We start from the raw sequence: 57671 nt of genomic DNA, 5'->3' as shown, positions 1-57671 counted from the left end.
ATATTGATCAAACCGCAATGGCTCTCATCACGGCTAAAAGACGATGTTCATCCTCAAAGCTTCTTTCAAACCCACCAAGCTTTTTTTGAACTCAATTTAGATCCTCCTCTTATCTCACTAGCGCAGCAAATTGCCGCCGTGAAACCCACTCAATTTATGGAAAAGATAGCCATTGAAAGTCAGCTCACTCAGCTTATTTATCAAGCCTGTCTACAGCTTCCTCATCAGTATCATCAACAGGAAGCACAGTTGTGCACCTATGTTGATCAACGCATCGAGAATATCATCAGCTATATCGAAAACAATTTGGGGCAAACACTTAATTTATCCGATATCGCCAACGCCTTTTCGATGAGTGTGTCTAATTTACAACGCCGTTTTAAACAAGAATTCAATATGACGGTCAATGGCTACATACGCCATCGACGTTTAAACATTGCCCGCCAGCATCTACAGCTCGGGTTGGTTTCTATCACAGAAGCAGCGTATGAAGCAGGATACTTGTACCCTTCTAACTTCACCCATGCGTTTCGTAAGGAGTTTGGTTTTGCGCCTCATAAACTTGGGGCGGTAGAAGCTTAGTAGTTGAATCGGAAAATAAACACCTGTATATTGCGAACAAATATGATAATCAATATCAAACACATTTGATCGCATGAACTATTTTATCGCTTTAATCTTTACTACTCTCTTTTATACCACAGCCAGTTTTGCTAAGCCGATTACGATTGAGCATTACATGGGCTCCACCCAGTTAAACCCTGATCCCAAACGCGTGGTCGCCATCGGGTTTGGCCCGTTGGATACCTTAGACTATTTTGGGATCAAGCCCATCGCCGTATCTAATTCCTCACATTTACCGTCTTATCTGGCCCAGTACGGTAAGCAAAATTATCCCTCGGTAGGCAGCTTGTTTGAGCCCGATCTCGAAACCATTTATACCCAAAAGCCTGATCTTATCTTAGTCGGGCCGCGAGGCGCCCCTAAATATAAAGAGCTAAGTGAAATCGCCCCCACTGTGGTATTCGCCATTGGTGAAGGCACAGATTATTGGCAAGGCACCCAGCAGCAATGGCGCAACCTAGGTAAAATATTTGAAATTGAAGCAAAAGTTGAAGCCAAAATTGCCGAGTTAGATGCACAGTTTCAAGCAATCAAACAACATAACCAGAGCAAAAATATCGATGCCCTCACCTTACTGAGCATAGGTGATAACATCAGTACCTTTGGTATTAGCTCCCGATTTGGCGTTATTTACAAAGAATTCGGTTTTAAACCCAGTGTCTCTAATAACAGCGTTAACCCCCATGGCGACGTGATTTCTTATGAATTTGTGTTGCAAGCTAAACCCAGCCATATATTAGTGCTGGATCGCAATAGCCTACATAACAAACAAAGCCAAAGTCTGCGCCAATCACTGGATAACCCGTTAGTAAAAGCCACCCCAGCCTACCAGCAAGATCAAATTACTTATTTAGATGTGGATGCATGGTATTTAGCCATGTCGGGTGTAACCGCAACCGAAACCATGGTGAGTGACATCAAACGTGCGATAAAGATGTAAGCAGGCTGATTTACCTTGAAAAAGTTATTGTTATCTTTAGCGGTGTTAAGCACCGCTTCCTTATTTGTTGGCGCCGCCAATTTAAACCTGCAACAGATACTAAACGGCGATCCACTGGCTTTAGAAATACTTTTTAGTAGCCGTCTGCCCAGACTGCTGGCTATCTTACTGGCTGGTGCTGGACTGAGTATTGCTGGGTTAGTAATGCAGCAGATCAGTCTAAATCGCTTTGCCGCCCCGTCGACCACAGGCACCATAGAATGTGCCATGTTAGGTTATGTAATCAGCCTGGTGTTCTTCGGTGAGTTTAGTCAGTTATGGTTGGTGTTTAGCAGCGCTATTATAGGTACCCTTGGATTTATCTATTTGATCCAGCGCATCCCCTTTAAGAACGTGGTGTTTGTTCCCTTAATCGGCATTGTTTTCGGTAATGTGGTCGAAGCCATCACCACCTTTATTGCTTATAAATACGATGTGCTGCAAAGCCTCAACACTTGGACAGTCGCCAACTTCTCCCATATTTTACGCGGCGATTTTGAGCTTTTATTTATCGCCGTGCCCATGGTGTTACTGACCTATGTATTTGCGACTTGGATATCGGCTGCCGCCATGGGCAAAGAGTTCGCGATAAACTTAGGGCTAAACTACCAGCAGATCTTGATCTTGGGTGTGTTACTCGTGGCGATCATGTCGGCCAGTGTCGTCATGATAGTAGGCCAGCTTCCCTTTCTTGGTTTGGTCGTGCCTAATTTAGTTAGTTTGTATTACGGTGATAATTTAAAAAGAAACATTCCCTTAACCGCTATTTACGGTGCCCTGCTGGTGCTGTGTTGTGACCTGATCAGTCGCCTGATTATTTTCCCGTATGATATGCCGATTGCCATTGTGATGAGTATCTTAGCCGGCGGCGTGTTCATCATTTTACTGCTCAGAGATAGAACCTATGCCTGATAGTGCGCGTTTACTGGTATTGCTTGCTTTTTCCTTAGGGTTAGTGATTTTAACGGTGGCACTTGGCCTCACTGCGGATAATTACGCCTATTTTTTATCTAAGCGGATCCCCCGTCTTTTGGCTATTATCTTAGCGGGCGTGGCCATCGCGCAGGCATCTTTTGTGTTTCAAACCATTACCCAAAACCGCATCCTTACACCCAGTATCATGGGGTTCGATGCTTTATATGTCACCACGCAAGTGCTGCTCGTCTTAATGTTTGGCAGCTTAAGTCATTTAGTGGTCAACCCCTATATCAACTTTGTGATTGCCACCACCAGCATGGTGGCCTTTGCGGTCATCTTGTATCGTTTCTATTTTAACCGCCCACATCGAAACCTTATTACCTTGCTGTTGGTTGGCTTGGTGTTTGGCCAGCTCTTTGCGAGTATTTCATCGTTTTTGTCTTTACTCATGGATCCAACCACCTTTGCTATGGTGCAAGCCAAGCTTTTTGCCAGCTTCAATAATGTTCAAACGGACTTAGTCTATCTCTGTAGCCCGGTGTTGATTGGCGTTAGCCTGTTATTGTTTCGCTTACACCCCAGCTTAGATGTTTTGCTGCTCGATCAGGATAATGCTACCAGTTTAGGTGTTGATGTCGCTAAATTAACCCACCAAATTTTTATTCTCAGCGCCATCGCCATCGCCGTTGCGACGGCATTGGTTGGTCCCATCATGTTCTTTGGCTTATTAGTCACCAATTTAAGCCGAGCTTTATTGCAAAGCTACCAACACAAGGTGCAATTACAAGGCTCTGCTCTGATTGCCATATGTTCGCTACTGGCAGGCCAATGGATAGTTGAGAACGTGTTCACCTTTGCCACGACCCTAAGCGTGTTATTCAACTTGCTTGGGGGTAGTTATTTTATCTATTTATTGATCCGTAACCGAGTTGCTTAACTATGATCCAAGTAAATCAACTGTCGAAATGCTATCAGGGAAAAAAAGTCGTTGATGGCGCACAAGCGCAATTTGAACGCGGCAAAGTCACCGCTATTATCGGCCCTAATGGCGCCGGCAAAAGCACCTTGTTAGCCATGGCTGCCCGACTAACAAGCCGGGATAGCGGTAACGTCATCATAGACGGGAAAGAAATAGCCCAGTGGAATACGGGGCAGCTCGCCAAACGCTTGGCCGTATTACGTCAAGCCAATAGCTTCGCCATGCGCTTCACGGTACAAGAATTAGTGGCTTTTGGTCGCTTCCCATACAGTAAAGGGCGACTCACTGATCGAGATAATCAAGTGATCCACTCGGCCCTTGCCTATTTAGATTTAGTCGAGCTAAAAGATAAGTACCTCGACGAGCTCAGTGGCGGACAAAGGCAAATGGCATTTATTGCCATGGTCTTGGCGCAAGACACAGATTATGTTTACCTCGATGAGCCACTCAATAATTTAGATATCAAGCATTCCCTGCAAATCATGCAAGTGATCCAAAAAATGGCTCATGAAATGCAAAAAGCTGTGGTCATCGTGATCCACGATATCAACTTTGCGTCGTGTTACTGCGATACCATTTTAGCCCTTAAGCACGGTAAAGTCGTGGCATCAGGTGCGGTGGACGAGGTCATTCAAGGGCCAGTGCTGTCCTCAATCTACGAGACCCCCTTTGAGATCTTAACGGTGAAAGGCAAACGTATTTGCTCATATATGGTGTAAAGAAGGATTACTTTTGATGTAGACAAGAGAATCGTGGACACAGGCACATATCTTGTCTATCTTGGCTAGATCCATATACCTGACTGCCTTTTTTATGAATAGCCAACGGCCAAATATAATTTTTATCGTCATCTTAGCATCATTAGCCGGCTTAACGCCCTTAGCCGTCGATATGTACCTGCCCGCTATACCCAGTATCGCTGCTTCTCTGGCAGCCGATATCAGTCAAGTACAGATAACACTAAGTATCTTTTTATTTGGTTTTGCCTTTGGTCAGCTTATTTACGGCCCCCTCTCTGACAGCTATGGCCGCAAAAATGTGCTCCTCTCCGGTTTATTGATCTTTATTGTCAGTAATATCGGCGTGTACTTTGTGCATGATGTTGAATTGCTGATGGTGCTGCGCTTTATTCAAGCCATTGGCGGCGGTGCTGCAGCGGTGATTGTGGGTGCACTGCTGCGCGACATTTATGCCCAAGACATGTTCGCCAAGATGATGTCGTTTGTTATTCTGATCATGACCTTGGCCCCTTTAGTCGCCCCATTGGTTGGCGGCTACATCGAGCTTTGGTTTGGCTGGCAGGCCATTTTCTACTTATTGGCTTTAGCTGGCTTAGCCACGGTGGTCGCGGTGGTGTGCTTGATCCCCGAAACCTTAGCCAAAGAAAGGCGCGTGCCCCTCCGTTTTGCAGGCGTGTTAAAAAATTATTTTAAAGTGCTGTCGAACAAACGCGCATTGGGTTTTATCTTAACCAGTGGATTTTCGTTTTCGGGCATGTTTATCTTTTTAACCACCTCCCCCTATGTATACATCGAATACTTAGGCATCCCCAGTGAAAGGTATGGCTATTACTTTGGATTAAATATTGTCTTTATGATGATATTCACCGCCATCAATGGCCGCTTTGTCACGGTAAAAGGCTATCGCTTTATGCTGACATCAGGCTTAACCTTATTGGGTTTTGCCGCCTTAATGATGCTGTACATTGCCCTATTTGATGTAAGCAACCCTTGGCTAATTGTCGCAGGCGTGGTCAGTTATGTTGGCGTGATGTCGCTCATTGGCTCCAATTGCATGACGGGAATACTTAATGACTTTAGCGATATCGCAGGGACGGCAACGGCATTAAGTGGCACATTGCGTTTTGGCATGGGGGCAGTAGCAGGATTAATCGTGAGTTTGTTTCACAGTGACAATGCCAGTACCTTGGCCATAGGCATGGCAGTTTCAGCCATTTTGGCTATTACCAGCTACTTGCTGCTAGTACGAAGCAGTTTTAAGCATGCTGAATAAACAACCTGAGTAAGCTAGCAGCCCCCTCTGGGGGAGGCGAGCTTGCTCGGCGAATCGCACAAGCCGACAGTGAGCCCCTCATCACATTAGCCGTTCTATAAAATACGTTTAACCATATTATCAGCCCGAAATACGCGCATTCTGCTCAGTAGCTTACGCACTTGTAATGGGTAATCATCCAAAGATTCAATCTGTTCATAGTGGGTGATCTTGGTGGTATTCGACAAAATTAAATCCAGCTCTTTAGCTTGTATGTCAGCGAGCGCGCCACTTTTATCTTGCAACAAAATGCCGTTTTCCAGATCGAGGCGCCAAGCTCTTGGATTGAGATTATTCCCCGTTAACAACATGGTTTGTTTGTCGGCATAAATGCCTTTTAAGTGAAAGCTGTTATTGTCATGACGCCATAAATGAATATTTAACAAACCTGAAGCAAGGTGTTTATTATGGCGCTTAGCAAACTTCCTTAAATTTAACTCGTATAAATAGGGTAAACCCGCGATGGTTTTAAACGGCTCAGTTGGCGGAATGTAAAAGTCATTCGCCGTTTTATCCCCCACCACTAAGGTGATGTTAACGCCGCGCTTTAGCATGGCGGTGATATCGCGAGATAAAGCCGCTGGAAAATTGAAATACGGCGTAAACAATACCAACTCACGTTGGGTACTGTGAAAAATATGGCGGATCATTTGATTTAGCTTGTTGCCCCTTGCGCCAAAGCCCGCTAGTGGCACTAACCCGATTTTACCGTCCTGAGGCGACAAAGCTTGGCCTTGGTAATCATATTGAGCCGTTTTTAAATGCTTACGTAATTGACGGTGCTGCGCCTTCATTTCAGCCACACTCGGAACGGGTGCGACATTGAGTGGCACAACACCAAAATCCTCCACGATCAGCTGCTTTATATAATGAACAAAGCTATCGGCCAAGGCGGCGTTAGCGATTAAACAGTAACGATCGTAGCGATAACGTTCTTTTTTATGCAGATAAATATTATTTAAGCTGGCACCGCTATATAGCACCTTGTCATCAAATACAAACCCTTTGAGGTGCAGTACACCAAATAGCTCACGGTTCTTAACCGGGATGCCATAGATATTAAACTGACTTTGATGTTCGAGGGCATACTGTTGGTAGAAGGTGGCATTGGTCGAATCGGCGGCTTGGCCGATCAAACCGCGCTGGGCGCGGTGATAATCGACTAATACGACTACTTCTAATTGAGGGTTTTGCTTTTTAGCTTGGTCTAGCGATAACCAGATCTCACGACCCGCTTCATCATCTTCTAAGTATAAAGCGGTAAGATAAATACGCTGCTTGGCCGCGGCAATACATTCTAAAATGGACTGTCTAAATTCATCGGCATGATACAAAAATTGGATATCTTGAATATCCGCGGTTAAAAAAGGCTGTGCGGCAATAAATGCTAAACTTTTGTTCACTTTGTCCATCATGCTTAATTCTTTTATTCGCTCAGAAATGCGTGGCTACTATACCAAATATCATATCCTGCCAAAGCAGCAAAGGCATGGCTTTATTGCAAAATTGCGCTACAAAGCCATTGTTTGGGCGAAAAAAAAGCCCCTTTGGGGCTTTTATAATCAGTGTCAGACCAATGGCTAGATTAAACGTTCAAGAATGCCTTAACTTGAGCGACCACCGCTTCCGCAGTTGGTTGGTCTTCCATTTCAGCAAAAATACGTAATAGCGGCTCAGTACCTGAGAAACGCGCAATCACCCAACCGCCGTTTTTGAAGTAAACTTTAGCGCCGTCTTCGTAACTGACTTTCTCAATTTCGTAAGCAAAATCGGGCAGCTCTTTGTCTTCATAGATGCGCTTGTAAAGCACTTCTTTTTGCGACGGCTTAAAGGTACAGTCACCCTCTGCGGTGTAAGCGTAGCCGTAACGTGCATAGATTTCTTGCAATAGCTCGCCCAGTTTTTTACCTGTTACACAGATCATTTCAACTAATAAGCTAGATGCAAATACACCGTCTTTACCTTTGATATGACCACGAATCGTTAAACCACCTGAGCTTTCACCTCCGATCAATGAATCATCGGCTTCCATTTGTGAACTAATGTGTTTAAAGCCAACTGGCACTTCAAAACTCTTCTCACCGTGGTCGGCGGCAATCTTGTCCAGAATATGCGTGGTCGCAATGTTACGTACTACCGAGCCTTTCAGGCCTTTGTATTTTAGTAGGTAGTAGTAAAGCAGTAGTAGCACTTCGTTCGGGTGAATAAAGTTACCTTGCTCGTCGATAATACCTAAACGGTCAGCGTCACCGTCGGTGCCGATACCGATATCGTAACCTTCATGAGCCACTAAATGCTTCAAACGGTATAAAGTGGCTGCACTTGGGCTTGGCATCAAACCGCCGAAACCTGGGTTTTCACCGTCGTTGATTACGTCCACTTCACAGCGCGCCGAGATCAAAACAGTTTGCAGTGCGTTTTTAGCTACACCAAACATAGGGTCGATCAACACTTTTAAATTAGCATTTTTGATCGCATCGACATCTAGGTAGTTAAGGATAGAGTCAACAAACTCATTCATTGGGTTGATCACAAGTACTTTACCTTCGGCAACAGCATCTTCTAAATCAATGGATTTAACGTCAGCTTGCGTTAGGTTCGCAATTTGTGCTTCGATTTTTTGTGTGATCACTTCATCAGCGTCACGACCACCTTCGATAAAGACCTTAATACCGTTGTAGTCGGCTGGGTTGTGTGATGCCGTCACACACGCGCTGTATTGACAGCCCATTTCGCGACACTTAAACATCACCACAGGGGTCGGTACGTATTTGTCGATAAAGCTTACCGTAATGCCGTTGGCTGCAATCACTTCGGCCAACCAAGAGCCGGCTTTCTTAGATAGAAAACGGCGGTCAAAACCAATCACAAAGCCTTTGTCAGCAACATTTTCATTGTTGATGATGTTAGCTAATGCCTGGCCCACTAAACGTACATTATCTTTGGTGAATTCTTCACCGATAAAGGCGCGCCAGCCGCCTGTTCCAAATTTAATCATGACTATCCCTACACTCTAAAATTTAAAAATAAAAAAGGGGCTTGCAAACCTGCCCGCCCCTTAAAAAATCGCATTATGATTGAGGCTGAGTTAAAACTTAGCCCATTACCACAACTACTTCGTTCACGCTGCCTTCAGCTTGAACAGGGATCGAACCTTCTACTGCTTCACCGTTTAGGGTGATAGACGCGACGCCTTTGCTCACGCCATTCGGGTTCTCAACCTTGATGTTGTATTGTGCACCGCGCCATTGACGCTTAACTTCAAAACCAGGCCAATCAGTTGGGATACATGGGTTGATCTCTAGACCTTGGTAGCCACAGCTGATACCTAAGATGAAGTTAGTTACCGCGTAGTATGCCCAACCAGCAGTACCGGTTAACCATGGGTGGTTAGCGCGACCGTGATCTTGATGGTCACGACCCATGATGAACTGTACGTAAGAGTATGGCTCTACTTTACGATGGTCTGTGTTCTCGTTTTGGTTGTACGGGTTTAGCGCATCGTAGAACTTCATCGCTTTATCACCACGACCAAGCTTAGTCTCAGCAACCCAAGCCCATGGGTTTGGATGTGAGAAGATAGCGCCGTTTTCTTTAACGCCTTGGTATACGCGAGTGACGAAACCGATGTCATCATTTGGCGTAGCAAATGACGGTGCGTTTAGGTGCAGACCGTATGGCGAGTATAGGTGCTCGTCAACGCTGTCCATCGCACGCTCACCGCGCTCTTGAGAAACCGCACCAGAAAGCACCGCTAAGGTGTTAGATTCTAAGTGGATACGACCTTCAGTTTGTTGCGCTGTACCGATCTTGTCGCCGTCTTTTGTTAGGCCGCGGATGTACCAGCCACCCTCTTCGTCCCATAGGTGCTCTTCACACGCTTTTTGAACGCCTTGCGCCATTGCAGTGTATTTAGCAACGTCTTCATCTTTACCTAAGTGCTTAGCGAGTTTGATGAACTCATCTAGTGCCCAGTAGTGTAGGAATGAAACCATTGAAGATTCACCACCGCCTAGGTTTAGACAGTCATTCCAGTCAGCGCGTAGACCTTTACAGATACCGGTTTGACCCACGTATTCAGCTGAGAAATCTAATGCTGCTTTCATGTGCTCGTAAACAGTGGCTTCGCCGCCGTTTGCGTATGGGATCACTTCGTCAAAGAAGCTGTGCTCACCAGACTCTAACACGTAGTTACAGATGGTTGGAACAATCCATAGATGGTCATCAGAACACGTATCTTCGATACCGTGGATCTTGTCGTCATCAGATGGCGTTGGAACAACCGTTGGTGATTTAGATGGTTTAACATCTTTTCTCTCTGGATCGAACCAGTCTGGATCGAATAAGTGCAGACCGTAACCTTCTTTAACCTGACCGCGTAATAAGTCAACGATACGCTTACGCGTCATTTTCGGGTTAGCGTGCGGTACAGAAATCGCATCTTGTGCGGTATCACGGTAACCAAGACCAGTACGACCACCTACTTCGATGAAAGAAGCAAAACGAGACCAAACTACACAGGTTTCAGCTTGGTATAGGGTCCAAGCGTTGATCATGGTGTCTAGGCCTTGGTTAGGCGACTTAACTTGGAACTTATCACAACGCTCGCTCCAGTGATCTAGAATGCCTTGGAAAGCTGCGTCTACATTGGCAAGATCTTGGTATTTAGCACGTAGTTTAGCGCCGTTACCTTTACCAATACCCAGGATGTAAGCAAAGCGTACTTTTTCACCCGGTTGGATTACAAATTGCTTGTGTAGCGAGCCACAGTGGTTGTAACACGTTTGTGCACTGTTAGAACACTTACCTTGCTCTACTGCAATTGGGTTCGCTTCGTCGCGGTATGCGCCTAGGAATGCATCGCGCTGGCCGTCGTATGAATCTGGATCAAACGTAGAAGCTAAGTAGTAGAAACCTTCAAAATCGTCTGTGTTGTAGTATAGATCGTACTCAATCACGCCATCTTCGTATGCCGTACCTGCAGAGTACAGAGACATCTGATGGTTTTGGTTATCTGATTTAATGTGAGAGAAAGAAAACTCAACAAAAGAGAATGCAGAGATGGTACGAGGCTTGTCGCCGGTGTTTTCAATAACCACATCCCACACTTCAGCATCTTCGCCTTTTGGTACGAATAATGTCTTAGTGGCTGTGATGCCGTTGTATTCACACTTGAATTTAGAGTAAGAAAGACCGTGACGTACTTCGTATTTCGCTTCGTCTAGGCTTTTCGCTACTGGCTGCCATGAGATTGACCAGTAATCGCCTGTTTCGTCGTCACGTAGGTAAACATAGTGTCCTGGGCGGTCGAAAGACGCGTTTGGACGGAATTTAGTCACACGGTTGTACTCTGGAGAATTATAGAATGAGTAACCACCCGCGTTGTTAGAGATTACGGTACAGAATTTTTCAGTACCTAAGTAGTTGGTCCACGGCGCCGGCGTATCCGGACGTGTGATCACGTACTCACGATTTGCATCGTCAAAAAAACCGTATTTCATTTATTTTCCATCCTTACTTATGTTGCGTATTTCGGTGCTTCCAAAATACCAAAATGTGATACTCGCAAAAAAATAAAACTAAAAGTTAAAAATCACTTTGTATCATAGTGGCTGCTTAAAATTTGTGTCCAAATCAAAACACAGTGAAATAACAGCTTTCTTAAAATAGGTAATTAAAGCTGATATTCACAAGGCCCAACAACCTAGATAGCTTCCCTGTGAAAAAATCCTTTTGTAGCGCCGTGTTTTTTACCATATTGCTGCGCCGAAACAAAGCGCAAATAGGCTTTCACCAGCGCTGTCACTTGATACTGTGATAGCTGTCACCATGTCAAAAAAACAAAAAAACAAGCCATTGTATTGTATGGCTTTTTTAAATCCTTTTCAGACTATCGACGGGTAATTAGGTGAATAGTTAGCCACTCTAAGTGTTCTTATTAACGTAATTAACGGAATTAACGAGCTCATACTTTAGTTAGGCTTACAAGCTGGCTACATCTCATTACTTTTACGCTACTTTTACATTGCATGAAGGCAATCTTTAGGCAAAAAAAACGCTGCATAATTGCAGCGTCTTTTATGCTCAGTCGCGATTAAACAACTTTAGCAATACCTTCACATAGGGCTTCCATGTTTGACTTTGTCATGCCCGCAACCGAGATACGACCCGATCCAACGATGTAGATACCGTGCTCTTCTTTTAGCTTAGCCACTTGCTCTGGCGTCAATCCCGAGAAAGAGAACATGCCATTTTGACGCTCGATAAAGCTATAATCGCCTGCAACACCTTTAGCTTTTAGTGTTTGTACAAACAAAGTACGCATTTCCTGAATGCGGTCGCGCATTTCTGCCACTTCTTTATCCCAATCGGCGTAAAGCTCAGCATCATTCAGGATAGTCGTCACCACAGCCGCACCGTGTGCAGGTGGGTTTGAGTAGTTAGCACGAATGCCGCTTTTCACTTGGCTAAATGCCACTTCAGCCGTTTTGCTGTCTACCGCTACTAAAGTCACGGCGCCAACACGCTCGTTGTATAGGCCGAAGTTTTTCGAGAACGAGTTAGCAATCAGTAGTTCTTTGTTGTACTGAGCAAAAATACGTAGGCCTTGGGCGTCTTCTTCCACGCCTTTAGCAAAACCTTGGTACGCAAAGTCAAATAGTGGCAATAGCTCTTTAACCGCACATAGCTTAGCTAATACTTCCCATTGCTCTGCTGTAGGGTCAATACCTGTTGGGTTATGACAACAGCCATGGAACAAAACCAAATCACCGGCTTGTGCAGCTTCTAACGAAGCCAACATCGCAGCAAAGTCCAAGTCACGGGTTTCTGCGTTGTAGTAATCGTAGGTCACAACCTCTAGGCCAGCGGTTTTAAATACATTACCGTGGTTAGCCCAAGTTGGATTGCTCACCCAAATTTTATTTGATGGTAAGTGCTTAACAGCAAAATCAGCGGCTGTGCGCAGTGCACCTGTGCCACCTGGCGCTTGAGCAGTACAAGCACGCTTGTTTACTACGATGTCGCTGTCTTTACCAAACAGTAAAGCTTGCACGGCTTCACCGTAAGCGGCATTACCTTGAATGCTTAAGTAGCTTTTAGTCGTTTCTGAAGCCAGTAAGCGTGCTTCAGCTTTCTTCACGGTGTCGAGAATAGGCGTTTGGCCCTCTTCATTTTTGTAAATACCCACACCTAGGTTGATTTTGTTTTCACGCTCATCTTTTTTGAACGCTTCGGTTAAACCAAGAATTGGATCCGCAGCTGCTTCAACGACCTTCTCAAACATTGTAATCCCTCAATAAAATGACTAAAAGTTGCAGTGCCCGTTATACCATTGCACCTTAGATGAACAAAGCAGAAAGTCACATTTTGGTGTAATTTTACTGCTTTTTTTGCTTTTCTAGCCAAAAAATCTAAATCCTGAAAGCCCAGTAACAACACGATAACATTCCAGCCTATGTTCTTCGTATAAAAAACCAGCAAAAAAAAAGCTGGCGCCAGCCAGCTTTGCATAAATATTCTTATATTGATTAATTTAATGCATTCTCATCTGCGATATTGGCACGCCAAATAGCCGGGCCTTGCTCGTGGGCGTTGGCGCCCGATGAGTCCACTGCAACGGTGACAGGCATATCTTCCACTTCAAATTCGTAAATCGCTTCCATGCCGAGATCTTCAAACGCGACCACTTTTGCTTGCTTAATGGCTTTGGCGACTAAATATGCAGCACCACCCACCGCCATCAAGTACACGGCTTTGTGGTTTTTAATAGACTCAACGGTCGCAGGGCCTCGCTCGGCTTTACCTATCATTCCCATCAAACCGGTTTTCTCTAGCATGAAATCGGTAAACTTATCCATGCGAGTTGAGGTTGTTGGGCCAGCTGGGCCAACCACTTCGTCACCCACCGCATCAACAGGGCCAACGTAATAAATAAAGCGGCCATTAAAGTCGACGCCTTCAGGTAAACCTGCGCCCGAATCAATCAACTCTTTAATGCGTTTATGGGCCGCATCACGACCGGTTAAGATCTTACCCGACAGCAACACAGTCTCACCCATCTTCCACTCTTGCATTTCGGCTTGAGTTAAGGTGTCAACATTCACGCGTCGCGCATTATCACCGACTTCAAAGGTCACTTCTGGCCAATCTTCTATACGCGGCGCTTTCAATTGGGCTGGTCCTGAACCATCTAGAGTGAAGTGGGTGTGGCGGGTTGCCGCACAGTTCGGGATCATCACCACAGGCTTAGAAGCCGCGTGCGTTGGGCAGCTCTTGATTTTGATGTCTAACACTGTGGTTAAACCACCTAAACCTTGCGCGCCTATGCCTAAACGGTTCACGCGATCCATGATTTCTAAACGCAATTTTTCATCTGTGGTTTGCGCACCGCGCTCGCGTAGCTCGTGAATATCAACGGGATCCATTAGAGATTCTTTGGCCATCACGGCGGCTTTTTCCGCGGTGCCGCCAATACCTATGCCTAACATGCCAGGAGGACACCAACCTGCGCCCATCAGCGGCACGGTTTTTTCAACCCAATCAGCAATGTCATCAGACGGATTTAGCATCACCATCTTAGATTTGTTTTCGGAGCCGCCCCCTTTAGCCGCAACCATCACTTCTACTTTGTCGCCCGGTACCATCTCAATGTGTACCACACCCGGCGTGTTATCTTTAGTGTTTTTACGTGCGCCCGCAGGATCGGCCACGATGGAAGCACGTAATGGATTGTCGGCATTGTTGTAAGCACGGCGAATACCTTCATCCACCATTTCTTGCACCGTCATGTCCGTTTCCCACTGCACGTTCATGCCGATTTTGACAAAGGCGGTCACGATCCCTGTGTCTTGACAGATAGGGCGATGACCTTCGGCCGACATGCGCGAATTGATTAAGATCTGAGCCATCGCGTCTTTGGCCGCTTGGCTTTGTTCTTTGTTATAGGCTTTTTCTAACGCCTGTATAAAATCAAGGGGATGGTAATAAGAGATAAATTGCAGCGCATCTGCCACACTTTCTATCAGGTGTTCTTTTTTTATCACTGACATATTAATTGCCTCACTGTTCCTTGTTCCACTGGGGAGCATTATTCGCTTTATTGTTATGGCCCATATGATACTCTTGCGCGAACTTTGCATCCAGCAAGTGTGTTAAAAACTCTGGTATGGTTTGAAAAAAGATGTCGTTAGTTGTTAAAAAAAACTTGTCTTTCTCTACGTGCGACCTAGATCGTATAAAAAATACACTATCTAAGCAGCCTTGGAGCATTATCCTCGGCGGCCAAGCGCCCGTCAGTCAACATAATCGCTATCAAATTATTTGCGCCGAGCCGATAGTAAAAATTCAAACCTTTGGCAATACCAGCCAAGTTGAAACCCTTGACAGCTGTTTTACCACTCACCAAGATCCCCTTGAATTGGTCAAGATCTGGCGCAAAAAGTGCCTCGCGCAGCCTTTTACACCGCCCTATTGCCTGCTTTCACCATTAGAGGAACTGGACGAGCTGCCATTTACTGGTGGCGCCATGGGCTGCTTTAGTTACGATCTTGGCCGTCGGTTTGAGCAACTGCCCGAGCAAGCCATGGCCGATATTCCTTTGCCGGATATGGCCGTAGGTATTTATGATTGGGCCTTGATCCTTGACCACCAGCTTGAACAAGTCCACTTAGTATGTCATCAAGACAGTGAACAGCAGGCCGAGGACTATGCTAATCAGCGATTAACTTGGCTAACCAAGCTAATGCACACAGCTCAAGCACCATCGCGTTTTAAACTAAAATGTGATTGGCAATCCAATATGAGCGAGGTGCAATATCGCACTAAATTTGATCAAGTGCAGGCGTATTTACACAGCGGTGATTGCTATCAGGTCAACCTAGCCCAGCGTTTTCAGGCGCACTATCAAGGAGATGAGTATCAAGCCTTTGCACACTTGGTCAGTGCCAACCGAGCCCCATTTTCTTGTTTTATGCGCTTAGAGCAAGGGGTGATCATGTCCATTTCACCCGAGCGCTTTTTAAAACTTGAGCACAATCAAGTTGAAACTAAGCCAATTAAAGGCACGCGCCCACGTTGCCCGGATCCAACCGCCGATAGGGCAATGCAACAAGCCCTCGCCACGGCGGAAAAAGATCGCGCCGAGAACCTGATGATAGTGGATTTGCTGCGTAATGATATTGGCCGTGTTTGCCTGCCCGGTAGCGTCAAGGTACCTCAGCTGTTCGCTGTGGAAAGTTACCCTGCTGTGCATCATTTAGTAAGCACAATCACAGGCACATTGGCGCCCCCTTATGAAGCCGAAGACTTATTGCGCGTATGTTTCCCAGGCGGCTCTATCACAGGCGCACCCAAGATCCGTGCAATGGAAGTGATTGAAGAGCTAGAACCACATCGGCGCGGGTTTTACTGCGGCAGCTTAGGTTACATCAGTGCCAACGGTAATATGGACACGAACATTGCCATTCGCACCCTCGTTTGCCACCAGCAGAAAATCTATTGTTGGGCCGGTGGAGGCTTGGTCGCGGATTCAGATGCCAGTGCTGAGTATCAAGAAACATTTGATAAAGTGGCGAAAATATTACCAATATTAAATCAAGTCGAACTGACTCAGGATTAAATAGAGACTTAGCCCATGCTCCATCGCTTTATGCTGCAAGCGCCAGTGCAAATGACCAATTACGCCAATACCGGACGTGCATCATCGGTATTGGTCGGCTTGCACTATCATCAGCAGCAATGGCAAGTGTTGCTTACCCAGCGGGCTTTTCATCTGCGCCATCACCGTGGCCAAATCGCCTTTCCTGGTGGCAAGGTGGATAAGCAAGACAAAGATCTGATCCATACTGCATTACGCGAAAGCCAAGAAGAGGTGGGACTGGCTCCAGAGTATGTCAATGTCCTTGGCGCCCTGCCGCAATTTAATACAGGTACAGGATTTACCATCACACCGATAGTCGCTCAATTAACCTCTGGCTATGCGTTACAAATAGACAAAAATGAAGTGCACGATGCGTTTTTAATGCCATTAAAGCAGCTAAAACATCGTCACTATTGGCAGACCAATATCCGAGGCAAGCAACATAATTTGGTGTTTATCCCCTATCGCAACCGCCTTATATGGGGCGCCACGGCTGCAATCTTGGATAATCTATATCAGCAGATGTATTAAATTGCTAAGCTTGGGTTTAGTAACGAACTCAAGCAACTTCAAACTTAAAATGCCATTCCCTGAGCAAGCTCAGGTCCCACAAGCGTTCAATCAGCCTTGATGCAATAAATCGCACTATTTGAGCGGTAATTCTATGTCCTTAAACATATTTTCCACTTCGATGTTAGATTTCAGCATGATGGCTTTGTCTACTACGTCACGGGTCAGATGCGGGGCAAAACGCTCCATAAAGTCATACATGTAACCACGCAAAAAGGTGCCTTTACGAAATCCGATACTGGTGGTGCTGGATTCAAACAAATGACTAGCATCAAGGGCCACAAGATCTGTATCTTGCACTTTATCAATGGCCATGGTGGCAATGACCCCGACACCTATTCCTAAACGCACATAAGTTTTAATGACGTCAGCATCGGTGGCGGTAAACACAATTTTCGGGGTTAATCCGGCCGCATTAAACGCCGCATCAAGCTCTGAGCGCCCAGTGAAACCAAATACATAGGTAACCAAAGAGTACTGAGCAACGTCTTCCACCGTGATCCGCTTTTTACTGGCTAAAGGGTGAGTTTTCGGCACCACGACACTGCGATTCCAGTGATAACAAGGCAGCATGACGAGATCATGGTAAAGATGTAACGCCTCCGTCGCGATGGCAAAGTCTGCAGTACCTTTAGCCACGGCCTCGCTGATTTGCGCCGGTGTACCTTGGTGCATATGCAGAGACACTTTAGGGTAACGCTTAATAAAGCCTTTTATCACATCAGGCAAGGCATAACGTGCTTGGGTATGTGTCGTTGAAATATTGAGGGTACCTTCATCAGGATGGGTGTGCTGACTGGCAACGGATTTGATGCTTTCAACTTTGCCCAGAATCTCAGACGCAATACGTATGATATCTTTGCCGGCAGGCGTTACCTGAGTGAGATGTTTTCCACTGCGCTCAAAAATTTGCACTCCTAGTTCATCTTCGAGCATACGTACTTGCTTACTGATCCCCGGTTGCGAGGTATATAAGCTTTCAGCCGTTGCGGAAACATTTAAACTATGATTGAGCACTTCAACGATATATCTGAGCTGCTGCAGTTTCATTAATTCACCATCTACTATGATAATCTTCTGCTAAATTTTAACAGAATAAAGCAAAAACTGTTTTACTTTACCCCATTAACATCAAAAGGTAAGCTGAAACTAATTGATTTCGGTTAAATTTATGGAATTTTTATGTCCCAAAATGATAATTTAGATTTCGCAGCCGTGTTAGCCACTGCGGTACACGATATGAAGAATTCTCTATTTATGGTGCTCCAATCCATTGATACATTAGCCGCCGATAGCGCCACCGACTCGCCCGAAAAACGCCAGCAAATTGCCACCTTGCATTATGAAGCATCCCGTTTAAACAGTAGCTTAATGCAAATTCTAGCCCTGTATCGTTATGAACGTGAACAACTACCTATCAATATAGCAGAACACTTTGTGTTCGACATTTTGGAAGAGCAAGTCGGGCGCAACCAAACCTTTTATAATAATAAAAACGTTGATATTTCCCTCAATGTTGACCCCGATCTCACTTGGTATATGGATGGCGAGTTAATCGCCTACTTGATTAACGATATCCTCGTCAATGCGCTGCGCTATACTAGAGATAAAGTAAAAGTGAGTGCGCGAGTCCACAACCTGCAGCTAGAAATATTGATTGAAGATAATGGTCCAGGTTACCCCGACGAAATGCTTAAAATTGGCGAAGATACCCTTGCAGGATTTGACGTAACAAGGGGCAGAACTGGCTTAGGTTTGTTCTTTGCTAAGAAAATTGCCGCCGCACATGAGATAAAAAACAATACAGGTCACATTTCCTTGAAAAATGGCGGTGAGCTTGGCGGTAGTCAGTTTATGCTAACCTTACCTTAAATATAGATGACTGTAATATTTAATATATTCGGCGATCCGCATTTTAATATCGACCTGAGGGTACTATGGTTCTTCCATTAATCTTAATTTTAGCTGGTGTTCTGTTGTTCTTGATCATCGGCTACAACATATTGCAACAATACCGCCAGAAGATGGAGGCGCAAAAACGTGCCACTATCGTCAAACAAAAAGCGGTGATTGAAGAAACCGATGAGATGCTGCTACAAGCCTCTCGCCTGCCATTTAGTAAAGAACTCTTGTTAATACTGCATCACCGGATCTTAAACGCATTGCAAGCCATCGTGCAGGTTGATCCTAATTTAGCGCCCGCAAAACAGCGAATGAATGATATCACGGGGCAAATCAGCAAAATCCAGCAAAGCTATCAAGCCCCCGAAAGCGACGCCTATCGCGCTCCCGATAATGACAAACAAGCCTTGCTCATGCTACAAGTGATCAAAAAGATCCGCGCCATCGTTCGCTCTGAACACTCAAAGGGTAAAGTTGAAACCCCTGTGTATGTGATGGAAAACCGCCGTCTTGAGCTCATGCAGTTAAAAATCAACCTTGAGAACGCAATTTCTCGCGCCCAAACCGCAAAAATGAACCGCCAATTCGGCACCGTTAAACAACTTCTGGATAAAGCGATTCAGACCCTCTCAGCCGTGCCCGACCGCGATGCTTATTTACAAGCGAAACTTGAGCAGATGCAGCAAATGAAGGCGGAGCTAAATACTCAGCTTAAATCCGACAGTGATAGCGACCTTAAACAGCGCCAAGAAAAAGAAGCTGACGACTTGGATGTGCTATTTCAGCCTAAGAAAAAATGGTAAACACCAAAACCTGCTTGTTAAAGTGGTGACCGCCACTTTACAAGCACAGCACAATCACCTCTTGTTCCAACCATAAGTTTTGTTCAATTAGCGGCGCCAATCGTGCTGCTAACTCAGGCCCTAAGGTTTCAACTCGCCAGGGCTGTTTGCCGCGCTTAACACGATCAACCGACTCAGTGTGGGTTGGCTGAATTGTTTGAACGGGCCGGCCGTAACGTTTTACGATATCGGCTAGGTTTCTCGGTAATAAAGGCTTATAAGGTCTGCCTAAATGGCGGGCTAGGCGTAAACCGATATCTATGCCTGTTTGGTCAAGGTCGCCAAAATGCACCCAGGTGACATTCGCCGGTAACGTCTCCACTATACGCTGAGCTAACTCGCTGTGGTGACCGGGGGTGTATACAAACAAACAATTTGGCTTCAATTCAATTTCGATGAATGCGCCCAAGTTTTCTACCGTAACAACGTGGGTAAAGTGGGTATCACCGGGCAACAACTTAGTGACTTGCGACACCAGCCGCTCAGGTAATATGCACTCACTCGATACATTAAGTAAACTACTCAAATCAAGTAAACTGCCCTGATTCAAATACAAGCTGAACCCGTGAGCACTGCGCAGCCTTAACGTGTCATCACGGGTGACCCCCACTTCGGTCCCTTCCAATAGTGCCCAATCTGCTTGATCCAAACCCTGTTTAGCGTCTTTTTTCAACAACGCTTGGATCACATGGCGGTTAACCTGTCTCGGCAGCTCAATGTGTAAACTTTGAATATCGGCTTCAGGGTCGGGGCAAATAGGAAGGCTTGCTTGCGCAAGCTGACGCTCAATAAAGGCCTTACCTTGGGGGTTAAGCCAATATCGTTGGCCTTTAGAAAGGGTAAAATGATTATCCGTCAACAAGCCTTTCAAGGCAGATAAGCGCTTAGCCGAAAGATTGACTTCGTTTCCTTGTAATAATTGTCTAGCGGCATATTGGATATGCTCGTCATCAAAAATGCCTGCCATGAATTGTTTACATCCGTGTGTTATGACACCGTGCGTCAACCAAACCATTGCCCCAGTAACGTTGAGTTACAGACCACAAGTAGAAAGCGTTACCATCATACCTGAGCCATCAATTAACCCAAGTCATCGCGCTTCACAACGTGAACATCTTCATGAAAAACCGGCCCAAGTGTCGTAGACAAAAGCTCACTAATCAACTAATTGGATATCGGCAAAGGCCAATAAACACACCGCTTGATCACGGCTAAATTTTGCCTTAGTTAAGGTGTTAGCGGTCAAGTCCATATGGTAATTCTCGGCATCGGTAAAATCGCTACGGCTAAGGTCAGTGCGATTAAACAAACTATTGGCAAAATCAGTGCCACTGAAATCAGCCCCAATAAAGCGCCCTTCACGAAAATCGACCCGATGGGCCACGCAGTTAGTAATGATTAAGTCGTCAAGATCTAAGCCAAATAAGGAGCAGTCACACAAACGACAATCGTTAAACGACACCGTGGCATCGAATACATAATCCAACCATTTCGCCAACGTCCAATCGATGCCTATCATCTTGCATTGCTCAAACTGTACCCGTTCAAATTGGCTGCCCAGTACACTCACATTACTTAAATTACAACTCACAAACCGACAATCAATAAAATGGCATTGACGCCATTGGCCCTCACTTAAGTCTAAGCCACGAAACACACATGCCTCAAAGCACTGCTGTTCCATCACCTTGTCGAGTCCATCTTCAAAAATTTCATCTAAATAATGCCTTGTCATCATCGCCCTCCCAAATTTCACTTGATAATAATTATCATTTGCATATTATAAATCATGTCACCACGGCAATAACAGGGGAACCAGTGCCATGACTGTATCTGACTTGTTGATTTTAAAAAGTAGTAAGCGCCAAGATCACCTCAGCTTATCCCATCGCCGTTTGATCTTGCCGCTCAGTTTGTTTGCTTTATTGAGCGTTGATGACCTGCGCAGCGTCGTGCTAACTGCCATGGCCGACAGCTTTTGGGCTGTTGCCTGCTATGTCGCCGCAACACTGGCAATCTATCACAGCCTAGCCGGATTGTTTAACGGCCAACATGCCATCAGCAAGCTTTACCAACAATCAAGCGTCAGCCAAATCCTATTCGCGGCCATACTGGGTGCGCTACCAGGCTGTGGTGGGGCCATCATTGTTAGTAGCCAGTTTATCCAAGGAAAAGTTGGCTTTGCCGCCATGGTGGCCGTGCTCACCGCCACCATGGGTGATGCCGCATTCCTATTACTCGCCAGCTCGCCTCAAGTCGGTCTCGCTATGATGGTACTCGGGATTGTTGCAGGTACATTAACCGGCCTGGTAGTTAATTGGCTTCATCGGAGCGACTTTTTACGCCCTATTCCTCGCACTAACACCGGCAAAGCATTGACGAAGACAAGCGCACATTCGCCAATGCAACGTTGTGCCATCAATGCACAAGGATGGTTCTGGCAACTTCTGATCATCCCCTGCGCCAGTGTGGCCATATTGATGTCATGGCAAGTAGACATCAACGCACTGTTTGCCTTACCTGAGCACAGTATTGAGTGGTTAGGAGCAGGTTTGACCTTAGTCACATTAACCTTATGGGCGCTCAGTAAACCCGTGGATAATTATCAATCCAGTGTCAGTGAAGACTGTAAAAGCCACTGTCAACACCCGATGCAAAAGGTAGCCCAAGATACGCATTTTATTAGTGCTTGGGTGGTGATCGCCTTTGTCAGCTTTGAATTGTTAAACCACTACAGTCAGCTTGATATCGCCAGTGCCCTAAATGGTTGGGGAGCTTGGTTACCCTTGGCTGGCTTAGCCATAGGCCTGCTGCCAGGTTGTGGTCCGCAAATGCTTGTCACGGGCTTGTACCTCAGTGGCGCATTGCCCTTATCAACGCAAATAGCCAATGGCTTGGCCAACGACGGTGACGCATTGTTCCCCGCACTTGCCATGGCGCCCAAGGCAGCATTAGTGGCGACTTTTTACTCTGCCCTACCTGCTTTGCTATTTGGCTATGGTTACTATCTTTTGTTTGAGTTTTAGCAGCAATGGCCGCTAAAACTTGAAAAGGAGTGACCCATTGGTCTACCAAATGTTTTACCAAGGGTGCTCTTCACCTTGCCAAGTCCAAAACCGCCCTGATTGAGCCATGGATAGGCTTTGGACAAAATGAACAATACCCGCTGCACTTTGCTGCGCACTAATATCAGCTTCCATCCCGCCCATATCCGTCTGAACCCAACCTGGGTGCATAGGACAAACGATCACACCTTGATCGGCCAACTCAGTCGCCATCACTTGCATTACCTTATTGACGGCGGCTTTTGAGCTACGATAGGCATACGAGCCCGTACTTTGACGCGCCAGCGAGCCCATTTGACTGGAAATGGTAATAATACGCGGCCTTGCCGACTGCAATAAATTAGGCAGTAATAAACGACTAAGATGAAATGGGGCAACCGTATTAATAGTAAATGTTGCCAGCCAAGCTGCACTGTCTAATCCATCCAGATCTTGTTGATCGGGGCCCATAATGCCCGCATTATTAATCAGCACATCCAACGCTTGACCCGCTAGTTCACCGACAAGTCCCTCTATACCCGCCTCGGTATCCAACTCAGCTTGCACTAACGTTAGCAAACCAGACTCAAAAGCTAACTCAAACAGCGCATTGGCAGAGGCCTTATCACGATAGGTGGCGATCACACGATGACCATTGGCCAAACATTGCTGAACAAGGGCAAACCCGATGCCCCGATTTGCGCCCGTGATAAGATAAGTTTCCACAAGTGTTTCCTTACATTGCAATCAAGAGTGAATTGACATCAATATAACCTAAAACCCATGTAATATATATCCTCTTAAACAGGGGGCAAACGCCCCCTTCTCAAACGTAAACTTGTCATAAATAGGAATTATTCTCTTGGTAGGTGCAAGGGATCAGGAATATCAAACCTAACACGTTTCTAGAACGAATATGTGAGGTTACCTTGCTATAATAATGACTTATTTATTACACTCAACCAACCCAGTTAACGCAGTCGCCACGACTTAACGATGACTGAGTAATGATCATTGTTCCATTTGAGAAAAGGAATTAACTTTGAACGATAATTATGAAAACTTAGAAAAACGGATTTCGAAGGCGTTCACCGCTTCACTCATACGTTTCGCCGTTATTGCTTTTGTGGTGATGGTCTGTACTTGGGCTTTTTTACCTTTTTTACCCCTACTTATGTGGTCGATTGTGTTGGCCGTCGCCCTGTTCCCGGCACGTAAATTCCTGCAGGCCAAGTTAGGCTTGTCTGTTACCAAAAGTTCCACCGTGATTGCGCTAGCAGGTGTGTTGCTCATCGGTGTGCCCACAGCCATGGTGGCTAACTCACTGACCGTTAAAACCGTATCGACGTTTAAAGCTTATGAAGCCGGCACCTTGTCTTTACCGGCCCCTGGACCAAGCGTAAAGGAATGGCCTTTAGTAGGTGAAGATCTACACGCAGCTTGGTCTTCAGCATCCACTGATTTAGCTGGTTTTGTTGAAGATAAACAACCTCAGTTAAAAAATGCGTCCAGCTGGATCGTCGGCGTCATTAGCGGTGCTGCAGGTAGCGTATTTATGCTTATCGGTGCCTTTATCGTTGCCGGTATTATGTTAGCGTGGGCAGAGCAAGCGGGCATGTCAATTCGCCGTATATTTATCACTTTTTCCGATGAAGCCAGAGGCCCTGGCCTGCATAAACTCACCACAGGCACCCTACGTCAAGTGGCGGTGGGTATTATTGGTATTGCATTTTTAACCGCGATGACCTTTGGACTCACGGTGGCACTGGCTGGCGTACCTGCGGCGTCGGTGTTCACCTTGATTGCACTCTTATTTGCCATTATGCAATTACCTGTCACCCTGATTGCCTTTGTCACTGTCGCTTTGCTCTGGTCTGGTGACAGCTCAGCCGTGGTTCACAACTCTATCTTTACTGTGCTTATGATCGCAGCCAGCTTGGTTGATAACGTACTTAAACCCATGATTTTAGGGCGAGGCTTAGACGTACCTATGCCGGTAGTTCTTATCGGAGCCATCGGCGGCATGATGTCAGGGGGTATTTTGGGCATGTTTGTCGGGGCAGCATTCCTTTCTGCGGGTTACCAAGTCTTTATGAGCTGGGTGGAATCTGAAACACAAGCAGCCAAGATGGAAAGCCCTGAGTCAGCGCCAATCGAGACAAGCAAAGAGTGATATTGCACGGGCATGGATCGCAAACTCGTTTCATTGATTAATGCAACATCGTTGTCGTACCCTGTTGTTGCCCTGTTGCCGCAACTTTATTTGTTCGCTTCGGCTATTCGTATAAAAGCCGTGACTTTTTGGCTTAAAATCAGTCTGAAAAGCTTACCTAGTGACCCCCAAGGGCCAATGAAATATTGGCCTTTTTGTTTTTATCTTCGATAACTTGTCAACGTTCATCCCTTTGTGTTCATATCAAAATAACTGCTAAATGTATTAATCTGACTTGAGGTATTTAATGACCGAGCTAACTGCCAATACAGCCCCTACTTGGGATCTCTCCCTTGCTTATAACGGCATCACCGACCCAGCTATCGCCAGCGACATCGCAGACATAAAACAGTGCATTCAAGCTCTAACCGAACTCGACCCAAGCAATATTAATCATTTACAGCAAGCCTTAGTGGCCAGCGAAACCATCGGCATCAGCCTAAGCACCCTGATGAGCTTTGCCAACTGCTTAACCTCGGTGGATGCCAGTAACGAAGCCGCTAAAGCTCTGGATGTGCAAATGGATGGTCTTTATTCCAAGCTGCAGCAGCAATTTAGCCCATTTCGCCATGCCTTAATTCACGGCTCGGATGCGCAATTAGCAAAAGTGTTAGCGGGTAATGAACTCACCGGCAGCCTAGCCCATTTTGCATTTAATTATCAGCGTGAGCGCCTTAAACAAGCCACCAGCTTAAGTGTTAAAGAAGAGCAATTGCTAAGCGCTATGCAAGTCAATGGTCGCAACGCATGGTCACGCTTGTACGATAACCTAACGGGCAGCATTCAAGTGACCTTAACCCTAGCCGATGGCAGTCAAGAAACCATGGGCCTGTCACAAGCCGCCAGTATCTTATACGGCGGTGATACTTTGCGCCATGAAGCCGCATGGCGCGCCATAAATCAAGCCATGGTTGCCCATCAGCAAAGCTTTGCCGCCATTTTAAATGCGTTAGCGGGTGATCGCTTAACCGAATACGCTAAACGCAGCGAAGTCGCCGTGGCTAATGGCGCAGCTCCCGTGCATTTTTTAGACCCCTCATTATTTGATAGCCGCATCGACGCGCAAACCCTGACCACCATGATCGCGGTGACCAAACAAAACCGTGAGCTTGGCCAGCGCGCCGGTAAACTAATGGCTTCTTGCTATGGTCAAACCAGCCTTAAACCTTGGCAAGAGCTGGCCGGCATGCCAGCCGAAAGCGCCGTCGACGACCAAGTGAGTGAGCAATACAGCTTTGAGCAAGGTATCGCCATCATTAAAGACGCCTTCGCTGGTATCGACCCAGAAATGGCCGACTTTGTCGATCACATGGTCGAAAATCAATTAATTGATGCGGCTCCAGCAGCTAACAAACGCATGGGCGCATACTGTACCCAATTTGCAAATAGCCGCACCCCGCTCGTGTTTATGACTTGGGGTAACAGCATGTCCGATGTGATCACCTTGGCGCACGAACTGGGCCACGCCTTTCATAATTGGGTGCTTAAAGACCAACCTCGCGCCCTATCGCACTACCCGATGACCTTGGCCGAAACCGCCTCAATCTTTGCCGAAAACGTGGTGCGCGATGCCCTACTGGCCAAAGCCACCGACAAACAAGCCAAGTTACAAATGCTGTGGGAAGAAGCCCAATCGGCCTTGGCGTTATTGATCAACATCCCTGTGCGCTTTGAATTTGAGCAAGCCTTTTATCAGCAGCGTCACGACGGCGAATTATCGGCCGAGCAATTGCGCCAACTGATGTCAGACACTTGGGCCGATTGGTACGGCGATGCCATGGATGAGACCAACCCGATGTTTTGGGCCAGCAAACTGCACTTTAGTATTGGCTCGGTGAGTTTTTACAATTACCCTTACTTGTTTGGCTACCTCTTCAGTAAAGGGGTGTATGCCCAGCGCGCCGCCAAAGGCAGTGCGTTTTACGCCGACTATAAAGCGTTACTTGCCGATACCGGCGCCATGACCGCCGAAGAGCTAGTGCAAAAGCACCTTGGCATGGACATACGCCAAGCCGATTTTTGGCAGCAAAGTTTAGATTTAATTGCCAAAGACATAGAGCAATTTGCCCAAACGTTGGCACAATAAAGCGCAAACAATCAGGCGCCTAATCGGCGCCGTAAATAGATAAGGAAAACCATGCCCTTTACGCCTTTTCATATGGGCCCCGGCATTGCCATTAAAGCCGTGCTGCAAGGCAGCTTTAGCTTAATGGTGTTTGGCTGGGCGCAGATCATCATGGACATCCAACCTTTGCTGGTCATGATCACAGGCGAGGGGCATTTACACGGTTTTAGTCATACCTTTGTCGGCGCGGCGCTACTCACAGTCGTCGCCGCCTTATCTGGCAAACACCTTGCCCAGTGGGGCCTAAAATGGCTTCACATCAACCGCTTTATGGCCACCCAAATATCTTGGCCCGTGGCCTTTTTTAGTGCCGCCATTGGCAGCGCTAGCCATGTACTGCTCGATGCCATTATGCACCATGACGTAGAGCCCTTTTACCCCGTCAGCCTAACCAACCCATTGCTAAACCTACTGAGCAACCCTGCCCTACATAAACTGTGCTTATATTCCGGCCTGATTGGCGGTGCGGTGTTTTTTGTGGTGGCTTGGCGGTCGAAAACCAAGTGTTAAGCAAATAAATCGAAAAGTAAGTTTACTCTAATCATAAGACTTTACTGAGGATCTTTGAATCAACCTACTCTGCAGCCTATCTCCATAAAAATCAAATAGCATCAGAGGAAATGATGAAACGACGGCAACGTTTCCATCCGGTATATGCTTTTCAAGTTGCTGCATAAAGATATCTCTTGATTCGAGCTGCGATACGGGCAAGCTGAGCTGCTCATTCAGCAAATAGTTAGCTCTTGCTAAATGATGTTCAATAATTTCTTTCCAGATATCAAAATCATATGCCCCCCAATTTTGATATCGCTTATCTAACAAACTATAGGTATTCGTCCAAGACTTATAGTTTGCAAACCCGCTAATTGGGTATACTTCTTCTTGATACTTCGCTCCTTGTTGGTGTTTTATGGCTTCAACCATGGGGTAGCTAACGAGAAGTAAGCCTTCATCTTGTGCATCTGAGAACTTCTCAAGCATTTCAGTTAACTTTTCATCATTAGCATTCGTGCAATGAGCGTCGTAATCGAATATCAGATAAATGTCACTAATCAAAGTCGAATCATCGATATTAATGACGGCTAACTCATCTTCATTCAACTCTTTGCCTTGCCTATTTTCTGCAACGCGCCGTTTTTTCAATTCTTCAGCGATTAGTTCATAGGTATCCAAGTAAGGATCTTTTTTTAACTCTGCATATAGCTTATAGATATTGAAACCGTACGAAGCTCTTAAAATAACTTTATCTTCACTATTTAATATACAGTTGCAAAGGCTATGAGTGATGTTTGGCTCGGCTTTCTTTCCTTCAAAAATACAGAGTACATAGCTACTCATCAAAGGCTCCCGAACGATACATTTTTTCGAGATTATGAGCCTTTCTTATCTCTCTATCTGTTAATTCATATAGAGGCTTAATTTCTTGTTTAGAAAGAACAAAGTAACAATCTGGGCGCAAAATATTATTCGACATTAAGGTGCTATTATGGGTTGTGATGATTGACTGGCAATCAGTCAAAGATATTTTTTCTACTATGTGTCGAGCAAGATTAAAGTGGTAGTAAGCATCAAATTCATCGATGTAAGCAAATGAGATCTCCCCAGAAATTAGCTTAAGAAACCAATAATAGAAGTTGCCTAGTGAAATGGTGCCCGTGGAGGCTGCTTGGGAGAACTCTACACTTCGCTCACCAAAATCGAATTCTATGATTTCTTCACCTTCGGAACCTGATTGTTTAAGCTTACACCTCACCCCTGAGTCGTTTAAAAATTGCTCAAAATCTTGCAATTTGCCCTGTTCGATTATTGCTTGAGAAACTCGTTGTTTGCCTATCGGTTGCCCATAGAACTCCTGAAGTTTAGATAACGTTCTAAAGAACACCATTCCATCAATGAATCGCGTAAAGCTATCAAAAATATCATTAATTCGGTTTTTATCAAGTAAAGCATTAGACTTCAAGAACTTAACCGGAGATATCTCCTTTCCCCCAAAGTCATTCTTAAGGGTTTCAGCGCCTGCTAAATTAAAACTCGCTAACGGTGATTGTCTGCGGTCAAAATCAACAACACTAACTCCATCGATAATGAGCTGCTCATATACCGTTGAAGTGCATCTTTCCTTTCCATACTTGTAAATTACATCGACTCCGTCGAACTGAAAGTAGTATATAAATTCCGCAAGTTTGCAATCAGAACTTGCATTCAGATAGTTATTGTTCAAACCGGGTTGGAGATGATTATCTGTAAGATGGCTTGTTGCATCAATAATCGCAAGCCCAAGGTTCGATTTTCCTTCACCGTTTGTTCCATAAACAACCGCATGCTTAACGGTATCGTTTTGGACCACGTGCTTACTAAATTCGTAAGATCTATTACTGTGGAGGTCCAACTCAAACCAGTTCTCAAAATTTCTAAAATTTTTGACGGCAAGCTTGTTGAGCATGATTATTTTCCGTAGTTGAAGCTAAATTTTGGTTCGACTATAGCATACCATCACTCTGGCCGTAATTTTTTTACGGCACCTTACCATACGCATTCCTCAATTTGCTGGTTTACTACAGGGCTCAAAGTCCTTCGATTTGCCTAGCAGCAGCTCAACGGCGTGAATGTCTGACCTTAAGCCATCAAGATTTGATCCAGCGAATACTGGCTCACATCGCGTTGCCGAAAAAACCGCAATATCAATACATGGGCTTGTACCACAGCCGATGCGTTGAAAAGTTAAATCAAGCGAGAGCCGAATGGGGGCAAATTGCTGTCAGCAAAAGCAAAGAAATTACGTGGCAAGATCTAATGAAACAAGGGCAGCAAGTCAGCTGCTGTAAAGCATGTGGCTCACCGCTGAGTCGACTAGAGAAGCTAAATATGGAGGTTAACAAGCAATTAGAACTAAGGTTGCACTAATGAAGGTGTGGCAAAAATTCTACTCTGATGTGGAAGGCGTGATCGTGCGTAACATTCAGATAAATAGAAAAATAAAGGCTATTCAAACCAGCTACAACTCAGTATATTGGTCCGCAAAATTAACTCAGCTGGCTGAGCGTTGCATTAAAACGCCATAGCGAGCTATACGTCCTCACGCGGCAGACTTAACAAGTTCAATACAACCCACATCGGGCAAGGTGGCGGTGGTTAAGTGATGCGAACAAAACGATGAGGCTGATTGAAGCGTTAGGTGCTAAAAATTTCGTATTTCATACTTGTTTTCTCGCATATAAGACCCCAAATAAAAAATGGGTATCTAATCGCAAGGAGTCTAAATGGAACAATATAACCTTCAACTATCCTCAGTAAAACACACTGCTCCAGATGGCATTGAAATGGGGGTAATGAACAACGGCACTCCGTATCTTGGTGCTCGTGGTTTGGCATCCTTATGTGGTGTTGCACCAAGTGCAATAATCACTCTTGTAAAAGATTGGGAAGCAGATTTGCGCTTTAAGCCTCGTGGTCAGGCTATTGAGCAGTTGATTCTGGATCAAGGTGGCGACCCAAGTAGTTTATATGTTCCAATTACCGTCGATGGGAAAACTTACCATGCAATCAACGATGTCAATTGCATGGCAATACTTGAATACTATGCGTTCGAGTCTCAAACACCACAGGAACAGGCCAAACGTAATTATCGTAGTCTTGCCAAACTAACTCTTCGTACATTCATTTATGAGCGCACAGGCTACAATCCTGAAGACTCGCTGCCACAATATTGGAAAACTTTTCACGAGCGTATAACACTTAACGAGTTACCGTCAGGTTACTTCAGTGTTTTCTCTGAGATTGCTAACTTAGTAATCTCCGGTATTAGAGGTGGTATGCCTTTTGATAGTAAAACTATGCCAGATATAAGCGTTGGTATGGCATGGGGGAAGCATTGGTGTGACAATAGCTTTGATGAAAAATACGGTCTTCGTCGAAAACACCTGCACGTATTTCCGGAAGATTTCCCCCAAAAAGATCCAATGGCATGGATTTATCCTGTTGAAGCTTTGGGTGAGTTTCGTCGCTGGATGGACGACATTTATATCACCGAGAAGTTTGGCACTTATCTGAACAATAAGGCAAAAAAAGGTGGTTTAAACAATGTCGATATACAAGCTTTGGTTCAAGCAGTTCAACCTGCACGATTGAACTAGTTAGTGTGGGCAATTAGCATCTAACAAATAGAATAGGTGTCGCGCAGCCGACACCTTATTCGAGTGTTGGACAAGCCCTAGCCTCGATGAGCTCGATTCCTTCTTTATAAAATAACAGCACACCCTCTTAAATAACCTGATTAGACGTAAATAACCCTGCTTACGAAATCAACATGGCAGTGGTAATCCCCCTTTCTAAATAGACCTCTCCCTCAACTCAGGCTATCATAGCGGCCATTATTTTTAGCCTGAGCTGTGCCCTTGTTAAGCTATCGTCATTCCTATCATGCTGGCAATTTTGCCGATGTTTTAAAACACTTGGTTGCGGTGCGTATTTTTCGCCATTTAAACGCCAAACCTAAGCCTTATTTGTATCTGGACACCCACAGTGGCCCGGGCGGTTATGCGTTAAATTCTGAGCATGCACAAAAGACCCAAGAGTACTTAACTGGCATCGCCAAACTCTGGCAACAGGCAGATTTACCTGAGCCAATCCAAGACTATGTTGATTTAATTAAAGACTTTAATGAGGGCGGCGAACTCAACCATTACCCCGGCTCCCCTTCCATTGCCAAGGCCTTGCTCAGTGAGTTTGACAGACTGAATCTGTTTGAATTGCACAGCACCGAGATTGAGCTATTGAAACAGAGCTTTCCGCGCCAGCGCCGCGTGCAAGTTGAACACGGTGATGGCTTTCGGGGTTTGATTGCTAAAATGCCGCCAAAAGAGCGCCGCGGCTTTGTGCTGATCGATCCTCCTTATGAGATAAAGTCCGATTACGACAAGGTAGTGGATGCGGTCAAAGCCGCCCATAAACGCTTTGCTACTGGGGTGTATGCGATTTGGTACCCTGTGGTTGAACGCTATCGCATTCGCCATATGGAGCAGGCCTTGATTGACAGCGGTATTCGCAATATCCAACTCTTTGAGCTGGGCATTAAGGCCGATACCAAAGAGCGCGGCATGACCTCAAGCGGCATGATAGTGATCAACCCGCCGTGGAAGCTTAAAGCCGAAATGGATGCCTGCTTGCCTTTACTCAGTGAGCTATTGGGTGAAAATAACCAAGGCTTTTATCGCAGCGAACAGTTAGTGGCGGAATAAACTCTCGATTCCCGCAGCGTGCTCTAGGGGAATTAGCTTAACTAATTCCCTGATGCTAAAACTAAATTATCCTGATTGCCGTGTTTAGCTTGGCACTAAAATCCCTTAGACTAGGGCTCTTCATTCGTAACCAGCTTAGCCAACATGATCTTAGATTTTGCCCAGTTATCACCTAACCAAATTTATCACACCCTAACGCAAACCATAGTGCCGCGCCCGATTGCTTGGGTTTTATCCAACAACTCACAAGGCCAACCTAACCTAGCGCCGTTTTCTTACTTTACCGCCATCAGCTCAAACCCTGCGATCTTGATGTATGCGGTGGGTAAAAAACCGACCGGGGAATACAAGGATTCGGCCGTGAATGTTGAGCTTAACCAAGATCTGGTTATTCATATTGCCGATAGCCAATTGGCCGATGTGGTGACCGAATCGGCGGCGACCTTGCCTAACGAAGACTCAGAGCTTAGCCTAGATGCCCTTTCACACCTTGATTTAGTTGAGTTTGAAGGCTCGCCACTGCCGCGCGTGGCCCAATGTAAGGTGGCCTTTGCGTGTAAATTACATAAAGTAGTTGAAATGGGTGAGCTGCCGATGAAGCTGATGTTTGTACAAGTCAAACAAGCCTATTTAGATGAAAGCATTATCCGTGAACAAGACGATTCGCGTCTTAAAATCGATGCCCTAAGTCTAGATCCCCTCGCCCGCCTTGGCGGCGCGGAATACGCTAATTTAGCCAGCGTATTTAAAGCCGTTAGGCCGAAATAGCCAAGCTGACATTGGGAGTCATTGATTAGCTCCATCGTTGCCTGAGTACAGTAAGTGATTCGATGGTTACTATGGAGCTTGCAATACCAATATTATTAGATAAACCAATACAACATTGATCCACCATAAACAACAGCAATACAAAAGTTCAGGCTTTCACAATAAGGTCAACTAAAAACACTCATTGAAAGCGAATCAGTGAAAGTTAATTCGATGTATCCCACAAAAATCAACCCATTGATAAAAAATCAATTTAATATCACTGCATTCCCATTAAAATGCCTGCTTTATTTTTCATGGAAGTAACATCTTGATCAAACTACTGACTTTATTTTTTGCCTGTTTACTGCTGACGGGCTGTAATACCACCACCAATGCCACCCACCCAACACTCAAGACGCAAAAACTGCCGCAGCCTGTGTCTTGGTCAGAGCTTCAAAGCTCAACGAACAACACTTACAATTATCGGATCTCACCCGACGGCACAAAGCTAGCGTGGATTGGAAAGAAATATGTGCGCGGTGATTGGATGCACACCATTCACTATCGCGATATCAACGGCAGCACCATTACCAGTATGGATGTGCCAGCATGGGGGTTTGAATGGCTGCCGGACAGCAAGCGCGTCTATGCCAGCTTAAGCTATCATAATGAAGATTCGGTATTGTTACTTTATGATTTGTCACGCCCTGACGCTTGGCCTAAGCAGTTGTTTGATCATCAAAATGTACGTATGCAGGTGGAAAGTACCTTAGCAAACGCACCCAACCATATATTGATCAGTTATAACCACCGTGACCCAGAAGTGTTCGATCTGTTTCGATTAAATTTACAAAATAAAGAAGCTACCAGGTTATATAAAAATGCTACTAAAGTGTCGCAATGGATCATTGATGAATCGGTGCCAGAAGGTGATGCGTTTGCCATGCTGATCCGTGGTAAAAACGGCAATCAAGTCGTCGCCACTAAGACGGGCGAGGTCCTTTATCAAGGGGGCAAAGGTGAGTTTATCAACCATGTGGTTTATGATCATAAGCAACAACGCTTAATCATCTTAAGTGACCATCAATCCGATAAACAACTCTTATTTGCTCTGGATCTGACGAGCAAGCAGATCCAAGTCTTGGCGCAAGATAGCCAAGTTGACATACATACTTATGTTTACGATGAAAATAAAAAACCGGTTTATGCTGTGTCCTACCCTGATTACCAACGTGTTCATGTGTTAGACGAGCGTTATCAGAGCGTGTTAGATCAGTATCAAACTGACAAGACTAAGTCGGTTCGTGTGATCAGCAGTGACACAAAAGAGCAAGCGCTTATTGTTGAAGTCACCGATAGTGTTTCTTATCAGGTTTACTTATACGAGCCTAAGACCCAGCGCTCCACCTTGCTAGAAAGCAGTAGCACCACGGAGATAACCAATCAGCTCAGCCAACAAAAGCCAATTCAGTTTACCAGCAGCGATGGCTTAATCATTCATGGTTACCTTACGACACCCGCTAATATTCCTGCGCGCAATTTACCTACCGTATTACTGGTACACGGTGGCCCCCATGCAAGGGATTTTTATGGCTTCGACCCGCAAGTACAATTACTCGCTAACCGCGGTTATGCCGTGTTACAAGTTAACTACCGTGGCTCAGTGGGCTATGGCCGTGACTTTTTGTCGGCTGGATTTGGTGAGTTTAGCTTGAAGATGCATCAAGATTTAATTGATGGAGTGGATTGGGCTATTGCCAAAGGCATCACCGACCCTGATCATGTTGCCATTGTTGGCGCAAGTTACGGCGGCTACGCCACCTTAGTGGGCTTAACCAAAACGCCCGATAAGTTTGCCTGCGGTGTGGATATCTTTGGTATCTCTGATTTAGAGTTGTTTATCAACTCGGTGCCGCAAGTATGGACCTTAGGCATGGATATTTGGCGCAGTTTTGTGGGCGATGTTAACGATCCCAAGGATCTAGAAAAAATGCGCCAAGCGTCGCCGATTTACTTTATCGATAAAATCAACAAGCCCTTGCTTGTAATTCAAGGCACCGAAGACGTACGCGTGACCAAAGAGCAGTCACGCAATATGGTAGAAAAAATGCGCCAATTAAATAAACCCGTTGAATATTGGGAGATGGATGGCGTTGGCCACAACTTTGGTGACCTGCAAAACCAGCGGCGACTCACCAGTAAGGTTGATGAATTTCTAGCAACTTGCTTAGGTGGCCGCGGTTAAAACCACGATTAAGTTAAACAAACGAACAGCCATGATTTTGGCTGTTCGTTTGTTTCAGTGTTGTTTGGCCTTCTGGATACTTGCTTGTCTGGGAATTGCTGAATGCTTACAACTCATACGCAAACCAAACGCCTTGCTAGCTGCTTAAGCGTAGCTGGTTTCATTACTGGCGAAGTTTTTTATCGCATATTCAAGACCCATTGAAATAAACACGATAATCAAAAAGATCAATACCCCGCCTCCCGGGCCAGCAAAAATAACCCGATCAGCTAATGCAACCGCGATGAGTCCCATCGCTAAAAATTTTGAGCCCACTAAAATGATGTAAGAGCTCACGGCGCGTTTCAATAATGGCAATACTTTTTGCTTTAACAACTTTTCCGCCATGATGCCTTCGACTTTGATAGAGGCTTGTAAAGTAAAACTAATGATCAAGGCAGCCAGCAGAGCAGCAGCAAAACTGTCAATGTCGACCCAACTAAAAAAGTGATCAAAGCTCAACAAAACTAACAAAAAATACGCCCCACTGATCATGCTTGTCTTAACTATTTTCATCTTTCCCACCTCAGGTGTCTGGTTAACTTGAGCAACATGATATGGCACAGCCACCAATTAAACTTACCATTTGATGCCACAGCGGTGTGTCTCACAGCCGACTGTCTACAGTGCATGTGGGATGATGAAAACTTTGTGAAAACCATTGGCAACAAGTCAATGATGACAAACTCAACCAAGTGATATTTTGATATACTCGGCACATCAACTGATAAACATAATGCTGCGTATATCATGAAGACAAAGGAACAAATACCCTTAATCAAAGCTGATCATGCGATTCCTTTCGTCGATTTATTAGGTCAAATGGATATCGATGTCTACCCCTTCTTGCGTAAAGCAGGGCTGCCCGAAGACATGCTACAAACCCAGCACCAATACATACCCAAATCTGCGTTACAACAGCTTCTGTCCCTACTTGTTGAGAAAATGGGATTAGCGCATTTTTCAGTGTTTACCTGGCGTCTTTGCCGAGATGTGTATATTCCACATTTTATTAGACAGCTAAATAATCCCCAAACAGTAGAAGAAGCGTTAATCCAGGTCATTGAGGCCATTAATGCAGATACAACACAAACCCGGTTAAGCCTTAGGACCGTCCTAGGTAAAACCTGGTTCGTCAGAGAGCGAGGCAAGGCGAATGCAGATTGGTTTATCCTCGCTGAACATTTTTCAGTTATCTTCATTATTGAATTAGTCCGCGCCCTAACAACCGCAAACTGGTCACCAAAAGAAATCGCTTTTCAGTCAAATTTATCACTTGAGCACAGCAAACTGCTTTTACTGAAAAATACGCAACTGTATTCAGCAAGAAGTGTAACCGCTTGCAGTATTGAGCGGCCTATTTTAACTCGCCCTTTGCCCCCTTCATTCACTGCTGCTCAAACGATCAAACAGCCTGCAACCATCAACAATTTTACCGAGTCACTGATACTGGCGCTAACCCCCTACCTAACCATGGGCCGCCTGCCCATTACGCAGGCATCAAATATACTCGATATGAGCGTTCGTAGTTTACAACGTCGTTTGGCAGAAGAAGGCCAAACTTATAGCGCGGTGATGGAACAAGCATTACAACAACAAGCGCTGGCTATGCTCGCAGACCCTTCCATTCCTATCACAAGAATTGCATTATCACTTGGCTATTCCTGTACGGCGCATTTCTCACGTGCATTTAAGAAACAGCATGGCGCAAGCCCACGACAATGGCGGAAGAACATTATCGCCTGATCTCGTGGCACGAAATGGTAAGTTTTATTAGGCTGGCTAACTTACTATTTACCTCGTTGATACTTAAACACCAAACAATTTAACGAGGTAACCCTATGAAAGCTAAATTAATTGCCCTAACGCTTCTATTCGCTCCTATGGCTATGGTTCATGCTGATGGACTTGTTGAAACAGCCGTCAAATTAAAAGTGGCTGACGAGATTATCTCGGATAATCATGACTCAACCACGAAAAAACTGGTTAAATTACATGTCGCTGATGAACTTATGGACAACGATGACTCACTCGTCAAAACCGGGGTGAAAGCAAAAGCCGCCAAACGTGTGGTCAGAAATAAACGTGACTCCTCACTAAAAAAAGCGGTTAAGCTCAAGGTGATTAAACGCATCTAAGGGTTTATGATAGTAGAGCCAAGGAAATAAGAATCTTGGCTCTAGCAATACTAAAACAGTGCCGTTAATTTATTTTCTACAACGGGTGTAATGTTAAAGCCTATCATAAAATCAGGCCGAGTTGATTCTGCTTTTTCTACATAATAATTGGCTTCAATGCCAACTTTCCATGGACGGCCACCTAAAATGCTGGTTTTGGTGATGCTGAAGTTGATTGGGATTTCTGCTTGGTCACTTTCCCAGTCATAAGAAAATGTAGGGGCAGAGCCCATTGTCCATCCCTGATCAAGTAACTCAGTCCAAAATACTTGTGCAGACGTCTTGTTAACCCTTCCATCATCAATTCCTGAGCCAGCAACACCGACTAAGTGATTAGGAAATATACCCACAACGCGCTCAGCACTCACTTTTCCGAATAAAACCTCTGGCCCAATTGCCAGCTGTTTTGCGCTAAATTCATCGCTACCTGTTGGTAACGAAGCTATCATCCCGATGGCAAAAATGGAATTATCAGACCGATTAGGGGCGTAGGCTAAATCAAAAGATATATCCGAAAAACCGCTTTTATCATTTTCTGAAAAGTCGTTATCTATGTATGAAATAGCAGGCCTAAACAATACTTTATCGCCATTTTCCAGCGGAAATGGCAATGAAGGCTGAAATACGGTGGTAAAGTTATCTCCACCACCTTGATAGCCATCGTTATATTGTAGTTTTATATTTAAACTGGCAAAAGCCGTGTTAGGATTGGCTAATTCTTTAGCCACTTCAGCTTGATTCGATTTATTATCGGCACTGGCACTACTGACAAAGACAAAAGCCACTACCCAAGATACTATGGTTAATTTTTTCACCGACATTCCTTTCTTATCGCCATTTTATGCACTGATGACTGATTTTTCATTCAATTATAGCAATCACTCACAATAATGACGCAGATCAATTAACGATCATTTTACGACAGTTAAAGCGCTTACCCACTAAACGCCATAATTCGGGTTATCATGGTAAATGATGATTATAGAACTAATTAACATGTTGAGAGGACAGGATGAAATTGATAAACAAGCTAGTTTTAACTACCGTCATAGCGGGCGTATCTGCAAGTTGTTTTGCTATTTCGGATTCAGCCAAATTAGGAGCCAATGCTGGTGCAATGAGCTACTGCTCTAAACACTTTCCTGATGGCAATGAAACAACTTACAAATTACTAAAATTAAAAACAACAAAGGAATTTGGCGACCTCGATGAAGGAACCAAATTAAAAGCAATGGTGTATAAAAAAGCAGCCGAAGATGGTGATTACCTTGGTGACCCGCTAAATAAGAGCCGTTGTAACAAGTTAAGAAAAATGTTACATGTTAAATATAATTAAGTTGGCTCAATCAAGCTAGAAAACCAAGGAGCCTTGTTATCTGGCTTGATAACCTATCGCCTCAGGTGTCACGGCTCTGCGCCAATCGGCTAAACTAACAATTTACACACCATTTATACTAGTTATATAATTAACTTAATTCATATAACTGATTGAGTAACGTTTAGTTTGCTTACCTTAACTCGACTAGGTCAACTTTCTCCTTTTATTGTACATGCTGAAAAGAGTGGCTTTGAATACAAAAAAGCCCTTAAACAACTAAAGCTTCCCGCAGACATTTTGGACATAGAACACGAATATGTGTTTACTCACCAGCTTTTTTCGTCGGTTCACTACCTCAGTGGATTACAACAAGATGCAAGTTATAGTTTAATGGTTGCGGAAAATTCCGGGCTTGCCATGTACGGCCAGTTCGCCAACGCGATTGGTGAACATTGGTCTTTATTACAAACACTTAACCATTGGGTAAAGGCAGTGAACCATGAATCTGCTAAGGTCGAGATTTATATCGAGTCTTCATTGAATGGTATTTGGCTTTGGCAAAAGCACAGCTTACCTGTTCATGCGCAAGGTTTTGCCGATGTAGAGTTATATGATCTTCAAATGACAGTGAATTTAGTTAACCATTTTACAACTTATCCATGGTTACCTAACTTTGTCAACCTCGCCTCAAAAAGCATGGCGCATTGGCATGCTGCCAAGCATTTTTATGAGGACTGTAATATAACCCACCAGGCAAATAAAACGGGTATCTTTATCCCAAGTGTATTACTAACTAACACCCCTAAGTCAACTATTCCGGCGTATAACCAGCAGTATCATTTAAGCCCAGATTTTCTTGTTCAGTTTCAACAAGTACTAAACGGATTATTACACTTTCAGCGTTTAAATATCCAAACCGTGTCATGGTTAATGTCCGTCAGCGAAAGAACGCTTCAGCGACGGTTAAAACAAAATAACACCTCTTTCAGACAAGAATTATCTAAGGCAAGGTATGACAAAGCCTGTAAATCATTGGCAGAAGGTAAAGAAACCGTCACTGAAATATCTCTAAAACTGGGTTATAGCAATGTTACGCATTTTTGCAGAGCGTTTAAATCACATTCTGGGTACTACCCAAAGTCATTTAAAATCAAAACAAACCAAGCTAATCAAAACCAATAATGCGTTAGCACGGAAATAACCATGAAACCGCCATCTGCCTGCATTACCGTAATAGAAGTTTGGATATTTAATTCCTTTATTGTTCACTCATAATAATCTTCAATTAAGGTGGCTTTCATTTCGTAACCCATGGCAACATTTGCCCCGCCATCAACCAAAAAAACCTCCTCGGTTATCACATTGGCATTAAACTTCCCTTCCACCCAGACTGGGTATTGCACGTTTTGAACTTCAAACCCAGACGGATAATATATTCTCACGATTTGATTAGCGGCAGGCGGTGGCATATGAATGCAAGCCCCCGCAACGGGCACCAATAATAATTCAGTGGCTTCTAAATTTTCATTATATTCAATAGGTACAATAAACCCCGGCATACGCACAAGTTTGCCATTGTAAGCATCGGTAACTGTTTCTGCGTTTTCTTTCATTGCCTGCATGTAGTCTTGACGTAATTGAATAAGCTCACTCGCATTAAGACCTTGTTTTGCTAATTGAGATTCAATGTGTTGCTTTTGTAATCTTGATTCTTCTGAATCCTGATCATTTAAAATAATCACCCCTTGCAACAGTCGCTTTTGATCTTCCGTTAATTCAGGCAATTTAATGGTGACAGGTTTTGCCTCACTATTTAGGTTTGACCAATCCAATGTCAGAGGCGTCTCTGCATAAAGCGGCATAGAAAAAAGCGACAAAAGAAAAGCGGTAATAACGTGTTTCATTCGAACCTCAGAAAAAACCCACCCGAAGGTGGGGGAGCAAAACGGACAACAGAGGGGTTAAAGCGTATTTTTATAGACTTTACCGTCCTTCATTATCACCTTAATCGTATCTAAAGCCACATCACGCGGCTCAGCATCAAACCATTTTTCGTTAGCGCCGATAACGGACAAATCTTCCAATGGGTTACCGTCCACTAAGAGTAAGTCTGCAAATGCGCCCTTTTCCACCACACCTAATGCAGCTTGTGGGTAGGGATCCATAACGCCGGATAATTTAACCAGTTCACCATTCACCGAGGTTAAGCCCTTAAGAGCAAAAAAGTTACCAAATTCTTTACCTGCAAGGTAAATTGTATGGTCAGTTTGCTTAATGCAGGCTTCTAAACCACCCACACAATCTGTGTGATAGCCCCATTTAGGCTGGTACTCATTGACGTTCTTGATATAGTCTTTAAACGCTTTTTGCGCCGATTCAGCTTTTAATTTCGAAACAGGATTGTCATTTATCGCTGGGATAGTGGCTAGGTAAGGTGAAAATGCGGTCATATTGGTTGTGATATAAGCGCCTTTTTCCTTCATTTTTTTAGCGATTTCGCCGTCAAACATAAAGCCATGTTCAATCGACTTCACACCCGCATCTAAATTACGCATGATGGCTTTTTTGCTGTAAGCATGAGACATCACATACGAGCCGTAAGCATCGGCAATTTCCACCGCGGCAGCAATTTCTTCAGCTGACATCGCGTTGAGCTGCCAAGGGTCAAACGATGAAGCCACGCCACCCGAAGACATGATTTTAATCTGTGAGTTACCCTGCTTAAAGTTCAAGCGTGCCGCAGACTTAATTTCTGCAATGCTGTCTGTGTTGACGCTGACATTGCTACGTCCCATGGACGTTTGCATACCGTTAATATGTTGATTTAAGGTAGTAAGGTTTGAAAAATCGGCATGTGATCCGGTTGGCCCAAGAAATGCGCCCGAAGTGTATAAACGTGGCCCTACTAACAGACCCGCATCGATAGTTTTCCGCAGGCCGGTGTTCAAACCACCCGCATCACGCCATGTGGTAAAGCCTGACTGAAAGGCTGCGTTGGCCATCACGGTTGAGCGCGCTGCTAACTCTTCGATTGTGCGGTTATTTTCATGATCATTTAGGGTTCCACCGTTCATAAGTAAATGACCGTGTCCCTCAATTAAACCTGGCATCAAGGTTTTGCCTTTACCATCAATAACCGTTGCGTCACCGGCATCAATCGGGCTGGCTGACACTTCAGAAATCAGATTATCCACCACCAATACATGGTGATTTTTGTACAATTTGTTGTCTTTACCATTAAAGACATCAACATTGGTAAAGAGCGTGCTTGCCGCATTGGCACCAAAAGCCACAGAACAACATGCAGCGAGTAAGCTTAGTTTAATTGGCTGATTTTTCATTTTTCTACCCATATATTGTGATTATATTTCACGGCTCAAACTGACCACTGGGCCCATAGACCGAGCCCAACTTACAACCAAAGACGCAACTTTTTTAACAATACGTATATAGAATATATACATTTCGTAACTTAGCGTTCAGTTTATGTTTATTCAAGACAATAAACTTACCATTTGGTGACAACTCAGCACCAAAGATTGACACGCTTTACCCAGTTTCCTTGCCTCTCATCGGCAAAATATCGCGATTCGCCCCGTAAAATGGGACGGCTTTCCGCCAAACCAGCCCAATTGACTCAGGCCTGAATGCATTGTCTTGTTATATAAATATTCTACCGCGCAAGCCAAATACCAGAGCATTACTCTCTTGCGACAATATAGGATCATGGATCCATTGGAAATCGGGTGTTATTTGAACATGTTCACCAAACTGCATGTTGTAGTAAATCTCCAATGTGGTTTGGCTATCATCTGTACCCCATCCCTCTTTATTGGCTTCACTCCAGTTAAACGCCGCCCCCAAATTATGTTTAGGCGCGCCCAAGCCAAAATAGCCTAAACCGACAGAAATAGATTTCTCATACAGCGCTGCATCACCATCAATGGAAAAGCCTGCGCGAACAAAAGGCATAATTTGAGGAGTAACAAAATAGCTTAAAGAAAAGTTGACGCCTTCGCTGTTTTTGGCGCTATGACGTGTTGATCCATCGTCATTAAAGGTGGCGTCTAAGTGCCAATAAGTAACATGCAGGTTATCGGTATAAATCTGTTGCTGTGAGGCAGTCCAACCCAATTCAACCGTTGTGAAATAGTCGTTGTCATTAAAAAAGCTATCGAACCCATCAAATATTTCATCGCTATCTGAACGTCCGTTAGCGTCTGCCAATCCAGCCACAATATAGTAATTATCCGTTAACATCTGGCCAATCGAAACGGCAAATAAACCATCATCTGGCAATCCCATTGCACCAGCACCTGTTTGGAACACTAGGTTTGAAAAACCAGTCCAAGGGCTAGCCAGCGCATAGGTATCCACGTAGTCGGTCACATCCTGAAACCCAACAATGAAGGACGTCTTGCCATCATTGAGGCGCTGCTTCCAATGAAGATTAGTGATCCTGTCCCCCTGATCGCTAAAGGCTGGCTGGATCATGCCTATATAGCCTAACCCTTCAGCTCCAGCTAAGTCAGCGAGAAATGCATACGATTTGGGAGCATAATCACTATAAGCATGTCGATGCTCAATCTTCCAGACGATCCCCCCCGTATTATTCGAGTTACGTCCAATCAAGTTCCACTGTCCGTAGAAACGCGCAACACCACCGCTGGCGTTAACCGTATTACCTTTACTGCCATTAGCAGAGTTAAACCCGATCCCATTGTAGTCCAATCCAAAAGTCAACCCCTCTTGCGCTAACTGGTTACGCCAACTTTGTGGCTGCTTGTTGTGCTCAGAGAGGGTATTTTCAACAGCATCCGGACCACCAAAATTGGCCGCCGATGAGAAAAAAGGGGCGCCTAAAACAAGCAAACCAATGGCAAAAACCGATCGCCGAGCAGACATATTTAATTCCATTTATTGAGGCCTTTTACTGAAACATTTTCAACTTGTTGCTTGGCTAAATACCTTCTATATCAGTCGAGTCCAAGATCACTTTGTGTGTAAAAAGCGAACTGTTCAGCAAAGCATACATATATTGAGAAACTAGCCATCTGGTAAAGTGAATACAAGTAACTAAACTTACCATTTCATGCCAATCTAGCACTGTTTAGCTTGTGAGCCCTCACCAGAGCAGGCTTTTGCAGGGATTTGACTCATCACTTGGCAAGCCGTTGAATAGGTGGTGACAAAATAGAGACTGGGCTTACTAGGGTCTGCGCTTTGACGCATCAGGCAGTTCGTTGCGCATGAGCTCAAGTAATTGCCCTGTCATCATTACCACCGACATATTGAGCATGGCGCGCTGTTTATCTGCACCCTCGTGTTTCTTATAGGCCAGCTTTTGCAGCTGCGTCTTGGCTTGTTTGATTTGATCTTTTAAATACTTGATTTGCGCTTGAGTGATTTCATCCTGCGCACTTTGCGCTGAGCTATTTTGTGCCGAGCTGTTTTGTTTTGATGATTTGGCTGAGCCCATCAGTACATTGGCCGCCTGCGACAAGGCTTGTTGTTTTTGGTTTTCACTTATCTCATTTTGTTGCTGTGCAAAGCGGGCTTTGGCCTCATCAGACAAGGTTAAACTGTCTGATGTGCTCAGCTTTGCTTTAAGATCCGTACCGCTTGGCACAATATCAGCCTTCGTGCGGGTTTGGCTTGTTGGGCTTAAGGACAACTTTGCCAAATAGTCTTGGTAGGTTAATCGCATTAGCGGCGCTTGTTCTGTTTGGCCCTGTTTTAATTATCGGCCAAGCTAGGAAAATAGTTAACCTTATTTCTGCTTAATGTATGCTTCGCCGAGCTCGCGTCCCACAAGGGCTGATGAGTTAGCTTTATTCATCATCCGCAAGGCGGCGGTAGGTTTCTTTGACGTAACCATCTTGATCACCAAAGCCCAACATTTTTAACGGATAAACGCCTTGCTGAATGAGCATGGCTTGCTCACCCTCACCTTCGACACTTAAGTTAAAGCCGATGGATTTGCCTTCATAGTTGGGATAGCTACACACCTCGATGTCTTCTATATATTGGTTACCTTCTAAACGATAACGTCCGGCGCCAAAGTCTAAGGTTTTGCTGGCAGCTAAACGTTCCTCGTCATTGATAGCTGGACTAAAGGGCACACGATCATGGGTTTTGGAATGAAAATAAAACCGGCCACAGGGCGTTAAATGCTTAACCATGGTGCGCTTGGCATCAAATGTGTTACTGACTTGGCCAGCTACGGTTAACTCGGCGGCCACCAGCTGCCAGCGGCCGGTGATTTGTTTGGCTGTTAACATAGTGCATGTCCTTATTTCGTTATTCCCCTGCAAGAACACTATCATGCTCATCCCCAGATATAATCTGCAACCTGTTTTATCCTCACAAAGCACAAGATGTGATCTCGAGTTGCTGTTACGTTGGGACTGTCCAAAGATGCTTCCCCCTTCACCGTCCCCATCGACAGGCTTGATGCTATTTCACTTGCAGCCAAGCCATCATTTAGCGTAGTTTGCTAGGTTGAATCCATCTCACACTGCAGCAGGTATCACTATGTCAAAACCAGTTTACCAGATAGATCAACCATTGAACTTACCAAAACCTGCGCAAATCATCACCTTACCAAGTTACATGGACAGCCATGCCCATCAATACATGCAGTTGGTTATCGGTCTTAAGGGCCAAGCTGAATTTGAAGTGTCAGGCAAAGCTAACGTATTAGGACCGGGACAAGGCTGTTTGGTATCGGCCATGTCACCCCACGCGTTTGGCGCTTTGGTCAGTCAGTCGGATATTTTGGTGCTGAACCTAGCTGACACCGCACAATTGTCGCCCGCTATTGTCAGTGTGCTTGAACACTTTGATAAGCCCTCGCCCTATTTTCAACTGGATCACGCCATCCAACATTTGATTAAACTCTTAGTGAACGAAATGCGCGTCAGCCCAGATGATTTAGTGTTGTCCCGTGCTTGCCAAGACACGATTGTCGCTTTATTGCAGCGCCATGTGGTTAATAATGAACAACGAGTTCGCCCAAATGCCAAGCTATCGACCAACAGCCGCTTTGATATGGGGGTAATTGATAGGTATATCGAGCAGCACATCGCTAATAAAATATCCATGGGCCAGTTAGCGGCCAGTGTCTATCTGGCGCAAAGTCAATTCTATTCGTTATTCAAACAACAGATGGGCGTCACTCCTCACCAATATGTATTATCCAAGCGCATCGATTTAGCCCAAAAATTAATTCAACAAGGTGGCTTTAACTTAAGTCAAGTGGCCGAATTAACGGGTTTTTCTAATCAAAGCACCTTTACTCATACCTTTAGCCGCACCTTAGGGTTATCCCCTTCGCGCTACAAAAAGCAAATCGGATCTGCATAATGTGAACCAAGCACTATATTGTGTTACCAATTTCGCTATGATCATGTTTAAAGTTTGTTAACAATCGGAGTATTCAGCAAAATACTCGGAATTTTTCACAAGTATTCTAAACCCAGCCAAAATAGACTGTGGCCATAGTGAAAGCTTTGATATCAAGAAGCCTGTTTAAGGACAACACATGTTTACAGCAACCGACGTGTTAACAACACCCTTCATTGAGCAACCCCTAGATAAGTTGTGGGATCACATCTCCCCTCTATACATGGTGGACGAGTCTCAATGGCTAAAACAACTGCTTCCTCTTGCGACGCCTACGGCGCAAGAAAAGACCAAAATCAGTGAAAAAACCGCCCATTTAATTGAAGCGATCCGCGCCGATAAAAAAGCGATCCAGTTAATTGATGCGCTGCTACTGGAATACAGCCTAGACACCCAAGAAGGCATTTTATTAATGTGCCTTGCCGAAGCCCTGCTTCGCATTCCCGATGCGGCCACGGCCGATGCGCTTATTCGCGACAAATTATCGGTGGCCGATTGGCAAGCCCATTTAAAAAATTCGGATTCGGCATTTGTTAATGCATCAACCTGGGGCCTGTTGATAACAGGTAAGGTTATCGGCCTAAAATCAGACAAAACCATCAGCGACAGTCCAACTCAAGCCTTGTCTCGCTTAGTGAACAAGCTATCAGAGCCGGTGATCCGTAAAGCCATGCACCAAGCCATGAAAATCATGGGACATCAATTTGTGCTTGGGCGAAATATCCAAGAGGCGCAACAAAAAGGTCGCCCCATGCGCGATATAGGCTTCACCTATTCATTTGATATGCTTGGCGAAGCCGCGCTCACTCAAGGGGATGCCAATAAATATTTAACGGATTATCTCAACGCCATTGAAGCCGTGGGCAAAGAGCAGTACGGCAACAATACCAGCCCAGCGCCTTCTATTTCGATCAAGCTTTCAGCCCTGCACCCTCGCTATGAGGTCACCAATAAAGGGCGCGTAATGAGCGAGCTGTATGACAACGTTTGTCAATTAATTCGACGCGCCCGTGCGCTCGATGTTGCCATTACCATCGACGCCGAAGAAGCCGATCGCCTTGAGCTTTCTTTACAACTGTTTGCCAAGCTGTATCAAAGCGATATCGCCAAGGGCTGGGGCAAAGTTGGGTTAGTGATCCAGGCCTATTCTAAACGCGCGTTGGCGGTGCTGGTTTGGCTTAATCGCCTCGCCCAATTACAGGGCGATCTGATCCCAGTTCGCTTAGTGAAAGGCGCGTATTGGGACAGTGAGATCAAATGGTCACAACAAGCCGGTTATGCCAACTACCCGGTTTACACCCGCAAAGAAGCCACCGATGTGGCCTATTTGGCTTGCGCTCGTTTTTTACTCAGTGACGGTGTGCGCGGCCATCTATTTCCCCAGTTTGCTAGCCATAACGCACAAACCGTGACCGCCATCGCCGTGATGGCCAAACACAAAGATTATGAATTTCAACGCTTACACGGCATGGGCGAATCCCTTTATTACCATGTGATGGCCACTCATCAACAAAGTGTGCGTATTTACGCGCCCGTTGGTAGTCACAAAGATCTGTTGCCCTATTTAGTGCGTCGATTATTGGAAAACGGCGCCAATAGCTCGTTCGTGCATCGTTTAGTGGATGCGCGTTGCCCCGTTGCAGAGCTCACCGCGCACCCCGTTGATACCTTACTCAGCCATGAGCACATGAATAATGTGAATATTCCCCTACCGCCGCACATTTTTGCCACACGTAAAAACGCTCATGGCGTTAACATTGATATCCATAGCGAAGCCGAGCCGTTTGAGCAGCAAGTGAATGGATTTATGACCAAGCAGTGGCAAGCAGGCTCCATCATTGATGGGCATCACTGTTTTGAGGATGCCAGTGAGCGCACTATCAAGATCACCCCGCCTTATGATCGCCGCATCAATGTCGGTTCAGTCACCTTTGCCACGCCATCTCAAGTCAAGCAAGCCATTGAAGTCGCACAACAGGCTTATGCCGACTGGCAGCAAATGCCTGTTGCCCTTCGCGCCAACAAGCTAGAGCAACTTGCCTATTTACTGGAAGAGCACATGGCAGAGCTGGTCGCCTTGTGTCACCAAGAAGCGGGGAAAACCATTCACGACAGCATAGACGAAGTACGTGAAGCGGTGGATTTTTGTCGCTATTACGCCAAACAAGCCCAACAGTTAGGGCCGCAGCCCGTTTCAGGCTTTGATGGCAAAACCCGCACCTTAACGCGTCAAGGTCGCGGCGTGTTTGTGTGCATTAGTCCGTGGAACTTCCCGCTGGCTATTTTTCTTGGCCAAATTAGCGCCGCCTTGGTTACGGGTAATACCGTGGTGGCTAAGCCCGCCGAGCAAACCAGTTTGATCGCGGCTCGCGCCGTTGAGTTAATGCACTTAGCAGGCTTTCCCATTGGCGTTATTCAATTGATATTGGGCCGCGGTGCCGACATTGGTCAAGCCTTAACCAGCAACAGTGCTATCGCGGGCGTAGCCTTTACCGGCTCCACGCCGACTGCCAAATTAATTCAGCAAACCTTAGCTGAGCGTGACTGCGCACCGGCGGTGTTTATTGCTGAAACCGGTGGTCAAAATGCCATGATAGTGGACAGCACCGCCTTGCCCGAGCAAGTGGTTCGCGATGTGATGCGCTCTGCCTTTGCCTCTGCAGGTCAGCGCTGCTCTGCCCTTCGGATTTTGTATGTGCAACAAGATATTAGCGAGCGAGTGATCGAGCTTATCAAAGGCGCCATGGCGGAGCTGGAAGTGGGTCTACCCTATTTACACAGTACCGATGTTGGCCCCGTGATTGATGGCAACGCCAAGGCTAAGTTACTTAAACATATTGAAGATATGCAAACCACGCAGCGCACCATCGCCAAATTAAGTTTGGATGAAGCCTGTCAGCACGGTGACTTTGTGCCGCCGTGTGCGTTTGAAATCGAGCACATCAACACCTTAACCCAAGAGCATTTTGGCCCTATCTTGCACTTGATCCGTTTTCAAGCCGATCAACTGCCACAAGTAATAGAGCAAATTAATCAAACAGGCTATGGCCTGACCATGGGTATTCATAGCCGCAATGAAACCAGCTATCGCTGGCTAGAGCAACACGCTCGGGTGGGCAACTGTTATATCAACCGAGATCAAGTCGGTGCCGTGGTAGGCGTGCAGCCCTTTGGCGGGCAAGGATTGTCGGGCACAGGCCCCAAAGCCGGTGGTCCGCACTATCTATATCGTTTTACCACATGCGAGTTTGCCACTTTGGCAAGCGCGTCAAATACCACCAGCGCATAGGAGCGAATAATGAATCAAGTGACTGTTTTTGCCGATGCGCAACAAGCGTGGCCGAGCTGGAATTTAGCGGGGTTTAGCGCTAGACAACCTAAGCTGTTAGCCTTTCATCAAGGCCTAAAGAAGCAGCAATATGAGCTAGCGGAAGTGTGTTTGTATCAGCTAGAGCAAAGCGCTGCTGTCGTCGCCAAGCCTCAGCCATTGGTGGGGCCCACCGGTGAATCCAATGAGCTTTATACCGCTGCGCGCGGGGTTGCGCTGTTTGTGGTCGATCCTAGCTCCAGCACCCTAGCCAGCCAACAATCTTTGATTGGCATGCTAACCGCCGCTCTAGCCGCTGGGAATAGCGCCATTATTTGCAGCGATGACTTAGCTCTTAATCAAGTGCTGGTTAGCGCAATTAAGCAAGCAGAGCTACCCTTGCACCTAGTGCAAATCGCCGCATTTGATGATTATGCTTGCCATCTAGCATGGGATATTCGCAGCTTAACTATGATTGGCTCGCCGATTTTGGTGCAAAAAATCAATCGTCAACTGGCGGCTAAAGCTGGGCCTATAGTGCATCTTATTGCTGAAACCGAGCCCGTTGCCTTACATCAAGTCAATGATCCTATGCTTGTTTTAAACTACATCACCGAACGTACACGCACAATTAATATCACCGCCGTCGGCGGTAATGCACATTTGTTGGCTTTGGGCAACGATGCCCATCGCTAACATAACAAATTAACAAGATGCATTTAGGACGCGAGCACCCGCTCGCGTTCAAAACCTGCCCATTGGCAGGAGGGGAAAATAAAACTATAAGGATAAACTATGTTAGAACACAGCTTTGCAATCAGTGCGACCTTTATCGCCTATTTGATCATGATGCTCGCCATCGGCGTGGTGGCCTATAAACGCACTGTCAACTCCAGTGATTACTTCTTAGGAGGCCGTAGCCTAGGCCCTTGGCCTGCCGCTTTATCGGCTGGCGCTTCGGATATGAGTGGCTGGTTGCTATTGGGTTTGCCGGGTTACGCTTATGCCGCTGGGATAGAATCATTTTGGTTAGCAGGCGGCCTATTACTAGGTACTTGGGCCAACTGGCTCCTGTGTGCCAAACGCCTGCGCACTTACAGTATCACCACAGATTCTTTGACTATACCTGAATACTTATCGCGTCGCTTTAAAGACAATTCTAAACTCATTCAAACCATCTCAGCCTTTTTTATCTTGCTGTTTTTCTTGTTTTATACCAGCTCCGGCTTAGTCGCTGGCGGTAAATTATTTGAAACTGTATTTGGCCTTAATTACACCACTGCCGTGATTTTAGGCACAGTATGTGTGGTGTCTTATACCCTATTTGGTGGCTTTTTGGCGGTGTCTTGGACCGACCTAGTGCAAGGTTTGTTGATGTCGGCGGCCCTTTTGATCGTACCCATCGCGGCCATGAACGGCGGCTTTGGCCAACTGAGTGCTGACCTCTCAGCCATTAACCCAGAGCTGTTAACCTTATGGAATGACGCTAAAGGTGAGCCATTAACGGCCATTGCTATTATTTCATTGGCGGCTTGGGGTCTGGGCTATTTCGGCCAGCCACATATTTTGGCTCGTTTTAAAGCCACCCGTAGCAATAAAGATTTAACCACGGCAAGACGCATCGCCGTGACTTGGTCTGCGCTGTCTATGGCGGGCGCGATCTTAGTCGGCCTAGTAGGTTTGGTTTATGTGAACAATGGCAGTGTTGAACTGGCTGATGGCGAGAAGATCTTTATGATTTTGGTCAATGCCGTGTTTCATCCTGTGATTGCCGGTATCTTGTTGGCCGCGATTTTAGCAGCCATCATGAGCACCGCTGATTCACAATTGCTCGTGTCTTCTTCGGCCCTTGCGGAAGATTTCTACAAGCAAGTGATAAAACAAGATGCAAGCTCAGAAGATATCGTGCGTATGGGTCGTTTCGCCGTGATCGGTATTTCAATCATTGCTCTGCTTCTGGCCTTATCGCCCGATAGCTCGGTATTAGGCCTAGTGTCATATGCGTGGGCAGGTTTTGGCGCGGCATTTGGCCCTGCCATTGTGCTTAGCCTTTACTGGAGCCGCATGACTTGGCAAGGAGCCCTAGCGGGTATTGTTGTTGGCGGTGTAACTATCGTGGTGTGGAAGCAGTTTAGTGGCGGCCTATTTGATGTTTATGAAATCGTCCCAGGCATCATACTTTCGACCATCGCAATTGTGGCAGCCAGTCTTGCTAGCCCGATGCCGGCGCAAGATGTGGCGGAGCAACACGCTGAGTTTGAGAACAATCTTACTAACCTAGACTAAGTTGAACGCCATGGATAAACCGCATTGGTTTATCCATGGTTTAGTTATCCCTTAGCTCCCCAGTTTCAAGCCAATAATACCTATCAGGATAAACAGTAAACTCACTAGCTTTGCTGTGGTAATGGGTTCATTAAATAGATAAAAACCGGCAACAGCACTACCAATCACGCCTATCCCCACCCAAATGCCATAAGCCACACTCAAGGGTAACGATTTAAGCGCAAGTGCCAGCAGCAATAAGCTGACGCCACAGCCAAATACGGTAACAAGAGATATCCAAGGATGGCTAAAGCCATTTGATAATTTCAAGCCAACCGCCCAAGCTATTTCACTTAGGCCAGCCAGCAGTAATATGAACCAAGTCATTACATTAACTCCATTTTTGGGGTCGTCCCCGACAAAAAATAGAGCGGTAAGGTCGTCCTTACTTCTTGGTACAAGCCCGGATCACTAAGGAATTCAGAAATCAGGCCACTTTGTAGCGACTGCGAATGGTAAAAGCTTAACAAACGCAGCGCTAGTTAGGGAAACTCCCTATAGCGTAATTTCTATAACTTTCGTTCGCATTCATCCGATAAATATTGCTAAGCTACTGATTATTTAATATTGCCTACGAACCATGAATCTTAATCTCGCCCTGCTTATCGCCATGCAAATTTTGTTTATGGTAGGCAATATGATGTTTGTTACCCTCGCCCCTGTGCTCGGAAATCAGCTGGCAGGGACCATGAGCTTGGCCACCTTACCGATGGCGGTCAGTATGCTCAGCATGTTAGTTAGCTCGTTTCCCCTTAGCATGGCGATGGGACGATTTGGCCGTAAACCCTTGTTTGCCTCTGGCTTGATAGCAAACTGTTTGGCGGGCTGTGGGTTTTATCTGGCACTGCGATGGGCCAGCTTTGAGCTGTTTATCCTCGCCAGTGTGGGCTTTGGTTTTGCCATCAGTTGCGCCAATTTTTATCGCTTTAGTGCCATGGAGTTGGTGGCCCCCGCGCAGCGCCCACTGGCAATTTCAGGGATTATGGCCGCAGGTGTGGTGGCGGCCTTTATTGGCCCTAATTTAGGGGCGCTCACCAAAGACATCTGGCTCAGTCCTTCCTTTTCCACTTCGGTGTTGCTCTATATTCCCCTGACAGTGTTGAGCTTACTGTTACTGATGAACATTCGTTTTCCGGCTCCTGCATCTATATCCAACGCTGCATCGACTAAATTACCGATTAATCAAATATGGCGCCCAATATTTACCGCTGCGGTTGCCTTTGCGGTGATGGTGATGGTGATGACCGCCACGCCGCTGCACATGTTTGCCTGTGGTTTTGAGTTTTCCGACTCGGCTTGGGTGATCCAATGGCATGTACTGGGCATGTTTGCGCCTTCATTTTTTGTCAGTCAGCTAGTAAAGCGCATTGGCTTAAAAGGCTTGATGAGCGCTGGCGCAGTAATACTGATTGCCTCGGCTTTACTTAACTTAAACGTGAGCAGTAAAACCGGTTTGACCTTGGGCTTGGTGCTGTTAGGAGTGGGTTGGAATTTTCTATTTGTCGGGGCAAGCCAATGGCTGATGGCGCTATGTGAAAATCAAAACAGCGCCAAGATCCAAGGTGTTAATGAGGTGTGCGTTTTTGGTTTGGCGACCCTTGCCACCTTGAGTTCAGGTTGGCTGCTCGACACCTTTGGCTGGGAAACCCTTAATATCACCGTATTGCCTCTCCTACTTTTGCTACTTGGTTTGTTGCTGACCGTAAAGCCTAAACACTTGACTGCGGTTAGCTAGTTTTCTTGTTCATAAATCCACCCTTGCTTGATGCAGCTATACTCAAGTTAATACCAAGGGAGGTAAAAAATGAGCAACGCAAACCAAGAGAGTACACATGGTATCGCCATTGGCATTGAGCGTGTGGGCGAGCAAGTGTTTATTGCCATTCGCGCCGTCGGTAAACTTAGCCATCAAGACTACGAAGTGATGACGCCGATGTTTGAAGCCGCCCTGAAGGAAGTGCCTTATGCCAAGGTGGATGTACTCGCCGATCTCACTGAGTTTCACGGTTGGGAGCTGCGCGCAGCATGGGATGACTTTAAGCTCGGCCTAAAACACGGCGCGCAATTTAATAAAATTGCCTTGGTTGGCCACCAGCAGTGGCAGTCCGTCGCCGCCAGCGTCGGCTCTTGGTTTGTAGACGGTGAAATCAAAGCCTTTGACGACCACCAGCAAGCCTTGGTTTGGCTGAGTCAATAGAGCGAGTCGGCGCCAAACGGCAGCTGGGCAATCACATCACTGGCTAATACGATACGTTGGCGTTTGGCAAGTTCATGGCCAATGCGGGCATGCCAGTTTACGCCCGTGATCGCACTGTTAAAGCCATCTAGCCCCTGCGCCATTAACGCTGCAATGATCCCCGCTAAACAATCGCCCATGCCCGGTGTCGCCATTGCTGGGCTGCCAGAGTGACAAAACACCAAATGTTGCCCCGTTTGGCGCACATCACAAACCAAACTGCCCGCCCCTTTTAGCACTACGCACGTTTTATATTGCTCACTTAAGGCTTGTACTGCTGCAATGCGATCTTGTTGCACCTTAGCAATCGGCCAAGCTAATAGCGCCGCGGCTTCACCTTCGTGGGGGGTCAACACCCACCCCGTGGCAACTTGCCCAGAGGTTGCCAACCAACGCAGCCCATCGGCGTCTAATACGCCATAATTGGCCAACTGCTGCGATGAGTCAGCGTTTGTTGCCTCTAATAACTTTGCAAGTATGTCTAAACCTTGGCCATCTTGCCCTAACCCCGGCCCTATTACCCATTTAACCTTGTCAGTTAAGGGTTGCTTGGCCGTTTCACCGATTGGCTTTAACATAATTTCTGGCGCTAAGCTTAATGCACTGGCATAAAACATCTGATCACAGGCCAGCCAGACCTTACCCGCACCGCTGTTTAAGGCAGCATGTGCAGCAATGAGCGCTGCGCCCATCATATGAGGTTGCCCGCCAACGACATTCACGCCGCCGTGCTCAGATTTATAAGTATTGCCCGTGCGCCTTGGCAAACACACATCTACCTGATAGCGCCATGTAGATCCCGTTGACACCGTCAAGGTATCAAGGGATAGCAGGCCACAATGCGCTGGCCCCATCGCGGTCAGCGTGCCTGCTTTTAACGCAATAAAACTATGGGTGGCTTTGGCATTAACGGCAACGGGCATGGCCAAGCCGGTATCGGCATTTAAACCACTGGGCACATCCACTGCAACAATCTCTGTGTCTAGCTGATTAAGCCATAAAATCACTTGTTGCGCTGGCTCTGACAATACTCTGTTCAACCCACTGCCAAATAGCGCATCGATAGTAATAGGGAAATGTGCGCTCTGGGGTAACTCATCAAACGAGCCAAGCACTTGTCCGCCACTGGCTACAAAGAATTGATACGCACGCTCGGCATCTATACCCGATTTAGGCAAACCGAGCGGTGCCACAAGCGTCACCTTAACCTTAGCTTGGCGCAGCAGCGCACCAATGTAATAGCCATCGCCGCCATTATTGCCTTGGCCCGCTACCACCAGCACAGTTTGACCTTGCAGTTTTGACATGAACTTAGCCACAAAACTGTGCGCCGCTTTCACCATCAAGGGCCAAGTGTCACCTTGGTTTGCTTTCGCCCATGCCTGCTCGGCCTGTTTTACCTGCTCTGACGTCAAAACTGGGAGCATACTTGTCTGTTTATTCATAGGTAACATCACGTTAAGAAATTGTAGCTGCACTAACTATACTAGAAAAAACTATGCTAACGTTCGACTTATCACGCGCTATTGAGTAAAACCCGATGCTAAAAACTGTTCGTTTCCCTCTGATTATTGCTGTCATCTTAGTGGCTATCGCTAGCCTAGCAGGATGCTCCGACACCAAAACCGTCCAGCTAAGCCGAGACAGTGTGATATTGGCCTTTGGTGACAGCTTAACCCAAGGCGTTGGTGCGCCGGCTGAGCAAAGCTATCCCGCCCATTTAGCACGAGCGCTAGGTGTTAATGTTATTAATGCGGGAAATTCCGGTGAAACCAGCGCGCAGGGTTTGACTAGAATTAAAGCGTTACTTGAACAGTACAGCCCGGATTTAGTGATCATTTGCTACGGCGGTAACGACTTATTGCGCCGATTGCCAGTCAATCAATTAGCCAATAATTTGGAGCAGATGATCCAACTCAGTCAAGCACATGGCGCTCAAGTGTTATTGGTTGGCGTACCTAAACCTGCGATATTTTTAGACCCCGTTCCTGTTTATAGCGATTTAGCCAAGCGTTATCAGCTCGCTGCCGAGCTGGATATTTTAAGTGATTTGCTTGACGACAAAGGCATGAAATCCGATACGATTCATTTAAATAGCAAAGGCTACCAAGCCTTTGCAAAGGCTTTGGCAGCACATATAGACATCACCCCTAACTAAGTCATAACAGATAAAAGCTTAATATATAGCGGCATGGCTAATTCTTTTGCTGCACCTGTTGTAGATGCGCTAAGATCCCTTGGTGATATTGGCCGCTTAATTCCACTGATTTAGCCGTGTTTTCCATCGCCGTGGCTAACTTATTAAATTGCTCTGTAGTATCCACCAATAACTGTCTACTCGGTTGTAATACTGTGTAATAGACTGCAATCAGTACAAGAACCAGTACCACTAACAATGCAACTAAGACTAGAATCACCACCCATTTAATGTCGTTGAGTAGTGTTTGGCTGCTCTCCACCACAGGTTGACTGGCTTGCTCGATCACTTGGGGGATCTGTTGCACTGTGGTGTTTAAGGTTGAGCTTAACTGCGCCACTTGCTCTGCCATCTTTTGAATTTGCTGTTGCTCAGCGTCGGTTAAGTGCTCACCTTGGCTTAATTGCGTAATCGACTCAGACAAAACAATGAGCGCATCGGAGGCTTTCACCGCGGGGGCTTCTAACCCCGTTAAATCAACGCCAACATTAATGGTCACTAAACTTTGAGAGCTTACTTCCTCGGTAGTCTCAGCCGTTACCATTTGAGACCAGCTTGTCAATAATACCCCTATAACAGCCCAAACGTTGATTCCTGACTTCATGATAAATCCTTGTTTAAAAATTCATTAATAATATAGAGATAAAGCTAAACAATACCAAGACTTAACCAAAGCTTAAGGCCGTCAGCGTTACTAAATCACGATTTTTGTAAGCAAACGACTAAGTTGAAAATCAATCACACTCGACAAAAATTGATCTAGCGCAAAGGCGTGATGTGCTGTTTTGGCCTAAAACTAACCATAAGTAAGCTGTAACTTGAGGTGAAGTATGACGTTATTACCTAACTGCTATACCGACATGTGTGTCAACGGAAAATGGTTTCATTACGATCACGGTGAATCAGAGGTCTATATGCTCAATGCCGGCAGCCCGATTACCTTTAAGATAAACGCTGTCCCCAACACGGAAGAAGAATTAGAGCACGCGCTACGCCAGCTTGGTGAACAGCTCTAACAAACTCAAGAGATTCATCTAGTCGCTCAATATCACAACTAAGAAAAGGGGGTGATATTGAGCTCACAACGAGTATGTTCCCCTACTTTTCAACCTTAACGGCTAACACACCCATCAGAATTAGCAGAAACAGCACTATCAGTAACGTTGGCCAAATGCCCATGGTATTACTTCCAATTGATGTAACTGGATTAAGCTTAGTTGAGGAGGAGATTTTCCGCATTTGCGGCTGGTTTAAAGTGTAGCGGAACACCAGTCCAACAATATGTGTTTGTTGGCCATTTTCACACTGATAATACTCCGCACCACATAACAGTATTACAAACAACCAGTTGGTTAATAAAGAAACCGGCTAGAACCCCTAGCAACCCCATTGTAAAAGCCACCAAAACACCTTCGATGCTTCTTGACGTGGTTTAATTGATACGACTAACCCAGTTAAGACATAATTGATTTAACTGGAGATTGAAATGACAACACGTAAAACCTATTCAAAAGAATTCAAACTTGATGCCATTGCACTGGTACGAGAGC

At 45.6% G+C, this 57671-nt stretch carries 51 protein-coding genes and 1 pseudogene (1 of these 52 running past the window's edge); 31 read left to right on the top strand and 21 right to left on the bottom strand.

Going from position 1 to position 57671, the window contains the following annotated elements; all coding sequences use genetic code 11:
• The 6 genes from K6Y21_RS02255 to K6Y21_RS02230 all read left to right on the top strand — a co-directional run.
• Positions 1-582 carry the 3' portion of a helix-turn-helix transcriptional regulator gene (locus tag K6Y21_RS02255; RefSeq protein WP_233070060.1) on the top strand. It extends 372 nt beyond the left edge of the window, so the window shows 582 of its 954 coding nt (coding positions 373-954); its start codon lies off the left edge, out of view; the stop codon is at positions 580-582.
• A 73-nt stretch (positions 583-655) separates the two neighbouring features.
• Positions 656-1564 carry a siderophore ABC transporter substrate-binding protein gene (locus K6Y21_RS02250; RefSeq protein WP_233070059.1) on the top strand — a complete coding sequence of 303 codons (909 nt, stop codon included), beginning with the start codon at positions 656-658 and terminating at the stop codon, positions 1562-1564.
• A gap of 15 nt (positions 1565-1579) precedes the next feature.
• Positions 1580-2515, top strand: coding sequence for an ABC transporter permease (locus tag K6Y21_RS02245; protein ID WP_233070058.1), 936 nt, complete (start codon positions 1580-1582; stop codon positions 2513-2515).
• Complete coding sequence (locus K6Y21_RS02240) at positions 2508-3458, top strand: iron chelate uptake ABC transporter family permease subunit (RefSeq protein WP_233070057.1); 951 nt, start codon at positions 2508-2510, stop codon at positions 3456-3458. The genes K6Y21_RS02245 and K6Y21_RS02240 overlap by 8 nt, the downstream gene beginning before the upstream one ends.
• 2 nt (positions 3459-3460) lie before the next feature.
• Complete coding sequence (locus K6Y21_RS02235; protein ID WP_233070056.1) at positions 3461-4219, top strand: iron ABC transporter ATP-binding protein; 759 nt, start codon at positions 3461-3463, stop codon at positions 4217-4219.
• 94 nt (positions 4220-4313) lie between these two features.
• Positions 4314-5513 carry a Bcr/CflA family multidrug efflux MFS transporter gene (locus K6Y21_RS02230; protein ID WP_233070055.1) on the top strand — a complete coding sequence of 400 codons (1200 nt, stop codon included), beginning with the start codon at positions 4314-4316 and terminating at the stop codon, positions 5511-5513.
• A 95-nt stretch (positions 5514-5608) separates the two neighbouring features.
• Here K6Y21_RS02230 and pssA read toward each other — a convergent pair whose 3' ends face one another.
• The 5 genes from pssA to K6Y21_RS02205 form a co-directional block, all read right to left on the bottom strand.
• Entirely contained in the window at positions 5609-6967 is a 1359-nt protein-coding gene (pssA, locus tag K6Y21_RS02225) for a CDP-diacylglycerol--serine O-phosphatidyltransferase (protein ID WP_233070054.1), read from the bottom strand.
• A gap of 170 nt (positions 6968-7137) precedes the next feature.
• Complete coding sequence (locus K6Y21_RS02220; RefSeq protein WP_233070053.1) at positions 7138-8550, bottom strand: phosphoglucomutase/phosphomannomutase family protein; 1413 nt, start codon at positions 8548-8550, stop codon at positions 7138-7140.
• Positions 8551-8647: 97 nt separating this feature from the next.
• Positions 8648-11053 carry a glycoside hydrolase family 94 protein gene (locus K6Y21_RS02215; RefSeq protein WP_233070052.1) on the bottom strand — a complete coding sequence of 802 codons (2406 nt, stop codon included), beginning with the start codon at positions 11051-11053 and terminating at the stop codon, positions 8648-8650.
• Positions 11054-11646: 593 nt separating this feature from the next.
• On the bottom strand, positions 11647-12837 hold the full coding sequence (locus tag K6Y21_RS02210; protein ID WP_233070051.1) for an amino acid aminotransferase: 1191 nt from the start codon (positions 12835-12837) through the stop codon (positions 11647-11649).
• Between the two features lie 244 nt (positions 12838-13081).
• Positions 13082-14602 (bottom strand): fumarate hydratase, encoded by a 1521-nt coding sequence (locus tag K6Y21_RS02205; protein ID WP_233070050.1) that lies wholly within the window; start codon positions 14600-14602, stop codon positions 13082-13084.
• Between the two features lie 131 nt (positions 14603-14733).
• Here K6Y21_RS02205 and pabB point away from each other — a divergent pair, with 131 nt between their 5' ends.
• Positions 14734-16170, top strand: a complete 1437-nt coding sequence (pabB, locus tag K6Y21_RS02200) for an aminodeoxychorismate synthase component I (protein ID WP_233070049.1) — start codon at positions 14734-14736, stop codon at positions 16168-16170.
• A 15-nt stretch (positions 16171-16185) separates the two neighbouring features.
• Positions 16186-16722 carry a CoA pyrophosphatase gene (locus tag K6Y21_RS02195; RefSeq protein WP_233070048.1) on the top strand — a complete coding sequence of 179 codons (537 nt, stop codon included), beginning with the start codon at positions 16186-16188 and terminating at the stop codon, positions 16720-16722.
• Positions 16723-16836: 114 nt separating this feature from the next.
• Here the strand turns inward: K6Y21_RS02195 and cysB are convergent, their stop codons facing one another.
• On the bottom strand, positions 16837-17811 hold the full coding sequence (cysB, locus tag K6Y21_RS02190) for an HTH-type transcriptional regulator CysB (protein WP_233070047.1): 975 nt from the start codon (positions 17809-17811) through the stop codon (positions 16837-16839).
• Between the two features lie 132 nt (positions 17812-17943).
• On the opposite strand from cysB, the gene K6Y21_RS02185 reads away from it, so the two are divergent.
• Entirely contained in the window at positions 17944-18633 is a 690-nt protein-coding gene (locus K6Y21_RS02185; RefSeq protein WP_233070046.1) for a sensor histidine kinase, read from the top strand.
• Between the two features lie 65 nt (positions 18634-18698).
• Complete coding sequence (locus K6Y21_RS02180; RefSeq protein ID WP_233070045.1) at positions 18699-19466, top strand: hypothetical protein; 768 nt, start codon at positions 18699-18701, stop codon at positions 19464-19466.
• A 37-nt stretch (positions 19467-19503) separates the two neighbouring features.
• On the opposite strand, the gene K6Y21_RS02175 is transcribed toward K6Y21_RS02180, so the two are convergent.
• Both K6Y21_RS02175 and K6Y21_RS02170 read right to left on the bottom strand, forming a co-directional pair.
• Entirely contained in the window at positions 19504-20472 is a 969-nt protein-coding gene (locus K6Y21_RS02175) for a Wadjet anti-phage system protein JetD domain-containing protein (protein ID WP_233070044.1), read from the bottom strand.
• A 189-nt stretch (positions 20473-20661) separates the two neighbouring features.
• Entirely contained in the window at positions 20662-21243 is a 582-nt protein-coding gene (locus K6Y21_RS02170) for a pentapeptide repeat-containing protein (protein ID WP_233070043.1), read from the bottom strand.
• Positions 21244-21328: 85 nt separating this feature from the next.
• Here K6Y21_RS02170 and K6Y21_RS02165 point away from each other — a divergent pair, with 85 nt between their 5' ends.
• Positions 21329-22531 (top strand): putative manganese transporter, encoded by a 1203-nt coding sequence (locus tag K6Y21_RS02165; protein ID WP_233070042.1) that lies wholly within the window; start codon positions 21329-21331, stop codon positions 22529-22531.
• 54 nt (positions 22532-22585) lie between these two features.
• Here the strand turns inward: K6Y21_RS02165 and K6Y21_RS02160 are convergent, their stop codons facing one another.
• Complete coding sequence (locus K6Y21_RS02160) at positions 22586-23275, bottom strand: SDR family oxidoreductase (RefSeq protein ID WP_233070041.1); 690 nt, start codon at positions 23273-23275, stop codon at positions 22586-22588.
• 316 nt (positions 23276-23591) lie between these two features.
• Between K6Y21_RS02160 and K6Y21_RS02155 the strand changes: the two genes are divergently transcribed.
• The 3 genes from K6Y21_RS02155 (at position 23592) to K6Y21_RS02145 (ending at position 27396) form a co-directional block, all read left to right on the top strand.
• A complete protein-coding gene (locus K6Y21_RS02155; protein ID WP_233070040.1) occupies positions 23592-24722 on the top strand; it encodes an AI-2E family transporter in 1131 nt (376 codons plus the stop codon).
• 286 nt (positions 24723-25008) lie between these two features.
• The gene (locus tag K6Y21_RS02150) at positions 25009-26847 is read left to right on the top strand and encodes a M3 family oligoendopeptidase (protein ID WP_233070039.1); all 1839 of its coding nucleotides are present in this window, start codon (positions 25009-25011) and stop codon (positions 26845-26847) included.
• Between the two features lie 51 nt (positions 26848-26898).
• Positions 26899-27396 (top strand): metal-dependent hydrolase, encoded by a 498-nt coding sequence (locus K6Y21_RS02145; protein WP_233070038.1) that lies wholly within the window; start codon positions 26899-26901, stop codon positions 27394-27396.
• 27 nt (positions 27397-27423) lie between these two features.
• On the opposite strand, the gene K6Y21_RS02140 is transcribed toward K6Y21_RS02145, so the two are convergent.
• Both K6Y21_RS02140 and K6Y21_RS02135 read right to left on the bottom strand, forming a co-directional pair.
• Positions 27424-28224: a hypothetical protein gene (locus K6Y21_RS02140; RefSeq protein WP_233070037.1), complete on the bottom strand. Its 801-nt coding sequence runs from the start codon at positions 28222-28224 to the stop codon at positions 27424-27426.
• Entirely contained in the window at positions 28217-29329 is a 1113-nt protein-coding gene (locus K6Y21_RS02135; RefSeq protein WP_233070036.1) for an AAA family ATPase, read from the bottom strand. The genes K6Y21_RS02140 and K6Y21_RS02135 overlap by 8 nt, the downstream gene beginning before the upstream one ends.
• Positions 29330-29481: 152 nt before the next feature.
• On the opposite strand from K6Y21_RS02135, the pseudogene K6Y21_RS02130 reads away from it, so the two are divergent.
• From K6Y21_RS02130 to K6Y21_RS02110, 5 genes and pseudogenes are all read left to right on the top strand, one after another.
• Positions 29482-29790: pseudogene (locus tag K6Y21_RS02130) on the top strand (IS91 family transposase); the annotation flags it as partial.
• 356 nt (positions 29791-30146) lie between these two features.
• On the top strand, positions 30147-31019 hold the full coding sequence (locus K6Y21_RS02125) for a BstA C-terminal domain-containing protein (protein WP_233070034.1): 873 nt from the start codon (positions 30147-30149) through the stop codon (positions 31017-31019).
• Between the two features lie 261 nt (positions 31020-31280).
• Entirely contained in the window at positions 31281-32123 is an 843-nt protein-coding gene (locus K6Y21_RS02120; RefSeq protein ID WP_233070033.1) for a 23S rRNA (adenine(2030)-N(6))-methyltransferase RlmJ, read from the top strand.
• Positions 32124-32267: 144 nt separating this feature from the next.
• Positions 32268-32891, top strand: coding sequence for a flavin reductase family protein (locus K6Y21_RS02115; RefSeq protein WP_233070032.1), 624 nt, complete (start codon positions 32268-32270; stop codon positions 32889-32891).
• 310 nt (positions 32892-33201) lie between these two features.
• Positions 33202-35118: a S9 family peptidase gene (locus tag K6Y21_RS02110; protein ID WP_233070031.1), complete on the top strand. Its 1917-nt coding sequence runs from the start codon at positions 33202-33204 to the stop codon at positions 35116-35118.
• Positions 35119-35262: 144 nt separating this feature from the next.
• On the opposite strand, the gene K6Y21_RS02105 is transcribed toward K6Y21_RS02110, so the two are convergent.
• On the bottom strand, positions 35263-35673 hold the full coding sequence (locus K6Y21_RS02105) for a hypothetical protein (RefSeq protein ID WP_233070030.1): 411 nt from the start codon (positions 35671-35673) through the stop codon (positions 35263-35265).
• A 234-nt stretch (positions 35674-35907) separates the two neighbouring features.
• On the opposite strand from K6Y21_RS02105, the gene K6Y21_RS02100 reads away from it, so the two are divergent.
• A complete protein-coding gene (locus K6Y21_RS02100) occupies positions 35908-36903 on the top strand; it encodes a helix-turn-helix transcriptional regulator (RefSeq protein ID WP_233070029.1) in 996 nt (331 codons plus the stop codon).
• 95 nt (positions 36904-36998) lie between these two features.
• Positions 36999-37295: a hypothetical protein gene (locus tag K6Y21_RS02095; RefSeq protein WP_233070028.1), complete on the top strand. Its 297-nt coding sequence runs from the start codon at positions 36999-37001 to the stop codon at positions 37293-37295.
• 50 nt (positions 37296-37345) lie between these two features.
• Here the strand turns inward: K6Y21_RS02095 and K6Y21_RS02090 are convergent, their stop codons facing one another.
• On the bottom strand, positions 37346-38149 hold the full coding sequence (locus K6Y21_RS02090) for a hypothetical protein (RefSeq protein WP_233070027.1): 804 nt from the start codon (positions 38147-38149) through the stop codon (positions 37346-37348).
• 197 nt (positions 38150-38346) lie between these two features.
• Between K6Y21_RS02090 and K6Y21_RS02085 the strand changes: the two genes are divergently transcribed.
• Together K6Y21_RS02085 and K6Y21_RS02080 are read left to right on the top strand one after the other, a co-directional pair.
• Complete coding sequence (locus tag K6Y21_RS02085) at positions 38347-38670, top strand: hypothetical protein (protein WP_233070026.1); 324 nt, start codon at positions 38347-38349, stop codon at positions 38668-38670.
• Between the two features lie 168 nt (positions 38671-38838).
• Entirely contained in the window at positions 38839-39834 is a 996-nt protein-coding gene (locus K6Y21_RS02080; protein ID WP_233070025.1) for a helix-turn-helix transcriptional regulator, read from the top strand.
• Between the two features lie 83 nt (positions 39835-39917).
• On the opposite strand, the gene K6Y21_RS02075 is transcribed toward K6Y21_RS02080, so the two are convergent.
• The 5 genes from K6Y21_RS02075 to K6Y21_RS02055 all read right to left on the bottom strand — a co-directional run bounded on the left by K6Y21_RS02075 (position 39918) and on the right by K6Y21_RS02055 (position 44933).
• The gene (locus K6Y21_RS02075) at positions 39918-40556 is read right to left on the bottom strand and encodes a DUF3299 domain-containing protein (RefSeq protein WP_233070024.1); all 639 of its coding nucleotides are present in this window, start codon (positions 40554-40556) and stop codon (positions 39918-39920) included.
• A 57-nt stretch (positions 40557-40613) separates the two neighbouring features.
• Complete coding sequence (locus K6Y21_RS02070; RefSeq protein WP_233070023.1) at positions 40614-41993, bottom strand: metal-dependent hydrolase family protein; 1380 nt, start codon at positions 41991-41993, stop codon at positions 40614-40616.
• Between the two features lie 319 nt (positions 41994-42312).
• On the bottom strand, positions 42313-43557 hold the full coding sequence (locus K6Y21_RS02065) for a carbohydrate porin (RefSeq protein ID WP_233070022.1): 1245 nt from the start codon (positions 43555-43557) through the stop codon (positions 42313-42315).
• Positions 43558-43861: 304 nt separating this feature from the next.
• The gene (locus K6Y21_RS02060) at positions 43862-44359 is read right to left on the bottom strand and encodes a hypothetical protein (RefSeq protein ID WP_233070021.1); all 498 of its coding nucleotides are present in this window, start codon (positions 44357-44359) and stop codon (positions 43862-43864) included.
• Positions 44360-44483: 124 nt separating this feature from the next.
• Positions 44484-44933 (bottom strand): lipocalin-like domain-containing protein, encoded by a 450-nt coding sequence (locus K6Y21_RS02055; protein WP_233070020.1) that lies wholly within the window; start codon positions 44931-44933, stop codon positions 44484-44486.
• Between the two features lie 253 nt (positions 44934-45186).
• Here K6Y21_RS02055 and K6Y21_RS02050 point away from each other — a divergent pair, with 253 nt between their 5' ends.
• The 4 genes from K6Y21_RS02050 to putP all read left to right on the top strand — a co-directional run bounded on the left by K6Y21_RS02050 (position 45187) and on the right by putP (position 51649).
• The gene (locus tag K6Y21_RS02050) at positions 45187-46017 is read left to right on the top strand and encodes an AraC family transcriptional regulator (RefSeq protein ID WP_233070019.1); all 831 of its coding nucleotides are present in this window, start codon (positions 45187-45189) and stop codon (positions 46015-46017) included.
• Positions 46018-46195: 178 nt separating this feature from the next.
• Positions 46196-49345: a bifunctional proline dehydrogenase/L-glutamate gamma-semialdehyde dehydrogenase PutA gene (gene putA, locus K6Y21_RS02045; protein WP_233070018.1), complete on the top strand. Its 3150-nt coding sequence runs from the start codon at positions 46196-46198 to the stop codon at positions 49343-49345.
• Positions 49346-49354: 9 nt separating this feature from the next.
• Positions 49355-50059, top strand: a complete 705-nt coding sequence (locus K6Y21_RS02040; protein WP_233070017.1) for a hypothetical protein — start codon at positions 49355-49357, stop codon at positions 50057-50059.
• A gap of 99 nt (positions 50060-50158) precedes the next feature.
• The gene (putP, locus tag K6Y21_RS02035) at positions 50159-51649 is read left to right on the top strand and encodes a sodium/proline symporter PutP (protein WP_233070016.1); all 1491 of its coding nucleotides are present in this window, start codon (positions 50159-50161) and stop codon (positions 51647-51649) included.
• A 51-nt stretch (positions 51650-51700) separates the two neighbouring features.
• Here the strand turns inward: putP and K6Y21_RS02030 are convergent, their stop codons facing one another.
• Positions 51701-52015, bottom strand: coding sequence for a DMT family transporter (locus tag K6Y21_RS02030; RefSeq protein ID WP_233070015.1), 315 nt, complete (start codon positions 52013-52015; stop codon positions 51701-51703).
• Between the two features lie 253 nt (positions 52016-52268).
• Between K6Y21_RS02030 and K6Y21_RS02025 the strand changes: the two genes are divergently transcribed.
• The gene (locus K6Y21_RS02025; RefSeq protein ID WP_233070014.1) at positions 52269-53423 is read left to right on the top strand and encodes an MFS transporter; all 1155 of its coding nucleotides are present in this window, start codon (positions 52269-52271) and stop codon (positions 53421-53423) included.
• Positions 53424-53492: 69 nt separating this feature from the next.
• A complete protein-coding gene (locus K6Y21_RS02020) occupies positions 53493-53885 on the top strand; it encodes a SpoIIAA family protein (protein WP_233070013.1) in 393 nt (130 codons plus the stop codon).
• Here the strand turns inward: K6Y21_RS02020 and K6Y21_RS02015 are convergent.
• Positions 53879-55351, bottom strand: a complete 1473-nt coding sequence (locus K6Y21_RS02015) for an NAD(P)H-hydrate dehydratase (protein ID WP_233070012.1) — start codon at positions 55349-55351, stop codon at positions 53879-53881. The genes K6Y21_RS02020 and K6Y21_RS02015 overlap by 7 nt on opposite strands.
• Before the next feature lie 113 nt (positions 55352-55464).
• On the opposite strand from K6Y21_RS02015, the gene K6Y21_RS02010 reads away from it, so the two are divergent.
• Positions 55465-56082, top strand: a complete 618-nt coding sequence (locus tag K6Y21_RS02010; RefSeq protein ID WP_233070011.1) for an arylesterase — start codon at positions 55465-55467, stop codon at positions 56080-56082.
• A 37-nt stretch (positions 56083-56119) separates the two neighbouring features.
• Here K6Y21_RS02010 and K6Y21_RS02005 read toward each other — a convergent pair whose 3' ends face one another.
• Positions 56120-56725, bottom strand: a complete 606-nt coding sequence (locus K6Y21_RS02005; protein WP_233070010.1) for a hypothetical protein — start codon at positions 56723-56725, stop codon at positions 56120-56122.
• A 226-nt stretch (positions 56726-56951) separates the two neighbouring features.
• Here K6Y21_RS02005 and K6Y21_RS02000 point away from each other — a divergent pair, with 226 nt between their 5' ends.
• Positions 56952-57137, top strand: coding sequence for a hypothetical protein (locus K6Y21_RS02000; RefSeq protein ID WP_233070009.1), 186 nt, complete (start codon positions 56952-56954; stop codon positions 57135-57137).
• Positions 57138-57671 lie beyond the last annotated feature (534 nt).

The sequence above is a fragment of the Motilimonas eburnea genome (assembly GCF_021295345.1).
In the GTDB taxonomy this organism is placed as follows: Bacteria; Pseudomonadota; Gammaproteobacteria; order Enterobacterales; family CBDFNC01; genus Motilimonas; species Motilimonas eburnea.
Note: the sequence above shows the minus strand (reverse complement) of the source record. Positions and strands in the feature narration are given on the sequence as shown.

Excerpts from the sequence above, each read along its gene's own strand:
- K6Y21_RS02165 (WP_233070042.1), top strand. The coding sequence starts at position 21,329 with ATGACTGTATCTGACTTGTTGATTTTAAAAAGTAGTAAGCGCCAAGAT.
- K6Y21_RS02180 (WP_233070045.1), top strand. The coding sequence starts at position 18,699 with ATGGTTCTTCCATTAATCTTAATTTTAGCTGGTGTTCTGTTGTTCTTG.
- K6Y21_RS02015 (WP_233070012.1), bottom strand. The coding sequence starts at position 55,351 with ATGCTCCCAGTTTTGACGTCAGAGCAGGTAAAACAGGCCGAGCAGGCA.
- K6Y21_RS02005 (WP_233070010.1), bottom strand. The coding sequence starts at position 56,725 with ATGAAGTCAGGAATCAACGTTTGGGCTGTTATAGGGGTATTATTGACA.
- cysB (WP_233070047.1), bottom strand. The coding sequence starts at position 17,811 with ATGAAACTGCAGCAGCTCAGATATATCGTTGAAGTGCTCAATCATAGT.
- K6Y21_RS02055 (WP_233070020.1), bottom strand. The coding sequence starts at position 44,933 with ATGTTAACAGCCAAACAAATCACCGGCCGCTGGCAGCTGGTGGCCGCC.
- K6Y21_RS02025 (WP_233070014.1), top strand. The coding sequence starts at position 52,269 with ATGAATCTTAATCTCGCCCTGCTTATCGCCATGCAAATTTTGTTTATG.
- K6Y21_RS02020 (WP_233070013.1), top strand. The coding sequence starts at position 53,493 with ATGAGCAACGCAAACCAAGAGAGTACACATGGTATCGCCATTGGCATT.
- K6Y21_RS02150 (WP_233070039.1), top strand. The coding sequence starts at position 25,009 with ATGACCGAGCTAACTGCCAATACAGCCCCTACTTGGGATCTCTCCCTT.
- K6Y21_RS02075 (WP_233070024.1), bottom strand. The coding sequence starts at position 40,556 with ATGAAACACGTTATTACCGCTTTTCTTTTGTCGCTTTTTTCTATGCCG.
- K6Y21_RS02175 (WP_233070044.1), bottom strand. The coding sequence starts at position 20,472 with ATGGCAGGCATTTTTGATGACGAGCATATCCAATATGCCGCTAGACAA.
- pssA (WP_233070054.1), bottom strand. The coding sequence starts at position 6,967 with ATGATGGACAAAGTGAACAAAAGTTTAGCATTTATTGCCGCACAGCCT.
- K6Y21_RS02215 (WP_233070052.1), bottom strand. The coding sequence starts at position 11,053 with ATGAAATACGGTTTTTTTGACGATGCAAATCGTGAGTACGTGATCACA.
- putA (WP_233070018.1), top strand. The coding sequence starts at position 46,196 with ATGTTTACAGCAACCGACGTGTTAACAACACCCTTCATTGAGCAACCC.
- K6Y21_RS02195 (WP_233070048.1), top strand. The coding sequence starts at position 16,186 with ATGCTCCATCGCTTTATGCTGCAAGCGCCAGTGCAAATGACCAATTAC.
- K6Y21_RS02030 (WP_233070015.1), bottom strand. The coding sequence starts at position 52,015 with ATGACTTGGTTCATATTACTGCTGGCTGGCCTAAGTGAAATAGCTTGG.
- K6Y21_RS02085 (WP_233070026.1), top strand. The coding sequence starts at position 38,347 with ATGAAATTGATAAACAAGCTAGTTTTAACTACCGTCATAGCGGGCGTA.
- K6Y21_RS02060 (WP_233070021.1), bottom strand. The coding sequence starts at position 44,359 with ATGCGATTAACCTACCAAGACTATTTGGCAAAGTTGTCCTTAAGCCCA.
- K6Y21_RS02250 (WP_233070059.1), top strand. The coding sequence starts at position 656 with ATGAACTATTTTATCGCTTTAATCTTTACTACTCTCTTTTATACCACA.
- K6Y21_RS02010 (WP_233070011.1), top strand. The coding sequence starts at position 55,465 with ATGCTAAAAACTGTTCGTTTCCCTCTGATTATTGCTGTCATCTTAGTG.
- K6Y21_RS02040 (WP_233070017.1), top strand. The coding sequence starts at position 49,355 with ATGAATCAAGTGACTGTTTTTGCCGATGCGCAACAAGCGTGGCCGAGC.
- K6Y21_RS02185 (WP_233070046.1), top strand. The coding sequence starts at position 17,944 with ATGTCCCAAAATGATAATTTAGATTTCGCAGCCGTGTTAGCCACTGCG.
- K6Y21_RS02235 (WP_233070056.1), top strand. The coding sequence starts at position 3,461 with ATGATCCAAGTAAATCAACTGTCGAAATGCTATCAGGGAAAAAAAGTC.
- K6Y21_RS02050 (WP_233070019.1), top strand. The coding sequence starts at position 45,187 with ATGTCAAAACCAGTTTACCAGATAGATCAACCATTGAACTTACCAAAA.
- K6Y21_RS02065 (WP_233070022.1), bottom strand. The coding sequence starts at position 43,557 with ATGTCTGCTCGGCGATCGGTTTTTGCCATTGGTTTGCTTGTTTTAGGC.
- K6Y21_RS02140 (WP_233070037.1), bottom strand. The coding sequence starts at position 28,224 with ATGAGTAGCTATGTACTCTGTATTTTTGAAGGAAAGAAAGCCGAGCCA.
- pabB (WP_233070049.1), top strand. The coding sequence starts at position 14,734 with ATGTCGTTAGTTGTTAAAAAAAACTTGTCTTTCTCTACGTGCGACCTA.
- K6Y21_RS02105 (WP_233070030.1), bottom strand. The coding sequence starts at position 35,673 with ATGAAAATAGTTAAGACAAGCATGATCAGTGGGGCGTATTTTTTGTTA.
- K6Y21_RS02095 (WP_233070028.1), top strand. The coding sequence starts at position 36,999 with ATGAAAGCTAAATTAATTGCCCTAACGCTTCTATTCGCTCCTATGGCT.
- K6Y21_RS02100 (WP_233070029.1), top strand. The coding sequence starts at position 35,908 with ATGAAGACAAAGGAACAAATACCCTTAATCAAAGCTGATCATGCGATT.
- K6Y21_RS02070 (WP_233070023.1), bottom strand. The coding sequence starts at position 41,993 with ATGAAAAATCAGCCAATTAAACTAAGCTTACTCGCTGCATGTTGTTCT.
- K6Y21_RS02125 (WP_233070034.1), top strand. The coding sequence starts at position 30,147 with ATGGAACAATATAACCTTCAACTATCCTCAGTAAAACACACTGCTCCA.
- K6Y21_RS02210 (WP_233070051.1), bottom strand. The coding sequence starts at position 12,837 with ATGTTTGAGAAGGTCGTTGAAGCAGCTGCGGATCCAATTCTTGGTTTA.
- K6Y21_RS02000 (WP_233070009.1), top strand. The coding sequence starts at position 56,952 with ATGACGTTATTACCTAACTGCTATACCGACATGTGTGTCAACGGAAAA.
- K6Y21_RS02205 (WP_233070050.1), bottom strand. The coding sequence starts at position 14,602 with ATGTCAGTGATAAAAAAAGAACACCTGATAGAAAGTGTGGCAGATGCG.
- K6Y21_RS02115 (WP_233070032.1), top strand. The coding sequence starts at position 32,268 with ATGATCTTAGATTTTGCCCAGTTATCACCTAACCAAATTTATCACACC.
- K6Y21_RS02220 (WP_233070053.1), bottom strand. The coding sequence starts at position 8,550 with ATGATTAAATTTGGAACAGGCGGCTGGCGCGCCTTTATCGGTGAAGAA.
- K6Y21_RS02170 (WP_233070043.1), bottom strand. The coding sequence starts at position 21,243 with ATGATGACAAGGCATTATTTAGATGAAATTTTTGAAGATGGACTCGAC.
- K6Y21_RS02230 (WP_233070055.1), top strand. The coding sequence starts at position 4,314 with ATGAATAGCCAACGGCCAAATATAATTTTTATCGTCATCTTAGCATCA.
- K6Y21_RS02135 (WP_233070036.1), bottom strand. The coding sequence starts at position 29,329 with ATGCTCAACAAGCTTGCCGTCAAAAATTTTAGAAATTTTGAGAACTGG.
- K6Y21_RS02145 (WP_233070038.1), top strand. The coding sequence starts at position 26,899 with ATGCCCTTTACGCCTTTTCATATGGGCCCCGGCATTGCCATTAAAGCC.
- K6Y21_RS02240 (WP_233070057.1), top strand. The coding sequence starts at position 2,508 with ATGCCTGATAGTGCGCGTTTACTGGTATTGCTTGCTTTTTCCTTAGGG.
- putP (WP_233070016.1), top strand. The coding sequence starts at position 50,159 with ATGTTAGAACACAGCTTTGCAATCAGTGCGACCTTTATCGCCTATTTG.